The 55,860-nt window shown below is 60.4% G+C and carries 59 protein-coding genes (2 of these 59 running past the window's edge); 41 read left to right on the plus strand and 18 right to left on the minus strand.

Annotated features, from left to right (window positions below; genetic code table 11):
- The 5 genes from BLO49_RS04350 to BLO49_RS04370 all read left to right on the plus strand — a co-directional run.
- A protein-coding gene (locus tag BLO49_RS04350; RefSeq protein WP_090644629.1) for a uracil-DNA glycosylase family protein crosses the window boundary here: on the plus strand, window positions 1–29 show its end. Its footprint begins 550 nt before the window's first position; 29 of the gene's 579 nt are visible here — the last part of the coding sequence; its start codon lies off the left edge, out of view; the stop codon is at window positions 27–29.
- Between the two features lie 57 nt (window positions 30–86).
- Window positions 87–818 (plus strand): helix-turn-helix transcriptional regulator, encoded by a 732-nt coding sequence (locus tag BLO49_RS04355; protein ID WP_090644632.1) that lies wholly within the window; start codon window positions 87–89, stop codon window positions 816–818.
- 72 nt (window positions 819–890) lie between these two features.
- Window positions 891–1,649, plus strand: a complete 759-nt coding sequence (locus tag BLO49_RS04360; RefSeq protein ID WP_170828200.1) for a helix-turn-helix transcriptional regulator — start codon at window positions 891–893, stop codon at window positions 1,647–1,649.
- A 152-nt stretch (window positions 1,650–1,801) separates the two neighbouring features.
- On the plus strand, window positions 1,802–1,987 hold the full coding sequence (locus BLO49_RS04365; protein WP_090644636.1) for a hypothetical protein: 186 nt from the start codon (window positions 1,802–1,804) through the stop codon (window positions 1,985–1,987).
- 92 nt (window positions 1,988–2,079) lie between these two features.
- On the plus strand, window positions 2,080–2,712 hold the full coding sequence (locus tag BLO49_RS04370; RefSeq protein WP_090644638.1) for an SOS response-associated peptidase: 633 nt from the start codon (window positions 2,080–2,082) through the stop codon (window positions 2,710–2,712).
- On the opposite strand, the gene BLO49_RS04375 is transcribed toward BLO49_RS04370, so the two are convergent.
- From BLO49_RS04375 to BLO49_RS04385, 3 genes are all read right to left on the minus strand, one after another.
- Complete coding sequence (locus tag BLO49_RS04375) at window positions 2,713–4,503, minus strand: chloride channel protein (protein WP_170828201.1); 1,791 nt, start codon at window positions 4,501–4,503, stop codon at window positions 2,713–2,715.
- Window positions 4,504–4,687: 184 nt separating this feature from the next.
- Window positions 4,688–5,398, minus strand: a complete 711-nt coding sequence (locus BLO49_RS04380) for a YoaK family protein (protein WP_090644641.1) — start codon at window positions 5,396–5,398, stop codon at window positions 4,688–4,690.
- Between the two features lie 24 nt (window positions 5,399–5,422).
- Window positions 5,423–5,986, minus strand: a complete 564-nt coding sequence (locus BLO49_RS04385) for a TetR/AcrR family transcriptional regulator (RefSeq protein WP_090644643.1) — start codon at window positions 5,984–5,986, stop codon at window positions 5,423–5,425.
- A gap of 138 nt (window positions 5,987–6,124) precedes the next feature.
- On the opposite strand from BLO49_RS04385, the gene BLO49_RS04390 reads away from it, so the two are divergent.
- Window positions 6,125–6,844, plus strand: a complete 720-nt coding sequence (locus tag BLO49_RS04390; protein WP_090644646.1) for an SDR family NAD(P)-dependent oxidoreductase — start codon at window positions 6,125–6,127, stop codon at window positions 6,842–6,844.
- Between the two features lie 39 nt (window positions 6,845–6,883).
- Here BLO49_RS04390 and BLO49_RS04395 read toward each other — a convergent pair whose 3' ends face one another.
- The gene (locus BLO49_RS04395) at window positions 6,884–7,639 is read right to left on the minus strand and encodes a metallophosphoesterase family protein (RefSeq protein WP_090644649.1); all 756 of its coding nucleotides are present in this window, start codon (window positions 7,637–7,639) and stop codon (window positions 6,884–6,886) included.
- A gap of 30 nt (window positions 7,640–7,669) precedes the next feature.
- Window positions 7,670–8,581 carry an NAD-dependent epimerase/dehydratase family protein gene (locus BLO49_RS04400; RefSeq protein ID WP_090644651.1) on the minus strand — a complete coding sequence of 304 codons (912 nt, stop codon included), beginning with the start codon at window positions 8,579–8,581 and terminating at the stop codon, window positions 7,670–7,672.
- 102 nt (window positions 8,582–8,683) lie between these two features.
- Between BLO49_RS04400 and BLO49_RS04405 the strand changes: the two genes are divergently transcribed.
- The 5 genes from BLO49_RS04405 to BLO49_RS04425 all read left to right on the plus strand — a co-directional run bounded on the left by BLO49_RS04405 (window position 8,684) and on the right by BLO49_RS04425 (window position 14,287).
- Window positions 8,684–9,571 carry a LysR family transcriptional regulator gene (locus BLO49_RS04405; protein ID WP_090644654.1) on the plus strand — a complete coding sequence of 296 codons (888 nt, stop codon included), beginning with the start codon at window positions 8,684–8,686 and terminating at the stop codon, window positions 9,569–9,571.
- Window positions 9,572–9,624: 53 nt separating this feature from the next.
- Window positions 9,625–10,107 (plus strand): MarR family winged helix-turn-helix transcriptional regulator, encoded by a 483-nt coding sequence (locus tag BLO49_RS04410; RefSeq protein ID WP_090644657.1) that lies wholly within the window; start codon window positions 9,625–9,627, stop codon window positions 10,105–10,107.
- Window positions 10,100–11,530, plus strand: coding sequence for a chloride channel protein (locus BLO49_RS04415; protein ID WP_090644660.1), 1,431 nt, complete (start codon window positions 10,100–10,102; stop codon window positions 11,528–11,530). The genes BLO49_RS04410 and BLO49_RS04415 overlap by 8 nt, the downstream gene beginning before the upstream one ends.
- Before the next feature lie 119 nt (window positions 11,531–11,649).
- A complete protein-coding gene (locus BLO49_RS04420) occupies window positions 11,650–13,245 on the plus strand; it encodes an MFS transporter (RefSeq protein WP_090644663.1) in 1,596 nt (531 codons plus the stop codon).
- Between the two features lie 10 nt (window positions 13,246–13,255).
- The gene (locus BLO49_RS04425; protein WP_415500085.1) at window positions 13,256–14,287 is read left to right on the plus strand and encodes an adenosine deaminase; all 1,032 of its coding nucleotides are present in this window, start codon (window positions 13,256–13,258) and stop codon (window positions 14,285–14,287) included.
- On the opposite strand, the gene BLO49_RS04430 is transcribed toward BLO49_RS04425, so the two are convergent.
- From BLO49_RS04430 to BLO49_RS04445, 4 genes are all read right to left on the minus strand, one after another.
- A complete protein-coding gene (locus BLO49_RS04430; protein WP_090644668.1) occupies window positions 14,249–14,908 on the minus strand; it encodes a hypothetical protein in 660 nt (219 codons plus the stop codon). The two genes, BLO49_RS04425 and BLO49_RS04430, sit on opposite strands and share 39 nt — an antisense overlap.
- A 45-nt stretch (window positions 14,909–14,953) precedes the next feature.
- The gene (locus BLO49_RS04435; RefSeq protein WP_245678853.1) at window positions 14,954–15,508 is read right to left on the minus strand and encodes a DUF1287 domain-containing protein; all 555 of its coding nucleotides are present in this window, start codon (window positions 15,506–15,508) and stop codon (window positions 14,954–14,956) included.
- 38 nt (window positions 15,509–15,546) lie between these two features.
- The gene (locus tag BLO49_RS04440; RefSeq protein WP_090644673.1) at window positions 15,547–15,672 is read right to left on the minus strand and encodes an entericidin A/B family lipoprotein; all 126 of its coding nucleotides are present in this window, start codon (window positions 15,670–15,672) and stop codon (window positions 15,547–15,549) included.
- 134 nt (window positions 15,673–15,806) lie between these two features.
- On the minus strand, window positions 15,807–15,935 hold the full coding sequence (locus BLO49_RS04445; protein ID WP_090644676.1) for an entericidin: 129 nt from the start codon (window positions 15,933–15,935) through the stop codon (window positions 15,807–15,809).
- Window positions 15,936–16,092: 157 nt separating this feature from the next.
- Between BLO49_RS04445 and BLO49_RS04450 the strand changes: the two genes are divergently transcribed.
- The 4 genes from BLO49_RS04450 (at window position 16,093) to BLO49_RS04465 (ending at window position 22,885) form a co-directional block, all read left to right on the plus strand.
- Window positions 16,093–17,265 (plus strand): BaiN/RdsA family NAD(P)/FAD-dependent oxidoreductase, encoded by a 1,173-nt coding sequence (locus tag BLO49_RS04450; protein WP_220083693.1) that lies wholly within the window; start codon window positions 16,093–16,095, stop codon window positions 17,263–17,265.
- 66 nt (window positions 17,266–17,331) lie between these two features.
- A complete protein-coding gene (locus BLO49_RS04455; RefSeq protein WP_245678854.1) occupies window positions 17,332–18,738 on the plus strand; it encodes a glycoside hydrolase family 125 protein in 1,407 nt (468 codons plus the stop codon).
- 19 nt (window positions 18,739–18,757) lie between these two features.
- Window positions 18,758–21,058, plus strand: coding sequence for a GH92 family glycosyl hydrolase (locus BLO49_RS04460; protein ID WP_090644681.1), 2,301 nt, complete (start codon window positions 18,758–18,760; stop codon window positions 21,056–21,058).
- Window positions 21,059–21,163: 105 nt separating this feature from the next.
- Window positions 21,164–22,885: a tetratricopeptide repeat-containing sulfotransferase family protein gene (locus BLO49_RS04465; RefSeq protein WP_090644684.1), complete on the plus strand. Its 1,722-nt coding sequence runs from the start codon at window positions 21,164–21,166 to the stop codon at window positions 22,883–22,885.
- Here the strand turns inward: BLO49_RS04465 and BLO49_RS04470 are convergent.
- On the minus strand, window positions 22,872–25,175 hold the full coding sequence (locus BLO49_RS04470) for a beta-N-acetylhexosaminidase (RefSeq protein ID WP_090644687.1): 2,304 nt from the start codon (window positions 25,173–25,175) through the stop codon (window positions 22,872–22,874). The genes BLO49_RS04465 and BLO49_RS04470 overlap by 14 nt on opposite strands.
- A gap of 123 nt (window positions 25,176–25,298) precedes the next feature.
- On the minus strand, window positions 25,299–27,929 hold the full coding sequence (locus BLO49_RS04475) for a TonB-dependent receptor (protein WP_090644690.1): 2,631 nt from the start codon (window positions 27,927–27,929) through the stop codon (window positions 25,299–25,301).
- Between the two features lie 385 nt (window positions 27,930–28,314).
- Here BLO49_RS04475 and BLO49_RS04480 point away from each other — a divergent pair, with 385 nt between their 5' ends.
- From BLO49_RS04480 to nagA, 6 genes are all read left to right on the plus strand, one after another.
- Complete coding sequence (locus tag BLO49_RS04480; RefSeq protein WP_090644694.1) at window positions 28,315–29,619, plus strand: sugar MFS transporter; 1,305 nt, start codon at window positions 28,315–28,317, stop codon at window positions 29,617–29,619.
- A 63-nt stretch (window positions 29,620–29,682) separates the two neighbouring features.
- Window positions 29,683–30,591, plus strand: coding sequence for a glucosamine kinase nucleotide-binding domain-containing protein (locus BLO49_RS04485; protein ID WP_245678855.1), 909 nt, complete (start codon window positions 29,683–29,685; stop codon window positions 30,589–30,591).
- Between the two features lie 8 nt (window positions 30,592–30,599).
- Window positions 30,600–31,349, plus strand: a complete 750-nt coding sequence (locus tag BLO49_RS04490) for a copper homeostasis protein CutC (protein ID WP_090646115.1) — start codon at window positions 30,600–30,602, stop codon at window positions 31,347–31,349.
- A 50-nt stretch (window positions 31,350–31,399) separates the two neighbouring features.
- Complete coding sequence (locus BLO49_RS04495; RefSeq protein WP_090646117.1) at window positions 31,400–32,140, plus strand: GntR family transcriptional regulator; 741 nt, start codon at window positions 31,400–31,402, stop codon at window positions 32,138–32,140.
- Between the two features lie 17 nt (window positions 32,141–32,157).
- Window positions 32,158–33,219: an SIS domain-containing protein gene (locus BLO49_RS04500; protein ID WP_090646120.1), complete on the plus strand. Its 1,062-nt coding sequence runs from the start codon at window positions 32,158–32,160 to the stop codon at window positions 33,217–33,219.
- Window positions 33,216–34,361: an N-acetylglucosamine-6-phosphate deacetylase gene (nagA, locus tag BLO49_RS04505; RefSeq protein ID WP_090644700.1), complete on the plus strand. Its 1,146-nt coding sequence runs from the start codon at window positions 33,216–33,218 to the stop codon at window positions 34,359–34,361. The genes BLO49_RS04500 and nagA overlap by 4 nt, the downstream gene beginning before the upstream one ends.
- 52 nt (window positions 34,362–34,413) lie before the next feature.
- Here nagA and BLO49_RS18370 read toward each other — a convergent pair whose 3' ends face one another.
- From BLO49_RS18370 to BLO49_RS04520, 3 genes are all read right to left on the minus strand, one after another.
- On the minus strand, window positions 34,414–34,830 hold the full coding sequence (locus tag BLO49_RS18370; protein ID WP_170828202.1) for a YdcH family protein: 417 nt from the start codon (window positions 34,828–34,830) through the stop codon (window positions 34,414–34,416).
- A 72-nt stretch (window positions 34,831–34,902) separates the two neighbouring features.
- Entirely contained in the window at window positions 34,903–35,409 is a 507-nt protein-coding gene (locus tag BLO49_RS04515) for a TIGR02444 family protein (protein ID WP_090644702.1), read from the minus strand.
- Window positions 35,402–35,998 carry a UbiX family flavin prenyltransferase gene (locus BLO49_RS04520; RefSeq protein WP_090644705.1) on the minus strand — a complete coding sequence of 199 codons (597 nt, stop codon included), beginning with the start codon at window positions 35,996–35,998 and terminating at the stop codon, window positions 35,402–35,404. The genes BLO49_RS04515 and BLO49_RS04520 overlap by 8 nt, the downstream gene beginning before the upstream one ends.
- A 150-nt stretch (window positions 35,999–36,148) precedes the next feature.
- Between BLO49_RS04520 and BLO49_RS04525 the strand changes: the two genes are divergently transcribed.
- From BLO49_RS04525 to BLO49_RS04540, 4 genes are all read left to right on the plus strand, one after another.
- A complete protein-coding gene (locus BLO49_RS04525; RefSeq protein ID WP_090644707.1) occupies window positions 36,149–36,346 on the plus strand; it encodes a DUF465 domain-containing protein in 198 nt (65 codons plus the stop codon).
- Window positions 36,347–36,520: 174 nt separating this feature from the next.
- Window positions 36,521–37,114, plus strand: a complete 594-nt coding sequence (locus BLO49_RS04530) for a sigma-70 family RNA polymerase sigma factor (RefSeq protein ID WP_139159618.1) — start codon at window positions 36,521–36,523, stop codon at window positions 37,112–37,114.
- Window positions 37,111–37,410, plus strand: a complete 300-nt coding sequence (locus BLO49_RS04535) for a hypothetical protein (RefSeq protein WP_090644713.1) — start codon at window positions 37,111–37,113, stop codon at window positions 37,408–37,410. The genes BLO49_RS04530 and BLO49_RS04535 overlap by 4 nt, the downstream gene beginning before the upstream one ends.
- Window position 37,411: 1 nt before the next feature.
- Entirely contained in the window at window positions 37,412–37,852 is a 441-nt protein-coding gene (locus tag BLO49_RS04540) for a periplasmic heavy metal sensor (protein ID WP_090644714.1), read from the plus strand.
- Here the strand turns inward: BLO49_RS04540 and BLO49_RS04545 are convergent.
- On the minus strand, window positions 37,849–38,313 hold the full coding sequence (locus BLO49_RS04545; protein ID WP_090644717.1) for an Lrp/AsnC family transcriptional regulator: 465 nt from the start codon (window positions 38,311–38,313) through the stop codon (window positions 37,849–37,851). The genes BLO49_RS04540 and BLO49_RS04545 overlap by 4 nt on opposite strands.
- A 128-nt stretch (window positions 38,314–38,441) precedes the next feature.
- Between BLO49_RS04545 and ald the strand changes: the two genes are divergently transcribed.
- The 4 genes from ald to BLO49_RS04565 all read left to right on the plus strand — a co-directional run bounded on the left by ald (window position 38,442) and on the right by BLO49_RS04565 (window position 43,009).
- Entirely contained in the window at window positions 38,442–39,539 is a 1,098-nt protein-coding gene (gene ald / locus BLO49_RS04550) for an alanine dehydrogenase (RefSeq protein WP_090644719.1), read from the plus strand.
- Window positions 39,540–39,721: 182 nt separating this feature from the next.
- Window positions 39,722–41,581 (plus strand): alkaline phosphatase family protein, encoded by a 1,860-nt coding sequence (locus BLO49_RS04555; protein WP_170828203.1) that lies wholly within the window; start codon window positions 39,722–39,724, stop codon window positions 41,579–41,581.
- 100 nt (window positions 41,582–41,681) lie between these two features.
- Window positions 41,682–42,170 (plus strand): GNAT family N-acetyltransferase, encoded by a 489-nt coding sequence (locus tag BLO49_RS04560; RefSeq protein ID WP_090644723.1) that lies wholly within the window; start codon window positions 41,682–41,684, stop codon window positions 42,168–42,170.
- Between the two features lie 329 nt (window positions 42,171–42,499).
- The gene (locus tag BLO49_RS04565) at window positions 42,500–43,009 is read left to right on the plus strand and encodes a GNAT family N-acetyltransferase (RefSeq protein ID WP_090644726.1); all 510 of its coding nucleotides are present in this window, start codon (window positions 42,500–42,502) and stop codon (window positions 43,007–43,009) included.
- Here BLO49_RS04565 and BLO49_RS04570 read toward each other — a convergent pair.
- Both BLO49_RS04570 and BLO49_RS04575 read right to left on the minus strand, forming a co-directional pair.
- Window positions 43,006–43,509 carry a CPBP family glutamic-type intramembrane protease gene (locus tag BLO49_RS04570; protein ID WP_090644728.1) on the minus strand — a complete coding sequence of 168 codons (504 nt, stop codon included), beginning with the start codon at window positions 43,507–43,509 and terminating at the stop codon, window positions 43,006–43,008. The genes BLO49_RS04565 and BLO49_RS04570 overlap by 4 nt on opposite strands.
- 9 nt (window positions 43,510–43,518) lie before the next feature.
- Window positions 43,519–44,541, minus strand: a complete 1,023-nt coding sequence (locus BLO49_RS04575; protein WP_090644731.1) for a hypothetical protein — start codon at window positions 44,539–44,541, stop codon at window positions 43,519–43,521.
- Window positions 44,542–44,585: 44 nt separating this feature from the next.
- Between BLO49_RS04575 and BLO49_RS04580 the strand changes: the two genes are divergently transcribed.
- Window positions 44,586–45,038 (plus strand): MarR family winged helix-turn-helix transcriptional regulator, encoded by a 453-nt coding sequence (locus tag BLO49_RS04580; protein ID WP_090644734.1) that lies wholly within the window; start codon window positions 44,586–44,588, stop codon window positions 45,036–45,038.
- Here the strand turns inward: BLO49_RS04580 and BLO49_RS04585 are convergent.
- Window positions 45,035–46,354 (minus strand): tetratricopeptide repeat protein, encoded by a 1,320-nt coding sequence (locus BLO49_RS04585; protein ID WP_170828204.1) that lies wholly within the window; start codon window positions 46,352–46,354, stop codon window positions 45,035–45,037. The two genes, BLO49_RS04580 and BLO49_RS04585, sit on opposite strands and share 4 nt — an antisense overlap.
- Before the next feature lie 199 nt (window positions 46,355–46,553).
- On the opposite strand from BLO49_RS04585, the gene BLO49_RS04590 reads away from it, so the two are divergent.
- From BLO49_RS04590 to hisA, 11 genes are all read left to right on the plus strand, one after another.
- Window positions 46,554–47,183 carry a LemA family protein gene (locus BLO49_RS04590; RefSeq protein ID WP_090644739.1) on the plus strand — a complete coding sequence of 210 codons (630 nt, stop codon included), beginning with the start codon at window positions 46,554–46,556 and terminating at the stop codon, window positions 47,181–47,183.
- A gap of 21 nt (window positions 47,184–47,204) precedes the next feature.
- Entirely contained in the window at window positions 47,205–48,008 is an 804-nt protein-coding gene (locus tag BLO49_RS04595; RefSeq protein ID WP_090644742.1) for a TPM domain-containing protein, read from the plus strand.
- Window position 48,009: 1 nt separating this feature from the next.
- On the plus strand, window positions 48,010–48,702 hold the full coding sequence (locus BLO49_RS04600; RefSeq protein WP_090644744.1) for a TPM domain-containing protein: 693 nt from the start codon (window positions 48,010–48,012) through the stop codon (window positions 48,700–48,702).
- 155 nt (window positions 48,703–48,857) lie between these two features.
- Complete coding sequence (locus BLO49_RS04605) at window positions 48,858–50,093, plus strand: Hsp70 family protein (RefSeq protein WP_090644748.1); 1,236 nt, start codon at window positions 48,858–48,860, stop codon at window positions 50,091–50,093.
- 31 nt (window positions 50,094–50,124) lie between these two features.
- Complete coding sequence (locus tag BLO49_RS04610) at window positions 50,125–50,649, plus strand: YcxB family protein (protein ID WP_170828205.1); 525 nt, start codon at window positions 50,125–50,127, stop codon at window positions 50,647–50,649.
- Between the two features lie 84 nt (window positions 50,650–50,733).
- Complete coding sequence (locus tag BLO49_RS04615) at window positions 50,734–51,036, plus strand: YerC/YecD family TrpR-related protein (RefSeq protein ID WP_090644751.1); 303 nt, start codon at window positions 50,734–50,736, stop codon at window positions 51,034–51,036.
- A gap of 77 nt (window positions 51,037–51,113) precedes the next feature.
- Window positions 51,114–51,995, plus strand: coding sequence for an ATP phosphoribosyltransferase (gene hisG / locus BLO49_RS04620; protein WP_090644753.1), 882 nt, complete (start codon window positions 51,114–51,116; stop codon window positions 51,993–51,995).
- Window positions 51,996–52,171: 176 nt separating this feature from the next.
- A complete protein-coding gene (gene hisD, locus BLO49_RS04625) occupies window positions 52,172–53,470 on the plus strand; it encodes a histidinol dehydrogenase (RefSeq protein ID WP_090646128.1) in 1,299 nt (432 codons plus the stop codon).
- Between the two features lie 194 nt (window positions 53,471–53,664).
- A complete protein-coding gene (gene hisB / locus BLO49_RS04630) occupies window positions 53,665–55,149 on the plus strand; it encodes an imidazoleglycerol-phosphate dehydratase HisB (RefSeq protein WP_090644756.1) in 1,485 nt (494 codons plus the stop codon).
- A gap of 29 nt (window positions 55,150–55,178) precedes the next feature.
- Window positions 55,179–55,799, plus strand: a complete 621-nt coding sequence (gene hisH / locus BLO49_RS04635; RefSeq protein WP_342670329.1) for an imidazole glycerol phosphate synthase subunit HisH — start codon at window positions 55,179–55,181, stop codon at window positions 55,797–55,799.
- Window positions 55,796–55,860, plus strand: the beginning of a protein-coding gene (hisA, locus tag BLO49_RS04640) for a 1-(5-phosphoribosyl)-5-[(5-phosphoribosylamino)methylideneamino]imidazole-4-carboxamide isomerase (protein ID WP_090644759.1). It continues 667 nt past the right edge of the window; only the first 65 of its 732 coding nucleotides appear in the window; it begins with the start codon at window positions 55,796–55,798; its stop codon lies off the right edge, out of view. Before hisH ends, hisA begins: the two co-directional genes overlap by 4 nt.

Below are 55,860 nucleotides of genomic sequence, written 5' to 3' on the forward strand. Positions count from 1 at the left end.
GTTCCACCATAATGACAGCGCTAACATAATTTACGCGACCTCGGGTCCGGCTTTGTGGTAATAAGGGCGAAATAAAGACCGCCTCCATGTTTGACCGTACCCAGCGCTACCTGTTCGAGGATTTTGTCAGGGATACCCAGGCCGCCCAGACGGGCGAGGCCCTGTTCGCGCACCTGCAACGCAGCGTCAGCCAATATGGCTATGACCAGATGATTTTTTCGATCGCTCACGATCCGCTGCTGCCAAAATCTCATCAGCGGCCGAACATCTTCAACACCTATCCGGATGACTGGCAAAAAACCTATCTGGAAAAGGACTATGCCCGTCTCGATCCGGTGCTCCACGCAGCCCTTACGCACTCTTCCGGCTTCACTTGGGAAAACCTGAAAGCCACTTCCACCTATACGCCGGCCCAGACCCGTTTCATGAACGAAGCCGTCGATGCGGGCCTGAACAATGGCATAGCCGTGCCCATGCGGGCGCTGAAGGCTGTAGGCGGAGTCGGGCTAGCGGCCTCCACACCGAATGACGGCGCATACGCCCATCTCGATCTGATCAATGCCCTGTGTACGCAGTTTTATCTGTCCTACCGCCGGCTTTACGCCCGCCCGGCGCCGACGTTCAGCCTCTCGCCCAGGGAGACGGAAGTTCTGACATGGATTGCCGCCGGGAAAACGGACGAAGAGATTGCCGTCATCCTGGGCATCAGCCGCAATACGGTCGATACCCACCTGCGCAGCATCTTCCGCAAGCTTGACGCCACCAACCGGGTCTCGGCCGTGGTGACCGGATTGACACAGGGGCATATCTGTCCGTAACGCTGTTGCGAATTTGCGCGCCCGTTTCGCGGCGCCATGTTAATAAAGAGCCGCTTGATGAGATTTGGCTCCATGTTTGATTCTGAACAGCGCTATCAGTTTGAGGATTTTATCACCGACACCCGGCAGGTGACGGAGGATGCCGATCTGTTTCGCCTGCTGAAAAAGGCCGTGGCGCAGCATGGTTATGATCGCATCAGCCTGTGGGTGATCGATGATCCGGACCTGCCGCAGCGCGTGCATGGCCGCGGCGTCCTGCACAATTTCCCCGAAGAACTGCGTGATTTCTACAAGGAAAACAACTGCGATTCCTATGATCCGGTGATGCAGGCGCTTAAGGTCCGGACCGGCAGCCTGGACTGGGAAACACATGAAAAACGCTCTCAGTACAAACCGGCCCAGACGCGCCTTTACAATGTGGCGCGCGAGGGGGGGCTGCATAATGGGGTATCGACACCGATCTGGGGCCGCAACGGATTGATGGCCAGCCTGGGCCTGGCCTCGGCGGAAAAACAGGATGCCACCCATGCGCGCACCCAGGCCAATCTGGACCTGATCGGCGCCCTCACAGCGCAGTTTTATCTCAGCTATAAGCGGCTGAATGCCCGCCCGCCCTCACCGTACCGTCCCGCCACGGGAGTAACGCCTAAGGAAGCCGAAATCCTCAGTTGGGTGGCCTCCGGCAAGACCGATGCGGAAATCGCCATTATCCTGGGTATCAGCCGCAATACGGTCGATACACATATGCGCCATGTCTTTGCCAAGCTGGGCGCCCACAGCCGCGTAACGGCAGTGGTAAAGGCCATCGCCGAAGGTATTGTTCATCCCTGAGCCTGCCGGATCACGAATTCTCGTGATAGCGCGACACAGATGACTGTGATTGTCTTAGCCTGATGCGTAGCGTTTCAGAGGCGGACATGTCCAGCAGGGTCGAGTCAGGGAAAAAGCCTTTTCCAGAACCACTGACACATGACGAAACATGTATGGAGGTTCTTGAACGCCTGGAGGAACTGAAATGCCTGGCGCTCCAAACCGGGGATCATGAACTGGTCGATGGCCTGGATTATGTTTTCGAACGGTTCATCACGCGCTACTGCGATTCCAAGCACGCCGAACTGAATGCCCGGATGCGCCGGCATTTCCATCCACCCAAAGCGTATATGAATTAAAGACTTCGCTATTCAGGAGGCACCGCTCCGATTGGAGCTTGCACCGGGGGGCGCGGGGGGCCAGAATTGTCCGCACATACGGGAGGCAACCTATGTGCGGACAATTTGAGGCCGCCCTCTATCTCAACTATCTGAAAAATACCCTGCACCTGCCGGATGCGCCTGATCAGGTAGAATTTGGCCAGCCGTCAAGGGTGGTGCCGACCGGCGGCGCGCCGATCGTGATCGAAAACCCGGAAAGCGGCCGGCTGGAAGTCATACTGGCGCGTTTCGGACTGATACCGCACTGGTATTCCGGCGCATTGAAGGACTGGAAAGCCACCACCTTCAATGCAAGGCTGGATACGGTAACGGAAAAGCGTGTCTTCCAGGGGGCCTGGAAATACCGTCACGCCGTTGTGCCGGCCGATTGTTTCTATGAATGGTCCGGCGAGAAAAATACTCGCCGCAAATGGTGCCTCACGCGCGCTGACAACCAGCCCCTGGCTTTTGCCGGCCTCTGGGACTGTGCAAACCTGACGGAGGGTGAAATCTGGAGTTTCACCCTGCTGACCCGCAATGCCGGCCATGATATGGTCCCCATCCATGACCGCGAACCGGTTATACTGGCCCCGGACCAATGGGATAACTGGCTGCGTCGCAAGCCGGTCGATCTGACGGCCTCCGTATCGCTCCGGCTCCAGGCGGAAACACCCGTGGCGCCCATGCAGGGCTCGCTGTTCTGATCACATCTCGCCAAAGAACTCGCGCTGTGAGCGCTCCAGTTCTTCAACATAACGGCGGTTGACATACTTTTCCGTCAGCAGACCCAGGAGTTTGTGGTCCTCATTCACCACCGCCAGGTCATCGACACCGAAATGCTCGAAGACGCGCATGATGGCTGAAATATCCATGTCCGGCCGGACATAGACCTCGGTCTGGCGGGCCAGTTCACGCAAGGGGGTAAGCGTCTCCTGATTTTCGATCCACGCCTCGGCGGTGAGGACGATGCCACGGTAATCGCCCTTGTTATCAATCAGCAGGACACGCGACGTCGAGCCCAACGGCACCTGCTCGCGCATGGCCGCCACGCTGAGGCTATCCGGCAGGGTCGTATGGTTCTTGCGCATCAGGCTTTGCGCTGTCAGGGCCTTCACCCAGCCGATATCGCGAGCATTGCGCACCGTTTCGCCGCGCAGGTGCAGGCGCCAGGTCGAGAAGGAATAACCAAACCGCTCGCGGATGATAGCGCTCGAACACAGCGCCGCGGTCACCACCGCCGCCGTCAGGTTGAAGTCGTGCGTCACCTCCAGCACCATCAGCGACATGGTCATCGGCCCGCCGACCACGGCCACGGCCAGTGCCGCCATGCCGACCAGCGAGGCATTGAGGATATCGAGGTCAGCCGCTGGATAGATCTGGTTGACGATCTGGGCAAAGGCCGCGCCCAATAACGACCCCAGAAATAGCGAGGCAAAGAACAGACCGCCGCGAAAGCCGAAGGCTAACGAAATAACCGAGGCGCACAGTTTCAGGGCGAAAACCGCCAGTAGGGTCAGCACCGCTGCCTGTTGCGCCATATAGAGGTGCATGGCACCGTGTCCAGAACTCAGGGCCTGAGGCGCGGCCCAGGCCACCGGCATGAGAAACAGCCCGCCGATCATCGGCCGCCAGATATCGCCGATCGGCAGCTTGCGCACCACGGCCTCCACGCTGGCCACCAGCCGGATGATGGCTATGCCCACCCCCGCGCACAACGCGCCCAGAACGGCATAGAGCAGGTAACCGCTGATCTCGATGGTTTGCCCGACGGTCGAAGCGATGACGAAGGGCTCGATATTCATCAGTTGCGCTGCGAGCACCGCCATCAGCGAGGCGGCCGCCACCGGGGCCAGCGCCGCCACGGTATAGCCGCCAAGCACCAGTTCAAAGGCGTAAAACGCGCCGGCCAAAGGCGCGCCAAAGGCCGCGCCGATCGCCGATCCGGCCCCCGCCCCCACGAGTGTGCGCAGGGAAACCCGCTTGAGATCAAGCCACTGGCCGATCTTGGAGGCGATGCCGCCGCCCAACTGGGCATAGGCCGCTTCCAGCCCGACCGAGGCGCCGAAGCCGTTGGACAGGAAGGTCTGAAACGACACGATCAGACTGTCGCGCAGCGGAATGCGGCCGCCATAAAGCGCATTGGCCTCGACCACGTCGATCGGCTGACGGGTGCGGCGGGGAAATATGAATCGCACCAGCCCCAAGGCCGCGCCGCCGAGCGGCAGGGCGATCAGGTGCCAGGGCTCGATATTCGGCAGGGCGCTCAGGCGCAGGTCCGGCGAAAAGCCATACAGAATGGATTGCAGCATATGGGCGAAATGCCCCAGCAGGGCCGCCATGACACCGGCGAGCAGGCCGATGCCGCCGGCCAGCACGATGAACCACACTTCCGAGCCTTGCAAATGACGCTTGACCAGGGCCACGCCGCGCAGGACCGGCCGCTTGACGACCTTTCCCAGGATGTAATCACTCAGGTGCGGATTGGATAAGGACATGCTGGCTCACGACGCATACCGGTTCACACTAGGCCGGCAAGGTGGCCTTGTGAAGACAATTCGCGCCTGGAGCGTCGATCTGAATGAATTAGGTCGGCGATCCAAGCTTTTGTTTTAACGCGCATCTTAATCCAAAAAGTGCGTCACACTTTTTGGGATGCGCTTTAAGATCAATATCCTGTCGCTATTTGTCTTCGCCCAACATCTCGCGGATTCCTTTCGTCCACGGCAGGCAAAGCGCAAAGGCCACGCTGAGCAGACCGACCGGCAACCAGACCGCCGCATGGCCCCACGTCAGGGTCGCCACCGCGCCCAACAGCGCACCACCGATGAAGCAGATGCACAGGCACAGGAAGAACAGCGATTCCCGACGCCTCTCCCGTCCTTCACCATAGATCAGCCAGGCAATGGTGGCGCTGGCGAAATGGCGCAGATTGGCGCTGGTGGTCACGGATGTGTAGGCAAATTCGCCCAGGCGGTAGAAGGCTGACGCCTGGAGCGCCGCCACGAAGGCGATACCGGTTACCACCAGCATGTCGGGCACGCTTTTAGGCAGGAAGGCGACAACGACCAGAAAGACAATCTCCAGGCCGAGCGAGAAACGTGCCTGCGATGGCAGAAGCCCGGCCAACGGTTTTTCCTTCAGCACCTGTGCCACCGCGACGCCGCAGATATAGGCGGCGATCGGCGCCGCGAACGGCAGGACCAGGCGCCCTTCCCCCTCGGCCATCCGAACCACCATCAGCACAATATTGCCAGTCATGGCATTGGCGAAGACACCGCCATAGCCGGCATAGGTGAAAGCATCGAGCATACCGGCCGCCGCGATCAGCAGGGCCGCCACCGGCAGGGTGCGTTCGGGTCTTTTGCCGAGAAGCGAAGGAACGGTGTTCATGCCCTCTTTTATGGCGAAGGCCGATCAGGCCGCAAGCAGGATATGAACCGCCTTTTTGGCCGTCTCGAAAACCGATGGTTTCTGCTGCATCTGGGCGGTCATGGCCGCGCCCTGGAACAGCAGCCCGATCTGCCGCCCGGTGTCCAGCGGATTTACAAGGCCGGCCTTCTGGCACAGTTCGACGAACCGGCCTTCGACATATTCCGAAGCCGCCCGGCCGCGCGCGGCAATACCCTCATGCTTGCCGATATATTCCTGCCCGGCCTTCATGGCCAGGCATCCCCGGCAGGATGCTTCCATCATCTCGCGGCGGACATCGAACAGGGCCAGTATCTGCTCCCGGGGATCATCGCTGCGCGCCAAGGCCGGCTTGAAGAGATAGGTATCGGTGTCCTCGCCATACTGGTCCAGCACCGCCTCGATCAGGTCTTCCTTCGAGGGAAAATACTTATAGAGGGTGCGCTTGGAAATGCCGCTATTGGCCATGACCGTGTCGATGCCGGTGGCATGAAAGCCGCCGTCATAGAAGGCATCATAGGCCTGGGCAATGATCTCCTGCTTTTTGGTGGGGGTGGCGGTGCCGGCCATGGCGAAATCTCCTTGAGAAATTTTCTATCATGTCCGCTTGACAATGTAAACCGATCTGTTTACCTATGGCGATGTAAACAGATCAGTTTACATTTCTCGGCCGCCGGATTCGACGGCTCTTTCAAAAGGAAGTTCGTCATGTCCTATGCTAATCAAGTTGTCCTCGTTTCCGGCGCAAACCGCGGCATCGGCGCCGCCACCGTCCGCGAACTGATCAAGACCGATGTAAAGAAGATTTACGCCGGTGCCCGCCGGCTGGAGTCGCTGCCCGATTTTGGCGATTCCCGCGTTGTGCCGCTGCAACTCGATATTACCGACCAGGCGTCGGTCGATGCTGCTGTGAAGGCCGCCGCCGATACCGACATCCTGCTCAATAATGCCGGCACCGCCGTCTTCGCCAACTTCATCGAAAGCCCGATCGAGTTGATCAATGGCGACATGGATACGAACTATTACGGCACCCTGCGTGTCATCCGCGCCTTCACGCCAGTTTTTGAGGCGCGCAAGTCCGGCACCATCGCCAATGTGATCAGCGTGGTCGGCCTGACTTCGGCGCCGGGCCTCGCCGGCTATTCCGCCTCGAAGGCGGCCCTTCAATCCCTGACCCAGACCCTGCGCGTCACGCTCAAAGGCTCCGGTATCAAAGTGCTCGGCATCTATCCCGGCCCGATCGATACCGACCTGGCGAAGGATATCCCGATGGTCAAGGCCACGCCGGAACATGCCGCCGAACAGATCGTCAAGGGGATCGCTGCCAACGAGACCTACATCTTCCCTGACCCGGTGGCGCTGCATATCGGCAACCTCTGGGCCACCGATGGCAAGACGCTCGATACAGCCCTGGCTGGTGAAGGCTAAAATAATAAAGGCCGGGAGCAATCCCGGCCTTTAATTTATCTAAAAGAACACCGGTGGAGCACGATCCAAATCCATCTCCTGTTGCACCTGAATCAGTTCGCGCTCTTCGCCACGCAGCCGCATTGCCGTCAGTACGCCGCTATAATAGACGCCGGTATCGATCCCGATCCGCCAGCGCGTATTGGCCGGCACCTTGTGCGGCGAATGGCCGTGAACAACCACATAGTCACACGCCTGATCCGCCCTCAGGAACCGTCCGCGAATATACATGAAGGTGGCGCTGTCCTGTTCTGCCAGCGGCCTGTCCGGATCGACCCCGGCGTGGACGAACAGATAATCGCCCGCCTGGAAGGAGGACGGCATGGCCCGCAGCATCTCCAGATGCGCCGGGTCAACCTTGGCCGCGAACCGGCGGCTGACCTCGTCCCAGATTTCCATGGACCGCGCCATGTAGGGCATGACCACGCCGTAGGAATCAAGCGTGGCCGCTCCGCCCCAGTCGCGCCACGTATCGCCAAACTCAGGCTCATCAAGGAAGCGCAGCAGCGCCTCTTCGTGATTGCCCATCAGCGCCACCACATCGCACCAATCCGCCGCCAGCAGGCGCCCAACCCGATCCAGCACCTGGCGCGAGGCCGGTCCGCGATCGACATAATCCCCCAGCAGGACAATACGCGGCCGCTCCCCCAGCCCTTCCGCATCAGCCCGGATATGATCGATCATTCGCTCAAAGAGATCGTCATAGCCGTGGATATCGCCGATGGCGTAGGTCAGTTGTGCAATGCGGGAGGTCATGCGCCCTATATAGGCAGGGCGCCGTCGGTTTCAAAGCAAAGTCTTCATGGCTTCACTGAGCGGCGTGTGCGGCAACTCGCCGATCACCTCGGCTAGGCGCGGGTCTTCCAGCGCGTGCGGCACATCCCACAGGTACAGCATTTCCAGCGCCGCCCGCATGAAGGGATCAAACATGGCGATCAGCGAAAACAGGACGCGCGGCATATGGCCCACCGCAACCTTGCGGCTCAGGGCCATGCGCGCCGCGTCCGCCAGCCGTTTCGCCGAAACATTTTGGCTCTCGAAGTGGAACACCTCATAGGCGCCAAGCGTGGCTTCGACCTCCGCCAGTTTTACCACCGTAGCCGCCAAATCGGGCAGGAAGGCCCAGGCGTGGACGGTTGTCTTTTTACCGGGTGTCACGATCTTACCCTTGCCGAGGTCTTTGGCCACCAGCGCCCCCATCCAGCTATTGGGCGCCTCACTACCGAAGAAATCACCGGCACGGATGACGATGGTGCGCAGGCGGCCCGCTTCGGCGCGTTCGCGGAACAACCCCTCGATCGAGACCCGGATACGGCCTTTCAGCGTATCGGCCGCGAAGGGCGTCTGCGGGGTCAGGATCGGCGGCATGGAGGAGCCGAAATTATAGACGCTGCCAGGATAGATCTGGCGGGCATTCAGCGCCTCGCAGATATCGGCCGCCGCGGTATAGGTCGGCAGGGCCTTTTCCGCCCAGACCGGATAGGGCACGTTGAGGCCATTGAACACCAGATCGACCGGGCCTGTGGCCCTTGCTACCGCGCTTGCATCGAACAGATCGGCATGGATCGGGACAATTCCCTCTCCGGTTGCCTTGCCGGCACGCACTAGACCCAATACACGCCAGCCCTTGTCAAGAAACGCCTTCGCCACCACCTTGCCGACGCCGCCATTGGCGCCCAGAACCAGAACCGTCTTCATGTCATCTCTCCTTGCATTAACAGGACGAGATTTATTTCATTTAACTACGCATATAAATTACCTATAATCTGATCATAATTATTCAATTTTGGATGGATTAAAGTGCTCGACTGGACCCTGCTTCGCGCCTTTCTTGCCGTTATCGATACCGGATCGCTGTCGGCCGCCGCCTCGCGGATCGGCGCCACCCAGCCGACGCTGAGCCGCCATGTCAGGGAACTGGAAACCGCCATCGGCACACCCCTGTTCCGGCGCTCGGTCAGGGGGCTTGAGCCCACCGAGGCCGCGCTTGGCCTGATCGATGACGCCCGCGCAATGGGTCGCGCCGCCGAAGCCTTGGCCCTCAAGGCTCAGGGCAAGGCCGAAACTCTTTCGGGCACGGTGCGCCTCACCGCTTCGGTAGTGGTGTCCAACCTGATTCTGCCGCCGCTTATCGCCGACCTCAGGCGCGAAGAACCGCTGATCCAGGTCGAGATTGTGGCGTCAGATGCTTCGCAAAACCTGCTGCGCCGCGATGCCGATATCGCTCTGCGCATGTTTGACCCGACACAGAACGCCCTGATCGCCCGCAGGCTCGGCGAAACGCCCCTGGGGGTTTATGCTACCAGGGACTATCTGGCACGCAAGGGCCGGCCGCAGACCATGCCGGAACTCCTCGGCCACGACGTCATCGGTTTCGACCGTGCTGACGATATTATAAAAGGCTATGCCGCGATGGGCTATCCGGTGACACGCCACCAGTTCCCGGTGCGAACCGACGACCAGATGGTGTGCTGGCACCTGTTGCTGGCCGGAGCAGGGATAGGGTTCGCGCAATGCCTGCTGGCCGATGCGCAGCCAAACCTTGAAAAAATCGACCTCGGCATGCCCCTGCCTGCCCTGCCCGTCTGGCTGGTCATGCACGAAGAGGTGCGCACCAACGCCCGCATCCGCCGCGTTGCTGACTTCCTGACCGCCCGTCTGACCGCCCTCCTCAGCGCAAGGGCCTAGACAAGGGGATTATCAAAGTATATGGGGGCCAATACATTGGAGCCGATATATCTATGTCCCCACCCACCGATCCACAAATCGTCATGGATTCCCTGCGGCGCATCGTCCAGGCCCTGCGCCAATCGGCCACGCACAGCGAACAGGCGACCGGCCTCACCGCCGCGCAACTGCTGGTGCTAAAGCGCATCCAGGCGCATGAGGGCCTGTCGGTCAATGAACTGGCCGCCGCGACCTTTACCCACCAGAGTACGGTGTCCGAAATCGTCACCCGCCTGGAAACCCGCGGTCTGATCCGCCGGGTGCGCGCCGCCGCCGACGGCCGCCGCGTCGAGCTTTACCTGACGGAGGCCGGCCAAGCCGTACTCACTGCCAGCCCGGTCAGTGCCCACGAAAAGCTGATGCAGGCGGTCGCCACCCTGCCGCCGCCGACCCTGGAAAAACTGGCCGGTGGCCTGAATGCGCTTATTGAAGCGGCGCACCTGAACGAACACCCCGCCCGCTTCTTCTTTGAAGACAAGAGTACCCCTGATGAGTGACCACGAAATAAAGAACGCCTCCACCACGCCGGGCCTGCCGATCTCGCTGGGGCTCGGTCCGGTTCTGGAAAAGGCCGATGTCGAGCGCCATCCTCGTGCGCTTGATCGCCGCAGCCTGCTGGTCGGCGCTTTATGCATCGGTCTGGCCCTCATCATGACGCCGATCGCACGCGGCCTGATGGCGCTGATCGGCCTGATCACCAACCTGGCCTTTTATCAGCGTGTGGGTTTTGATCTTGTCTCGCCCGCCGGGCATCATCTCGGCCTGTTCGTGATTGCCGTGCCGGTGATCGGCTCGCTGATCGTTGGCCTGATGGCGCGCTTTGGCGCCAAGGCCATTCGCGGCCACGGCATTCCGGAAGCGATGGAGCAGATCCTGACCAATGACAGCCGCATTCCGGTGCGCATGACCTTCCTCAAGCCGCTGTCCGCTGCCATCGCCATCGGCACCGGCGGCCCCTTCGGCGCGGAAGGTCCGATCATCGCCACCGGCGGCGCGCTCGGCTCCTTGCTCGGTCAGGTCATCCACGTTACGGCGCATGAACGCAAAACCCTGCTGGCCGCCGGCGCCGCGGCGGGTATGACCGCCATCTTCGGCACACCCTTTTCCGCCATCCTGCTGGCTATCGAACTGCTGGTCTTCGAGTTCCGACCTCGCTCCTTTATCCCCATCGCCCTGGCGGCCTTGAGCGCCATCATGCTGCGGCCCTTCCTGTTCGGCACCGACCTGTTGTTCCATATCGCCATCTTCGCCCCAGCCTCCCCCGCCGCCCTGATCGGCTACGCTGCCCTGGGCGTCATCATGGGCCTGTTCGCGGTCATAATTGCCAAATCGACCTACCTGATCGAGGACCTGTTCGAGCGCCTGCCGATCCACTGGATGTGGTGGCCGGCCATCGGCGGTCTGATCGTCGGGCTGGTCGGCCTGTGGGAACCGCGCGTTATGGGGGTCGGTTACGACAATATCGACCGAATCTTAAGCGGCAACTTCCTCGGCATCGCCTTGCTTACCTTCTGCCTGCTGAAATTCATCGCCTGGTCAATCGCGCTCGGCAGCGGCACATCGGGTGGCACGCTCGCCCCCATCTTCACCATCGGCGGCGGGCTGGGCGTTTTGACGGCTCAGGTGTTCGAGGCGGCATTGCCTTCGCTGGGCCTTGACCTGCGCATGGCCGGACTGGTCGGCATGGCCGCCTGCTTTGCCGGCGCCTCGCGCGCCCTCTTCGCCTCGGTGCTGTTTGCCCTGGAAGTGACTCAGCAGTTCAATACCCTGCTGCCGCTTCTCGCCGGTTGCGCGACCGCCTTTATGGTCTCGGCCTTTGTCATGAAAACCACAATCATGACGGAAAAGCTGGTGCGGCGGGGCCACCATGTGCCGTCGGAATATATGGCGCATGGGCCGCAAACCCCGGCAAAGCCTTGAACGTACCAACGTAGCAACAATTTAATGTTGGCGATTTTTGCGAAGCTTATGAATTTAAAGCTTTATTTCGGCAAATTTCTGCGTATGCCTTAAAGAAAACAATTCGGGGCAAGAGGCATATGGACGCCAAGGTATTTCTCGACAGACGCGGTGTGTGGGCGTTCGGACTCGGCTGTGCATGTGTCACTATCGGCGTTTTGCTGCATCTGCCGATGTTCTGGATGGGCAAGGACATGGGCTTCGCCCTGGCCGGAATGCCGATGGACAATGGCATGTTGTTCGGCATGTTCCTGATTGTCGCGGGCATTGGTATCGCCGCCTACGGCCTGCTGCCGAAAGGTGTCGACGCGCAGGTGAAATCCGCCGCGCGTATTGCGGTTGCCGCGCCGGAGGATGCGAAGCTTGGTCCCGCTCACGCCCTGCTGATGCTGGTTCTGGTCGTGGCCCTAATTATCGACGTCATGAAGCCCGCCTCTCTCGGTTTCGTCATGCCAGGCCTGATCAAAGAGTACGGCGTCAGCAAGGCGGAAGCCTCGCTTGTGCCCTTCTTCGCCCTGATCGGCACGGTCACCGGCTCGATCCTGTGGGGCATCATCGCCGACATCTACGGCCGTAAGGCCTCGATCCTCCTGTCTGCTGTGGTCTTCGTCGGCACCTCGATCTGCGGCGCCATGCCGAGCCTGTTGTGGAACGAGATCATGTGCTTCCTGATGGGCGCCGGCGCCGGCGGCATGTTGCCGGTCACCTATGCCCTGCTGGCTGAAACCATGCCGTCGCGCCATCGCGGCTGGGCGCTGGTGCTGGTCGGCGGCCTGGGGGCGGTCGGCGGCTATTTCGCGGCCTCGGGCTTTTCCTACCTGCTGGTGCCGACATTCAGTTGGCGCATCCTGTGGCTGATCAATCTGCCGACCGGCCTCATCCTCATCCTGATGGGCGGGCTGATCCCCGAATCGGCCAAGTTCCTCCTATCGCGCGGGCGTGATGAGGAGGCGCACAAGATCATGGCGCGGTTCGGTACGGTCAGCCACAAACTGGGCGCCAATGAAGAGGACACCGATGACACTTTTGCGCACCATCATTCAAAGCACGACGGCACCGAGCCCAAGCTCTGGACGCCCGGCCTGATCGGTAAAACGGCGGCACTGACCATCGCGGCGCTGGCCTGGGGCCTGATCAATTTCGGCCTTTTGCTATGGCTGCCCAATGACCTGGTGGCCAAAGGCTATTCCATGGCCCTGTCATCGAAACTGCTGGCCGAATCCTCGCTGATCGCCTTCCCGACCGTTTTTGTCTGCACCTGGATCTACAGCCAGTGGAGCACCAAATGGGCCTTCACCACCATGGTGACCATTACGCTCGCCGGGCTGATCTGGGTGCTGCTGTTAGAGACCGGCAAGGGGGGGAGTCCGGTTCTGCCGATCGCCCTGCTGATCATTGGCTCCAATGGCATTCTGGCCATTCTACTGCCCTACGCCTCGGAGAGCTACCCCCTGGCAATCCGCGGACGCGCCACCGGCTGGATTGCCGCCTGCACCAAAGGCGGCGGCGTGCTGGCCCAGACGCTCAGCATTACCGCCCTGGTGCCGCCACTGGGGATCGCCGCGGGCATGATCATCGTGCCGATCGTCGTCACCCTTGGTTTATTTGTTAAATACGGCACCGAAACCAAGGGCCTTGACCTGCGGCAACTGGAAAAACCGCGCAGACCCGGCTAGAATAAAGCCTCTGAAGGAGGATTACGTGCCCGACACCTCACTTGATGCCTTTGTTGCCGGCCTGCCCAAGGCCGAACTGCACCTGCATATCGAAGGCTCGCTGGAGCCGGAGCTGATGTTCGATCTGGCACAGCGCAACGGCATAGACCTGCCCTACGCGTCGATCGAGGCTCTGCGCGCCGCCTATGACTTCTCCAACCTCCAGGATTTTCTGGATATCTATTATCAGGGCGCCAATGTCCTGCGCACCGAAGAAGACTTCTATGATCTGGCCATGGCCTATTTTAAAAGGGCGGCCGCCGATAATGTCCGCCATGCCGAAATCTTCTTCGATCCGCAGACCCACACCGATCGCGGCATTCCCTACGCCTATGTCATCGAGGGCCTGAACCGCGCGGCGAAGGATGCCGAGGCGTTAGGCTTGTCGGTCTCGCTGATCCACAGCTTCCTGCGTCATCTCTCCGAGGAGGCCGCCTTCGAGAGCCTGGCCATGGCCGTGCCATATCTCGATAAGATCATAGGCGTTGGGCTGGATAGTTCCGAGGTCGGTCATCCGCCGTCGAAATTCACTAATGTCTTCGCCAAGGCGCGCGAACTGGGCCTCAAACTCTGCGCCCACGCCGGCGAAGAAGGCCCGCCGGCCTATGTTTATGAGGCGCTGGATATCCTGCACATCGACCGCATCGACCACGGCAACCGCTCGCTGGAAGATCCTGTTTTGGTAGCACATATTGTGCGTGAAGGCATGACCTTGACGGTCTGTCCGCTCTCCAATCACAAGCTCTGCGTGGTAAAAGACCTGAACGACCACCCGATCCCCGACATGCTGGCAAAGGGTCTGCGCGCCACGATCAATTCCGACGATCCGGCCTATTTCGGCGGCTATGTGAACGACAATTTCCTCAGCTTGACCCGCTGCGGCCTGATCGACCGCGAGGATTGCCTGACGCTGGCGCGCAACTCGATAACCGGCTCTTTCCTGAGCGAGGAGCGGAAGACCGCCTTAATCGCTGAAATAGAGGCGTTCGCGGCGGAACACTGACGGCTGGGGCGCGGCCACGGCCGGCAGATCGGCTTGAAGCTTGCCTGGCAGGTCCGGCGGCGCCTCGTCAAGGATCGGCCCGCGCGGCAGGGGCGAATATGACCGGCTCGGTACTGAACGCACCGGAGTGGTGAACAGCAAACCAAAGGCGGCGCTGGAGGCTACGACTAGGCCGCCGCCAACCAGCAGACATAAGGCCAGCCGCAGGCTGCCTGGATCGCGGTAGTGATAATAGAGACCACACAGTACGGCAAAACTGACCACCCAGGCGATCAGACTGCCGCGCACCGGATAATCGGGCGCGACCCGCCGCGCCAGCAGCGAGGTAAATAGATATATCCCCTGCAAGTAGATATGCAGCCCAATGATCCAGCCGGCCGCGCGCCAGGCATTGGCCCAGTAAAGCCCCCAGTCGCCGTTCATGAAATTCTGCGTCATGAAGGCGGCATCGGCGAGACTGTTGCCCAAGGTTTCGCGCATCCCGACAGCAAAGGCGGGAAAATCGGCATAGCTTTCGGAAGATACCGGCAGCAGAAATTTCACCGCCAGCAACAGCGCAATCGCCAACTGCCACTCGATCAGCCTTTCACCCAGCCAGAGTATAAAGCGTCTGATAGTCATGAAACTGCGCCTGAAAATACCGGGCCAGTATAGTGGCTATGGCTTTTAAACACCATAACGGTAATGGCCGGTGATTTCAGCGCCGAAGAGACTGTCTTCCTGCTTTGGTCCCCAGCCGATATTGTGGATTATCAATGGCCGTCGCCTGTCTTCGAGAGCCCGTTCATCGCTGACAATAGCGATGTGAGGGTAGTTGCCCGGCAGACGATAAGTAACCAAATCACCCGCCACATAATCTGCCGGATTATGCGTCATAGGCAGGGACCGGCCATAGCGCCTCAGGAACACGCGCAGGTTAGGCACGCGACGGTGGTCAATGTTGCGGTCAGGGTGCGACAGACCCCAGTCTTTCGGGTACAGGCTGAAATGCGCCGCCATATCCTCATGTACCTGCTGCTGAAGGTCGCCCCCTATGGCGCGATAGGCACGGATTACCACATCGCTGCACACCCCCCTGTTTTGGGGTACATCTCCCATAGGATAGGGAATGCGCGTGTAGGCGCTATCATAGGTTACGGAATGGCGGGTCTGCTCATGCGCAGCCTTGAGAAAAGCGCCGCACTTATCTGGCGTGGCCAGGGCTGGCCCAGAGAGGACCATGCCTGAAAATCCAGACAGAAAAGCGCGGCGGTTCATGATCAGTGGGTCGCGTCTTCCATGCCCTTGCCGACGGCGGTGATATCCTTGCCGACGCCTTGGATGGTGTGACAGGCGGACAGCACCGGCAGAAGGGCAATAACAGCGATCAGGGCGAAACGTTTCATGGTGGATTCCTCAGATTTAACAGCTTGCGAGCCTGACTCGCAATTGCGGCGAATTTACGGGAAATATGTCCCGCCGCAAACAGGAAAAGGCCCATGACGCCAGCGCCATGGGCCTTTGATAACATCGTGGGCAATCAGTTGCTGGCGGCGCTTTCCATGCCCTTGCCAACAGCGGTCACGTCCTTGCCGGCCCCTTGGATGGTATGGCAGGCGGCCAGGATCGGCAGGATGGCGATAACGGTAAACAGTGCGAGGCGCTTCATGTCATTTGTCCTTCTCAGATTAGGTGGCATCAGGCGCCACGTAAGATCAGAATTGAGTTTTGCGCATAAGGATTCAATGAGCGCGTCTTATGGATAAAATCATGGCGACATCGGGTAAGCATGGCGCCTGACGCCGTAAAAGCGTATGAGCGCCCCTATGAAAGACCCGATTATCATTATTGGCGCCGGCCCGGCCGGGCTGATGGCCGCCGAGATTTTAAGCGCCGCCGGAAGGCATGTGGAAATCTATGACCGTATGCCTTCGGTGGCGCGCAAGTTCCTGATGGCCGGACGTGGTGGGTTGAACCTGACCCATTCCGAGCCGTTTGATCGCTTCGTCACTCGCTACGGCAAGCGCGCGCCCCTGCTGAAACCAGCACTGGAAGCCTTTACGCCGAAAGACCTGCGCGCCTGGGCCGACGGGCTGGGTGCGGAGACCTTCATCGGCACATCGGGGCGTATATTTCCGAAAGCCATGAAGGCGTCCCCCCTGCTGCGCGCCTGGCTGAAACGGCTAGAGGCGCAGGGCGTGGTTCTGCATACCCGGCATGAGTGGCGCGGATGGCAGGACGGAGCGCTGTTGTTCAATGACGATGTGCGGGTAACTTCGGCAGCCACCATATTGGCGTTGGGCGGGGCAAGTTGGCCGAAGCTTGGCGGCGATGGCGGCTGGACCGGCCTGCTGGCGGAAAAGGGCGTTGAGATAGCGCCTTTCCAGCCAGCCAATGTCGGTTTCCAGACGACATGGAGCGCGCATTTCGCCGACAAATTCGCCGGTGAACCGCTGAAAAATGTCGCCGTGAAATTCGCCGGCCGTGAGGTGAAGGGCGAGCTGATGCTGACGCGCACTGGCGTCGAAGGCGGCGCCATCTATGCCCTTAGCGCCGCTTTGCGCGATGCCATTGCGAAAGACGGACACGCCGATCTGGTCATAGACCTGCGTCCCGATCTGTCCGCCGACCAGGCGATCAACAAGCTGAAACGTGCCTCACCTAAGGACTCTTTAAGCAACCGGTTGCGCAAGGCGCTCAACCTGTCGCCGGCAGCCATTGCCCTGGTGCATGAAAAGCCAGGCGCCGACTTCAAGACGGTGACCGTGCGGCTGACTGGCGCGCAAGGCCTGGATCGCGCCATTTCCTCAGCCGGCGGCATCAGGTTTGAAGCCCTGGCGCCAGATTTCGAACTGAAGGCCCTGCCAGATGTCTATGCGATCGGCGAAATGCTCGACTGGGAAGCCCCGACCGGCGGCTATCTGCTGCAAGCCTGTTTTTCGACGGCCGTTGCAGCAGCACAGTCGATATTGGAGGCTAAGAAGCCCCATCTGCGCTAAACGCCTTTACCCGCCTGTCATCCTTTGCCACTATGACAGGAATGAAATCGATATCAGGGGTACGACGTGAAACTCAGCAAGCGTGAAATGCTCGTAACCCTGGCCGCTATTATGGCCTCTGGTGGCGCGAAGGCCGATACTGCAAGGTCCGGCCGGCCGCCGATCGGTGAGCGCAAGTTCGTCAGCCCGGCCATCGAGCAGGTCATCACCCAGACGAAAAAGAAACTGAAGGACAAGTCACTCGCCGCTCTGTTTGAAACCTGCTTCCCAAATACGCTCGACACCACCGTCACCACATCGGTCATTAACGGGAAACCGGATACCTTCATCATCACCGGCGATATCGACGCCATATGGCTGCGTGATTCCTCCGCCCAGGTTTGGCCCTACCTGCCCTATGCCTCCAGGGACAAGGCCCTGACCCAGTTGTTCCAGGGGCTGATCGGCAGGCAGGCACGCTGCATCCTGATCGACCCTTACGCCAACGCCTTCATGCGCGATCCGGCGGCGAAATCGAACCTGGAGTGGTCTCAAGAAGACGATACCGAGATGAAACCGGGCGTCGCCGAGCGCAAGTGGGAGATAGACTCTCTCTGTTATCCCATCCGCCTGGCGCACGGCTACTGGAAGGCCACTGGCGATACCGCGCCCTTCGATGCCGAATGGCGCCAGGCGATGCAGACGGTTGTGACCACTTTCAAAACTCAACAGCGCAAAACCGATCCCGGTCCCTATCGCTTTATGCGCAAGGCGACCTCCTCGAACGAAATGATGCCGCTGAATGGCTATGGCGCGCCGACGAAGAAGGTCGGGCTGATCCATTCCGGCTTCAGGCCTTCGGATGACGCCTGCGTCCTGCCCTTCCTGATCCCGTCTAACCTGTTCGCCGCCGTTTCCCTGCGCCAACTGGCCGAAATGTCCGGCCTCGGTTTCGATGCCACCTTCCGCGCCGAATGCAGCGACCTGGCCAACGAAATCGGCACGGCCGCCGCGCAATATGGCAAGCACCGTCTCCCGGACGGCACAATCGTCTGGGCCTATGAGGCCGACGGTTTCGGCAATACGCTGTTCATGGATGACGCCAATGTGCCGAGCCTGCTGGGGCTGCCCTATCTCGATATCTGCGAGAAGACCGATCCGCTCTATCAGACCACCCGCGCCGCCGTCTGGAGCGACGCCAATCCCTACTTTTTCAAGGGCAGGGCGGCGGAAGGCATTGGCGGGCCGCATATAGGCATGGACATGATCTGGCCAATGTCGCTGATCATGCGCGCCCTGACCAGCGACGATGAAGTGGAGATCACTGCCTCGATCAACACCCTGAAAGCCACCACCGCCGATACCGGCTTCATGCACGAAAGCTTCCATAAGGACGACCCGACGAAGTTTACCCGGCCGTGGTTCGCCTGGGCCAATACCCTGTTTGGCGAACTGGTGCTTGACATTACCCGCCGCAAGTCGAAACTGATGTAAGTGCGCTTTCGGGGGATTAATGCTGTCGCGTCGTTCATTACTGGCTTCCGCCGCCGCTTCCGGTCTCGCCGTGGCCATGCCTCGCCTGGCCGCCGCGCAAACAGTGGGCTACAGCCAGTTCGTCAATCCGATGATCGGTACCGGCGGCCATGGCCATGTCTATCCAGGCGCCAGTGTGCCCTTCGGCATGATCCAGCTCTCACCAGATACCGATAATGCCCGCTGGGATGCCTGCTCGGGCTATTATTACGACGACAAGACTCTGCTGGGTTTCTCGCACACCCACCTCTCCGGCACCGGCGCTTCCGATATGCTCGACCTGCTGGTGGTGCCGGCCATTGGCGAGGTACGTATCAAGCCGGGGACGCTCGCTGATCCTGAAGGCAGTTACCGCACGGCGATGAGCCACGATCAGGAACACTCCCGCCCCGGCTATTACAGCCTTGTCCTGCCGGAAAGCGGCATCCGCGCCGAACTGACCGCCTCGGCGCGTGCCGGCCTGCATCGCTACACCTTTCCCGAAGGCAAGGACGCCCACCTTTTGATCGATTGGGCGCACGGCTTCCGCAATTACGACGGCAGCGCCACAAAGATCATCGCTTCCTCTATCGAGCTCCGCGAAAATCAGGTGCTGGTCGGTTCACGCCAGGTCCGGCAGTGGGCGCAGGGACGTTATATCCACTTCGCCATGAAGCTGTCGCAGCCGGCGGCGTCGATGACCTTCTACAAGGACGACACCGAGATCACCGGCGCCACCACCTATCAGGGCCAATCGCTGAAGGTGGCTCTGCATTTCGGACACGGGTTAAAAGGACCGCTTCTGGTCAAGGTCGGGCTATCGGCGGTCGACATCGCCGGCGCTCTGAAAAACCTGGATGAGGATGGGCTGGGCTTCGATTTCGAGGCCATGTCCGGCCAGGCTGCCGCGCAATGGGACACGCATCTGTCGCCCATCGAGATCACCACCGAGGATATCGGCCAGCGCACCGCCTTCTACACCGCGCTCTATCATGCCCAACTGGCGCCCACCCTGTTCTGCGATGCCGACGGCCGATACCGCGGCATGGACAAGCAGGTACACCAGCTTGAACCGGGCAAGGCCAATTTCAGCACCTACAGCCTGTGGGACACCTACCGCGCTCTGCACCCCCTGCTGACGATCATCGATCCGCCACACGCCGCCGCCTTCGCGCAGAACCTGATCGAACAGGGCGAACAAAGCCCGTCCGGCCCGGTGATCTGGCCCCTGCAAGGTGTGGAGACCTTCTGCATGATCGGCTGGCATTCGGCCGTGGTCATCGCCGAGGCTATTCACAAGGGTCTGCCCGTCGATGCCAAACGCGCCTGGGCGCTTTATCGCCAGTTGGCTTTTGGCCGCAATACACCCGGCCTGAACGCCTACCGCGGCTTTGGCTACATCCCGTGCGACCTTGAGGGTGAATCCGTCTCCAAGACGCTGGAATATGCCTATGACGACTGGGCCATGTCGCACATGGCCCAGGCCGCCGGCGACTATATGAGCGCGGCTATTTTAAGGGAACGCTCGCGCAATTACCGCAATGTCTTCGACTCGAAAACGCAGTTCTGCCGCCCGCGCCTGATGAGTGGCCAGTGGGCCCTGCCCTTCGATCCGCGCAGCATGGGCCACGACTCCAAGCGCTGGTGGGACTATACCGAAAGCAATGCCTGGCAGGCGACCTTCCTGAACCAGCACGATCTCTACGGCCATATCGGCCTGTTCGGTGGAGACGCGGCCTTCGAGGCCAAGCTCGATGCCCTGTTCAACGCGCCCTCCGACCTGCCGCCCGACGCCCCGCCCGATATGACCGGCATGATAGGGCAATATGTCCATGGCAATGAACCCAGTCACCACATCGCCTATCTTTATGCCTATTGCGGCGCGCATTACAAAACCCAGGCACGCATCCGCGAGATTCTGAAAACCCAGTATCGCGCCGCGCCGGACGGCATGGCTGGCAATGAGGACTGCGGCCAGATGAGCGCCTGGTATATCCTGTCTGCGCTGGGCTTTTATCCGGTCGATCCGGTCGGCGGAGTCTATGTGTTTGGCTCGCCGCTGTTTCCACAGGCGCGCGTTCACCTGCCGGCGGGGCGCACGCTGACCATTCGCGCCGAGGGCACGGAAACGAAACCCTATATCGAAAGCGTCACCTGGCAGGGCCGTCCCTGGTCGCGGTCATGGATCAGCCATGCCGAGTTGATGCAGGGCGGCGAACTGGTATTCGTGATGTCGGATAAGCCCAATCCAGCCTTCGGGTTCGATATCACCGACCGGCCACCGTCATTTCAGTTTAGTTGAGCCGGAATACCTTTACATCTCAAACTAAAAGGGAATGGCGAGCCGCCCTTGAGAAAAAAGGAGAATCTGCCTACAGGTTGCAGGCTAGTGCCGCATGGAGTTCTCTTGACCGCATCGCCCCATCCGCTTGTGCTAAAGGGCCGACAGGCATTTCAGGCCGGTGATTTTTCCGGTGCGCTCAGTCTGTGCGGGATGCGTCTGAATGAAGCGCCAGACGATGGCGACGCACTGGAGCTAAAGGCGGTTATCCAGTCCGCCCGCAAGGATTTTCGAGCCGCCGAAACCACCATGCGGCAGGCTATCGCTTACGATCCGGCCAGCGAGTGGGCACTGAATGACCTGACGCACCTGTTGCATTCTCAGGGACGAAAAGCCGAGACCGAGACCGCCGCCCGCGCCGCCCTGATCGCCCGGCCTGAAGACCCGCAGGCACACTTGCAACTGGCTGTTATTCTCGGTGAAAAGGACGACCTGCCCGCCGCCGAATATCACAATCGCCGCGCTCTCGAACTGGCCGGCCCACATCCGCAGATCCTCGTTAATCTCGGCCTGTCCTTTTACAACCAGGGCCGGATTGATGAAGCCTTGCTGGCGCTCATGGAGGCCCATCGCCTTCAGCCGGATTCAGCGCAGATCATGGCGCATATTTCCCGCGCCCATGAGGCCAGACGCGACATGGCCGATGCCTATATCTGGCTGGAGCGCGCCGAAGCACTGGGAAAAAAGACCGGTGAAGATTTCACTCTTTTGCGCGCGCTCTACCTGCGCAATGCCGACCAGCCGCAGCAGGCGCTGGAACTGATTGACCTGTCGAACGATAAGCCAGGCGCCCCGGCCCTGCTGGAACGCGCGGTATTACTCGACAAGCTGGGCCGCCATGATGAAGCCATGCAGGGTTTTGTCATAGCTAAGGCACGTCTGGCCCAGGACATGGGCGTGCGTTATGACGCGGCGAAAGTAACGGCTGAATTTGCCGCGCTGAAAACCACCTTCACGGCAGATACGATGCTGCGGCTTCCGAAAGCGACCGTGCGGCCGGACCGGCCGCAACCAATCTTCATTCTCGGCTTCCCCCGCTCAGGCACCACCCTGATCGAGCAGATGCTCAGCAGCCATCCCGATGTGAGCGCAGGCGGGGAACTGCCATTTGTCCATGAATGGCAGAAACTGGTTGCCGGCCTGCTGCCCGGCGACCAGTCGTTTCCGCAAGCCCTGGCGCAGACCGTTGCCGCCGACTTCCGCCATATTCCCGGCCTGCTGCGTGACTATTATCTCGGCCGTGCGGAAACCTACGGCCTCCTGGACGAAAACAAGCGTTTCTTCACCGACAAGATGCCGCTTAATGACGTCCACCTGCCACTGATCCGGCTGGCCTTCCCGCAGGCGACCGTCATCCGCGTGATACGCCATCCGCTTGATGTTGCCATCTCCATGCTCTCGCATAACCTCACGCATGGCTACAATTCAGGTTACCGGCTGGAGACGATCATCACCCATATGGTGGCGATGCACGATCTCAATACGCACTATGACACCGCTCTGGGGCAACCGACGCTCGACCTGAAATACGAGGATTTCATCGCCGACCAGAAAGGCCATACCCTGCGTGTGCTGGGCCATATCGGCCTTGGCTTCCATGAAGCGACCCTGCGCTTCCATGCCAACCCGCGTCACGCCCCCACGCCTTCCTATGCGCAGGTGTCAAAACCGCTCAATGACCGTTCGATAGGTCGCTGGAAGCCTTATGCCCGCTATTTCGCCCCCTACATGGATCGGATCGGACCTGTGATTGAAGCGCTGGGATATGAGGCGCCTATTTCGGGCTGAAGCGGATATCCTTCAATGCCCACTGAACCGGCGGCGCCTTTTGCGCGAAGGTCAGGCAGAGATCGTGTAAACCTGCCACGGCTGGCACTTGCCCACGCAATTCCACAAGCCCGCCGTGTCTGATAGCCTTACCAATCGGCAGGGCTGCCACAAGCGGACCTTCGCAGGTGTCGAGATGGATATTGAACTCGCCCTCCAGCGTGGTCGGTGTATCCACCTTCACCGGATCGGGATGATTGCCAAGCTGGAAGTTGAACGGGAAATCGGCGATATGGACTATGATTTCAAAGCCCTTTGAAGTATCGGCCTTGCGCCATATCCAGCAGGGATTGAGGATATCCATCAGGATCATTGCCCGGTCGCCCTTGAAATCCGTGCTGTCGTCTTCGAGATTTAGCACCAGCTTGCCGGCACAGGTTTCCAGTTGCTGACTGACGCGTGTTTCCAGCAACGGCCGGGTCAGCAGATAGCTCTTGGGCTGTCCCAGCGGCTGGCCGTTCAGAAAGGTCTGGGTCGTCAGTTTCGTGCCGAGCGGCAGGTTAAGCGGTTCAGTATAAACCGGGGATTTGGCCGTGGGCGCATCACCGCCGGTGGCGTAATGCACCTCGCCCAGCTCCAGAACCTTGTTCAAGGTAGCCGTCACTTTCGCCGCCCCCGCCGAAGTCAGCGACAATTGCGCATCGAATGGCGCCTGATCGTAGCGAATGCCCAATGCGGCCAACCGGTTGAGGTCAGCCGGCAAACGCTCCGTGAAGCCCTGCCACGACCGCACATCAGGCGCACTCCAGCCGATTTCAGCGAAGGCCACCATGCGCGGAAACACCTGGCGCTCGACGCGCTCATCGGTGCGGGCGTGTTCGGTCCAGATATTGCCCTGGAGGCCGAGAATATGCCTTCGTGCTTCAGGTGCGATCTCGTCCGGCGCCGGATTGAACTCATAGGCATCTTTCAGGGTAATGATCTGGCCACGCCCTGGCGGCTCGTCAGATGATCCGCTCTGACGGTGATTGAGATAGAGCACCGGCGCCGGCGACAGTACCGTATCATGGCCGAGCTTCGCCGCCGCCACGGCGCCATCGATACCGCGCCAGCTCATGACCGTGGCATCTGGCGCGATGCCGCCTTCAAGGATCTCATCCCAGCCGATCAGGCGGCGGCCCTTTTCCGTCAGGTGCTGGCCCACCCGGCCAATGAACCAGCTTTGCAATTCCATCTCATTCTTCAGGCCAAGCGCTTTCATCTTCGCCTGAATTTCTGGACTGGCCTCCCATTGCGGCTTGATCGCTTCATCACCGCCGACATGGATATATTCACTGGGGAAGATATCCATCACCTCGTCAAGCACCGTATCGATAAAGGTAAAGGTGCTGTCCTTGACGTTATACAGATTGGGATAGACGCCCCAGTCCGACAGGCCCTGCTTTGGTGGCGTGCCTTCCGTTCCCAGTTCCGGATAAGCGGTGATGGCGGCTGTGGCATGGCCCGGCACGTCGATTTCCGGCACCACGGTGATATTGCGTGCTAGCGCATAGGCCACGATATCGCGCGCCTGATCCTGCGTATAGAAGCCGCCATACATCAAAGGCTTGCCCTGCCTGTCCATACCCGCCGCACCGGCTTCCTGACGGAAGGCGGTTTTGCCCGTCAGATCGGGATAGGCCCTGATCTCCAGCCGCCAGCCCTGATCATCAGTCAGGTGCCATTGCAGGACGTTCAACTTCTGCGAAGCCATGCCGTCGATAATCCGTTTGATCTCTTCCACCGATTGGAAATGGCGAACGGAATCGATCATCAGACCGCGCCACCTGAAACGCGGCGTGTCGAAAATACTGACGGCGGGTAAGGTCACTGCCCCTTTGGCGGCATCAGGCGTCGCCAGTTGCCACAGGGTCACCGCGCCGTAGAAAGCACCGGCGCGATTGACGGCACCGATCGTCACGCCCTCATTTGAGACGCTCAGATGATAGGCTTCATTGTCTTCCGCCACCAGGGTCTGGATACGGTTGAGCCGGATGGCTTGTTCGCCTTGGGCCGGCGCGGCTTCACTGATTTCCAGTGTCAGGCCTCGTGTTTCTTTCAAGGTATCGCGCAGCCAGGTGGCGACACTCATCAGTTCGGCATCGCCCGCCGGGACATGGATTTTCGTCGCATCGCTGAGCGAAAAAGCTCCTTCCCCCAAGGTCATCTGCGCTGGCATTGGTGTCAGGGCCGGCGTCGCCCAGGTGGGCGCGGCGGCCAATGCCGCGAAACAGGCCGAAATGATCAGTCCCTTGCGAAAAGCGAATGGCATGGTTTTCTCCTGATGTATCGCGCAGGTTGCCTGCTTCATAAAAAAGAGCAAGCCCCGCTAAGGAAGCTTGCTCTCAGGAGGAAACAGGTGCGGGAGCAGCGTGAACCGCTCCCGCTTGGCTTCTTAGTACTTGATGCGCGCGCCAACGTACCAGGACTGGCCGTTGTCATAGTAGGCGCGCGGGATGCTCGGATCGCCGACGAAGTAGTAGAGCTTTTCGTGGGCGATATTCTGGGCATCCAGGGTCAGGGCGACATTCTCGGTCAGGTTATAGCTGAAAGAACCATCGAGCGTGCCGTAATCGTCCTGCCACATGGCCGAACCGCGATCGATACCGGACTTGAACTTCGAGCGGAAGTTATAGGCCAGGCGGCCGCTGAACTTCTCGTTTTCGTAGTAGACGGTGGCGTTATAGGTATGCTTGGAGCTGCCATCAATCGCCTGGCCGCTCTTGTCCTTGGAATCGGCATAGGTGTAGTTGAAGATGAAGCCGGCGCCGGTATCGGCCAGCGGCTGTTGCCAGCTAAACTCATACCCCTTGCTGGTTGCCTTGCCGCCGTTGGCGGGGCCGGTCATCAGGAAGTCATGTCCCTGAGGCGTCTGCTGCGTGGTATAGAACTGCGTGAACTGCTCCTGGGTGATGTAGTTGCCGATATCCAGATCGAAGACACCGAATGACACCAGAGAATCCGCGCCGTAATAATATTCCGCCGCCAGATTGTATTGCCAGGCGCGGTACGGATCGAGGTTCGGATTGCCGCCGGCGCCGCCGGTATAGGTGGCATCGACCAGGTAGAAGTAGCCGGCCAGTTGCGAATAGGCCGGACGCGTCATGACCTTTGCGGCACCGGCACGCAACAACAGATTATCGCTGACGTGGTAGGTGAAGTTGGCGCTGGGCAGGATGTCGGTATAGTCGTTTTCGGTGACCACCGCGCCCCAGTTTCCGAAGATGTTGGAGACAGTAATCGTCGGGGCATTGGCCGAATACTGGGTCGATTCTTCCTTGGTCTCGACCGCACGGACGCCGACATCAGCCCGCCACTTTTCACCGCCGAGCTTGGCCATCACATAGGCCGCGCTCGTCTTTTCGCTGACCGCGAAGCTTTGCGGCGCATAGAAGGCGAAGGTACGGCCGCCATTGTGCGTGTCGAGGTAGTTATAAACGGCATCGGCGCTGGCGTAGGAGTAACCGGGAATTGGGCCGAGGTCATGCGCGTAGTTCGAAGGCGTAACACCGCCGTCGAAGACCGAGGCGAGATTGGCCGTGCCGGCGCTGTTACCGGGCCAGGCATAGGCCAGGTAGTTCAGTTCGCGGGTATGGTCGGTGGCGCGAACACCGAACTTCAGGGTCTTCAGCACGCCATCGGCAAAGTCATACTCGGCATCGAGCTTGGCGTATGATTCTTCATCCGGCGCCGAGATGGTGCCGCCCCAGGACCAGCTATACTTATTGTTCAGATAGGCGGCCGAGGTCGGATCGGACGGCAGGCCGTAGTGAACGGTCGTGACCGGGTTGCCGAGCTGGTAGCTGACGGCGGTATTGTCCCAATAGGTTTCCCAGGCGGCGGTATCGTCGGTCACGCCTTCGCCGTGGGTGTAGCCGGCCTGACCGGTGATGGTCAGGGCGTCGGTCGCCTTGTAGGTGAAGTCGACATTCAGGTCATAGGTGCTGGAGTGCGCCTTGCGGAAGATATCATCCTGCACAATGGCGTTCAGGCCCGGCGCGGCCGCCCAGCTTGCCGAGGTAACGTAATCGCCGCTGACGGTATAGGCGTCAGGGGTCACGGCCGAAAGCTTGGAGCCCCACATCATGAAGTTGTGGTTTTCGTTATCGGCCTGCAATTTGGTGTAGAGGCCCGAAAAGTCGATTTCGAGTTTGTCGGACGGCTTCCACTGAGCCATGAAGTTCCCGCCCTGGCGGATACGTTCCTGGGTGAAATAGGCCGAACCGATCAGGGACGGAATATATTTGGTCTGACCCGTGCCGGCGAAGTTCGGCGTGGCTGTAAAGCCGAGGATTTCCTGGCCGTCACGACGGAAAGCGCGCTTTTCATAGAAGGCGCCAAACAGAATGCCGAAGGTACGGGAATCGTTCTTCCAGCTATACATGCCCGAAACATTCGGGTTCCACTTGTCGGCCAGTGTCGAATACATACCCTGCGCCGAGGCGGCAATGGTATTGGCCGGCAGGTCCAGCGGCTTGCGCACATGGACATCGACCGTGCCGCCGATGCCGCCTTCGATCACGTCCGCCGACGAGGCCTTGATCACTTCAATGGTGCCGACCACTTCCGAGGGCAGCATGGTGTAGTTGAACGAACGGCTGCCGGACGTCTGGTCGAGCACGAACCAGTCACCGGTCGCCATGTTATGGCCGTCGAGCAGGGTCAGGTTCAGGTTCGGATCGGTACCGCGGATCGAGATGTGCTCGTTTTCGCCGAAACCGCCGGCGGCCGCCGTACCGGTGACGACATTGACGCCCGTGGCGCGCGACAGTGAGTCGGCGACGTTCTTGTCCGGGAACTTGCCGATGTCTTCAGCCGTGATGATTTCCGACACGCGATCGGCATTGCGCTTCTGCTTGAGCGCCGATTGCAGCGACTTGCGGATACCGGTGACGACGACGGTTGTATCATCAGCCGGCGTGGCGCCATCCGCCGAATCCTGGGCATAGGCATGGACGCCCATGGAAAGACCAATCGCCAGCGTAGCCGCCGCGCTGGTCATGAGAATATGACGTTTGAATTTCATCTGTGTAGCTTCCCTATTATGCAGTGTGCCGCCCGCGGCAGGGCGAACCCCTAAATTCTGATACTGCCGCATTTCTCATTGGACAGGCCCGAATTGGAAGCCATTACAATACCAAATGACACCAATAAAATACCTGACGCTGCACAAGTGCTATCTCCGGTCCCTCAAAACTGTCAACTTAGAATCGCACAGATATTAAATTGGGCTGCGCTTGCGTCGGAAATGTTACAAATTTATCGCATATTTTGTATTATAATTTTTGAAAAATCGCACATTTTCCGTATAATTTACGAGTTATGGCAAATTTTTGTGAAGACCGATTGCATTTTGGATTCAATTCAGCCATACCACTTAAAGGAATTGGTATTATAGGGGAGACAACATCATGCCGACATCGGGAAGCCCATCCGCCGCAAACGTACCTGAGAAAACCCCCTGGGGCGCGGTGCTGATGTTCTGCGGTCTGTTTGCCATCTTCGGCTTCGTCACCTGGCTGAACGGCCCGTTGATCACCTTCTCCAAGCTGGCCTTCTCCTTGAGCGATGTCGAAGCCTTCCTGGTGCCGTCGGTCTTCTATCTCTCCTATTTCTTTCTCGCCCTGCCCTCGGCCTTTATCCTGCGCAAGACCGGCATGAAGGCCGGTATGGCGCTCGGCCTTCTGCTGATGGCGGTGGGCGCCGCCGGCTTCGGCCAGTTCGCCTCCATGCGGATGTTCCCGCCGACGCTCGTTTCTCTGTTCATCATCGGTGCCGGCCTCTCCCTGCTGCAAACGGCGTCGAACCCCTATATCTCGGTGCTTGGCCCCATTGAATCGGGCGCGCAGCGCATCGCACTCCTGGGCATCTTCAACAAGCTGGCTGGCGCCGCCGCGCCCTTCGTCATCGGCACCCTGATCCTCAACGGCATCGGCCAGATGCAGGCCCAGGTGGATGCCGCCCCCACCACGGCCGCCCGCGAACTGCTGCTCAATGCCTTCGCTGCCCGCATCCATCTGCCCTATCTGGTCATGGGCGCTTTCCTGGCGGTGATCGCCTTACTTGTCTACAAATCGCCCCTGCCCAATATCAGCGACGACGCCAATCCCGGCACCGGCAAGGGCTTCTGGGCCGCGCTGCCGCAGATGTTCTTCGGTTTCCTGGCCATATTCTTCTATGTCGGCGTCGAGGTCATGGCCGGTGATGCCGTCGGCACCTATGGCAACGGCTTCCATCTGCCGATCGACAAGACCATCTTCTTCACCAGCTACACCATGGTCGGCATGTTGATCGGCTATATCTGCGGACTGATCGCCATTCCGCGCTTTGTCAGCCAGGAACGCTACCTAACCTTCTCGGCCGTGCTCGGCATCCTGTTCAGCATCGGCGCGTACCTTACGAAGGACTATGTCTCCGTCGCCTTCGTCTTTGCACTCGGCTTCGCCAACGCCATGATGTGGCCGGCCATCTTCCCGTTAGGCATCCGCGGCCTGGGCAAACTCACCGAGTTCGGAGCCGCCTTCCTGGTCATGGGCATTATCGGCGGTGCGGTCATTCCGCAGCTCTTCGCCCATCTCAAGGACCAGTACGGCTTCCAGCTCGTCTTCCTGTGTCTGATGGTCCCTTGTTATGTCTATATCCTGATATTTGGCGTCATTGCCGGGCGCAAGGGCAAGGCCACGGCAATACCTGTGGACGCACCGACGGACGTCTGAAAAGCCGCCCCCTCACCAAAACCTGACGAGTCTCTCAACGCCAGTCATGCTATGTTGCCTCTTATGACAAATTCTGATCCCCGCTTGCAGCTTTTCGCCGGTGTTGACGGCGGCGGCACCAAATGCCGCGTCCGTGTGCGCAACGCCGCCGGCGATCTGCTGGGCGAGGCCGAGGGCGGTCCCGCCAATATTCGCCTGGGACTGAACATGGTATGGGCCAACATACTGGGTACGCTCGACCATGTGCTGGTCCAGGCCGGACGCACCTCCGGTGACTGGGACAAGATCAGCATCGGTCTCGGCCTCGCCGGCATTGCCTCCGCCGAAGATGCCGAGCGCACGATCAAGGCCGGCCCGCGCTTCGGCCGCTGTGACGCCTCCTCTGACGCCCATACCGCTTGCCTTGGCGCCTTTTCCGGTCGTGATGGCGGCATTCTGATTTCCGGCACCGGCAGCAATGCCTATGCCTGGGTCGGGCAAAAGGGCACCCAGATCGGCGGCTGGGGCTTTGAGGTCTGCGATAACGGTTCCGCTGCCGATCTCGGCCGCTCAGCCATCCGCGCCGCGCTCGAAGGCCAAGATGGCCTGGCGCCCGATACCGATTTCACCCGCGCCGTGATCCGGCATTTCGGTGGTCACGCTTCTGAAATTGTCCATTGGGTCACAACCGCCAAGCCGCGCGACTACGGCACGCTGGCACCTATGGTCATGTCGTTCGCCAATGCCGGCGATCCCGTGGCCACCGCTCTGGTGCAACATTCGGCGGATGACCTGGCGCGTTATATCAACCGCCTGCACGCCATTGGCGCGACAAAGGTCTGCCTGGTCGGCGGCATGGCGCCTATTCTCCAGCCATGGATTAATCCGCAGGCCCGCGCCCTGCTGGCCGAAGCGGAGCACGATGCCCTGGAAGGCGGGCTCCTGATGGCCCACGGCGTCAGCAACGGGCTGCCCCAAACGGTGACTGCATAATGCACGACATGTCTCACTCCGTTACCAACCGTCTCCTGGAAGTCGTGGTCGATACGGCAGCGGGCCTGCGCACGGCCGTCGATAGCGGCGCCGATCGTGTCGAACTGGTGGCCGCCCTTTCCGAAGGCGGCCTGACACCTTCGGTTGGCCTCATGAAACTGGGGGGCGAATGCGGCTGCCCGACGCGGGCCATGATCCGGCCGCGCGCCGGTGATTTTACCTATACGGCGGAAGAACTGCACATCATGCACAGTGATATCGTGGCCGCTGCCTCATGCGGGCTTGAAGGGGTTGTACTCGGCGCCAACCTGACCTCCGGCGCGCTCGATGAAGCAGCCCTCAAGGGCCTGGTGGTTCATGCCAAGGCGCACGGCCTGGCCGTCGCCATGCATCGCGGTTTCGATCTGGTGCCGGACCTGTCCGCCGCGCTGGAAATCGCCATATCTCTGGGCATCGACACCCTCCTGACCTCCGGCGGCGGCCAGACGGCCGCAGAGGGCGTGGAAGGTCTGGCGGCACTTGTTGCGCAGGCGGCGGGCCGGATAGAGATTCTCGCTGGCAAGGGTATTACGGCGGAGAACGTCGGCCCCATCCTCGATGCCGGTGTCTCCGCTATCCATGCCTCGTGCAATGCCCCGATCCCGCCGCACGACAGCCGCGCCTTCGCGCTCGGCTATGTCAGTGCCAATATGCGCGATACCGATGCCCGGTCAGTGGCGCACCTGAAATCTATCCTGACCACCAGGGGGAATGCCTGATGAACGCGCCTTCCCGCTCCAAAACCTACGCAGCCGCGAAAGTGCCTGACATGTCGTTTGCCGAAACCATAGGCCGCCTGGCCAAGGATGACCCCGCACCCTTGTACCTGCAATTGCAGCGCGCCCTGCGAGACGCCATCCAGAGCCGGCAACTGCATCAGGATGACGCCATTCCGCCGGAACGCGACCTGGCCGAGGAATTCGATGTGTCACGCATCACCGTGCGCAAGGCGATCGACGGCCTGGTATCCGAAGGGCTGCTGACCCGCCGTCGCGGCGCCGGTACCTTTGTGGCCTCACGCGTCGAAAAGAGCTTCTCCAAGCTCAGCTCCTTTTCGGAAGACATGATCTCGCGCGGCCGCAAGCCGCATTCGGAATGGGTGTCGAAATCCGCCGGCGCGGTGACTCCGGAAGAATCCCTTTCGCTGGGCCTGTCGCCCGGCGCCCTTGTCTACCGCTTCCACCGTGTCCGCTATGCCGACAACACCACCATGGCGCTCGAATACTCGACCATCCCCGGCTATTGCCTGGCCTCGCCGGAAGCCGTCACCAGTTCGCTCTATGACGCGCTGGAAAAGACCGGCCACCGCCCGGTGCGCGCCCTGCAACGCCTGCGCGCCGTCGCCTTCCTGCCGGAACAGGCCGAGCGCCTCGGCGTCAAGCCCGGCGATCCGGGCCTCTTCATCGAACGCCGCGGCTTCCTGCAGGATGGCCGCGCCGCCGAATTCACCCAGTCCTATTATCGCGGAGACGCCTACGACGTGGTCGCGGAACTCAACGATATAAGCTGATACCCCAAGGAATAATGATGCCCTCCCCACCCCTTGCCCATGCACCGCTCGACGCCAAAAAGACGTTGATGTTCTCCGAAGCCGCCGAAGGCGGCGCGGCCGTCCAGCGTTTCCTGTCCCACAACAAGGCCGCGCTCGCCCGCCTCGGCGCGCACCTGAAGGCCAATGCGCCGCGCTCGGTCACCACCGTGGCGCGCGGCTCCTCCGATCACGCCGCGACCTACGGCAAGTACCTGATCGAGACTTATCTGGGCGTCCCGACCTCCACCGCCGCCATGTCGGTTTCCTCTATTTATGCCGCACCGGTCGTGGCCGAAGACTCGCTGTGCATCGCCATTTCTCAGTCAGGCCGTTCGCCGGACCTGCTGGCGACTGTGGAAGCCCACCGCAAGGCCGGCGCCTATGTCGTGGCCCTGGTCAATGACGAGACCTCGCCGCTGGCCGCCTTGGCCGACGAATTGCTGCCGCTGTGCGCCGGACCGGAAAAATCGGTGGCCGCCACCAAGTCCTATATCGCCTCGCTCGGTGGCCTGGCCGCCATCGTCGCCGCCTGGTCGGGTGATGAAGCCCTGACCGACGGTCTGCGTGATCTGCCGGCGCAACTGAATGCCGCCTGGTCGCTCGACTGGTCCCCCGCCCTGCCGGTTCTGCAATCGGCGCGCAATCTGTTCGTCATCGGCCGTGGTTACGGCTTCGCCGTTGCCCAGGAAGCGGCGCTCAAGCTAAAGGAAACCTGCGCCCTGCACGCCGAGGCCTTCTCATCGGCCGAGGTCAAGCACGGCCCGATGGCCATTATTAATGACGGCTTCCCGATCATCGGCTTCGCCACCTCGGACGTGGCCGGCGACGGCGTGCGTGAAGCCGCGCAGGAATTCGCATCGCGCGGCGCCTCGGTCCTGCTGGCCAATGTCGAAGCCGTTAGCGGCACCACGCCCCTGCCCGCCCTGGCCAGCCATCCGGCGCTCGAACCGATCCTGCAAATCCAGAGCTTCTACTGCCTGGCCAATAGCCTGTCCGTGGCCCGCGGCCTCGATCCCGACACCCCACCTCACCTCAACAAGGTCACGAAAACCGTATGAGCCAGACCAGCTTTATCAATGCCCGGATCGCCACGCCAGATGCTCGGCTGATCACCGGCACCCTGACCTGTGAAGGCGAAACCATCACGGCGATCGGCGATCATGCGCCCGCCGGAGAGATCATCGATGCCGGCGGCGGCTATCTGCTGCCGGGCTTTATCGACACCCAGGTCAATGGCGGCGGTGGCGTCCTGTTCAATGACGAGACCAATGCCGCCGGTATCGCCGCTATCGGCAGGGCGCATCGCACTTACGGCACCACCGCCTTCATGCCCACCCTGATCAGCGACGAACTGAGCGTGATCGATGCCGCCATGCGCGCCACCGAAGACGCCATCGCCCAGGGTGTGCCCGGCGTACTCGGCATCCATATCGAGGGGCCGTTTATCTCGACACAGCGCAAGGGCATCCATAATCCGGAGATGTTCCGTACACTCGACGCCGAGTCGAAGGCTCTGCTCAAGAGCCTGAAGCGCGGCAAGACGATGGTGACGCTTGCGCCGGAAAACTGCACGCCGGAAGATATCGCCGAACTGGCGCAGGCGGGTGTTATCCTGGCCGCCGGCCATACCAACGCCACCTATGAAACCACGGTCGAGGCGCTGAAAGCCGGGATCACCGGCTTTACCCACCTGTTCAATGCCATGTCGCCCTTTACGCATCGCGCGCCGGGCGTGGTCGGTGCCGCGCTGGAAGACCAGACCAGCTATACCGGCATCATTGCTGATGGCCACCACGTCGACTGGGCCGCCCTGCGCATCGCCATGCGCACCCGACCGCTCGACCGCTTCATGCTGGTGACCGATGCCATGCCGACGGTCGGTTCGGATACCAAGACCTTCGTGCTCAACGGCCAGACCATCATCGTGCGCGATGGCGTCTGCGTCGGCCCTGACGGGACGCTCGCCGGGTCGGATCTCGATATGGCCACGGCCGTGCGCAACACGGTCAACCATCTGGGCCGCACGCCAGGTGAGGCCGCTATTATGGCCGCCACGGCGCCAGCGCATTTCCTGGGTCTGGGCACTTCGCGCGGTTCACTGGTGATCGGCCAGCGCGCCGATATCGTCTGGATGGACAGCGATCTGCAAATGAAGGGCACCTTTATCGGCGCCAAATCGGAAGAAGCCTTGGCGGCTTAAAGGTCACCTGCAAATACACACAGAGAAGCTCCTCTGCGGGGCTTTTCCTTTATCAGGCGATAATATCCGGACGAATCTTGTCTTCGATCTTGGCGATCTGGTCGCGCAGGGCCAGTTTCTTGCGCTTGAGGCGCGCAATCAATATCTGATCCGGCAGGGGCACGATTTCCAGTGCGCTGATCGAGTCATCCAGATCCTTGTGTTCCTGCTTCAGCAGGGCGCATTCGTTACGCAGGGCTACAACCTCGCCATCGATCGGCAGTTCGCGCACGCGCGGTTCCAGATCATCGGCTTGAGCCCGTGCCTCTTCCGGCACGAGGCCGATATAGCTGTGCTCGCCTTCCAGGCGTTGCGCAATCCGGCGCTCGATGTCTTTGTCCGAATCGCCTTTGCCAGTCTGCTCATCCGATTTGACCAGATGCAGATTGTCTTTTCCGCGCAAGGTCCGGATATTGCTGTCGTCGTGCATGAGCCGCCGACTCCTCTCAGGCTTAAGGGGTTGAAGCTAAAGGACAAAAGAGGGCATAAAAAGCCGCCGCTTTCAGTCTTTATAGCGCAATTTTTGCCAGTCTGAAAGGGTCTGCGTCAATCGCGCCAGCTTTTCCGCCGGATAGTCGTCCGACCAGGCTGAGGCGACATTAAGCAAGGCATCCAGCATGACAGCCGGCATAAGATCATCCGACCGGCGATCGCCCGCACCACTCAAGGCCGCCAACTGCTCCAGCAGAACCTTCTCCGCCTGTAATTCCATCGCCTTCGCCTGCTCCCGCAGGGCAAGACGAGACCCCGTATCCCCATCCGAAAGAGGCTGCTTCAACCGTCGCCGCACACGGCGCAGAGGCACAATGACCTCTTCGGACCACGCCCGCGCCATCCCGGCAGCTTGAGACGCCATGACATCACTGACGGGGCCATGCGTGGCGGCCCAGGCGGCCCATAGCAGCAACGGGACATTCTGGTCATGCGCATCCTGCAATTCCAGGCACTGTTCGGCCACGCCCGGCGCGCCATATGCGGCCACAACCCATGACCACACATCTTCAGTCATTGAGGCTGATATCCTCGCCCCAGCGCGTCATCGGCACATCGATATCGAACAGGGCCAGGCTGCGCGCCACGCTTTGACGCACCATGTCATCGAGGCTTTTCGGTTTGGTATAGAAGGCCGGCATGGGCGGCGCGACAATGGCGCCCATCTCGGTTACCGCCGCCATTGACCGCAGATGGCCGAGATGCAGCGGGCTTTCCCGCACCATCAGCACCAGCCGGCGGCGCTCTTTCAGGCAGACATCGGCCGCCCGGCTGACCAGGGAAGAGGTGACCCCCGTGGTAATCTCGCCTAGCGTTTTCACCGAACACGGCGCAATCAACATGCCGAGCGTACGGAAAGACCCCGAAGCGATGGCTGCCCCGATATCCGCCGGCTTGTAGACCACATCCGCCAACGCCTGCACATCGCCCAGCGAAAGATCGGTTTCGGCCTCCAGCGACAGGGCCGCCGCCTTGGACACCACCAGGTGCGACTCTATGCCCGCGGCTTTCAGCATTTCCAGCGCGCGGATACCGTAAACCGCTCCGGAAGCGCCGCTTATGGCGACAATAAGACGTTGATTGGGTTTCATTTTATCATTTGTCATGCGTAAAACTGCTTAACACATCCTATACTATAATTCTCTCATTACCGTGATCGGATGTAACGGATTGTGATTCCACATTGCCGGCATACGGGTGTTCCCTGAGTAGCCCGGACATGGGGTCCGGACAGAGAGACTGAAGGATACTGCCGTATGAGCATTGAAGCGAGAGTTCGTGAACTCGACCACCGTCATCAATCCCTCAAATCCATCATTGCCCGCGAAGAACGAAGCCCCTCCGTGGACTCTCTATACCTAAAGGAACTCAAGCGAAAGAAGCTCAAGCTGAAAGAGGAAATTGAACGCATCAAGACCCTCCAGCGACAGGACGTGATGGAAACCGTCCAGTAGACTTTAAACAGAAGAATTCTGAAGGCGCCAGGTTCGAGCGGCACCGCAGAAAAAACCTCCGGGATCAGGCATCCCGGAGGTTTTTCTTTGCCGAATGACCAACGCAGGATTCTGCTCCCGCTTCTCGTATCAGTGTACGGAAGCTTGAACAGATGGAGAGACAGGCGTAGAGCGGTGAGAGTTTTTCTCGACATGGCGGATGGCGGGCCGTTTACGATACAGATGACGACCCTCCTGACAGACGAACAACTGATGACCCAGGTGGCGCGTGCCGACAGCGCGGCCTTTCGTCAGTTGGCTGGCCGTCACCTGACGCGTGCCTATGCCATCGCCTTCCGCCTGCTGCACAGCCGCGAGGACGCCGAAGAGGTGGCCCAGGAAGCGATTTCCAAGGTCTGGCAGAAAGCCGCCGCCTTCGATCCCGCCCGCAGCGCTTTCGGCACCTGGTTCTATCGCATCGTCACCAATGCCGCGCTCGATCGCCTGCGCCGCCGCAAAACCCCGGCGGAAAACCTCGATGACCATGCCGAAGCCCTGCGTGACACGGCCCCGACCGGCGAGGACCTGCGCATCAAGGCCGACGAAACCCGCCGCATCAGACAGGCCATGTCCGCCCTGCCGGCCACGCAGCAGATGGCGCTCACCCTCGTCTATTACGAAGAGTTCTCGCAGGCCGAAGCCGCCCGCATCATGAACATCACCACCAGCGCCCTCGAAGCCCTTCTCTTCCGCGGAAAGAAGGGCCTGAAGCAGAGACTGACCCCATGACAGACCCGCTTGACCCCGAACTGAAATCCCTGCTGCAAAAGTGGGAAATCGATCCGCCCGCACCGGATATGCCCGCCCGCCTGATCCAGACCGCTCTGAGCCATCCGCAGGAAAAGCCCTGGCATATCGTGGCCATGGAAAACCTGCGGCGCGCCTTTACCGACTGGCAATACGCCATTGGCTACAAGCTGGCCGCCCTGGCCGGATGCGCGGCGCTGGGTCTGGGCATCGGCATTGCCGCCGGCGAGTCGCTCGATGTCGCGGGCGTCGCCCTGATGGCCGGACTGGGAGGCTAGGATGAAAAACTGGAAAACCGGCGCCCTGATCGCTGTTTTGCTCGCCTTAAATGTCCTTCAGGGCGCGGTTCTGGCCGGCCTGTTCATCAAGTCGCGCATGGCCCGGCATGAGGCCGCACCCGTCATCCTGACTGAGGAAAAGATCGCGCAAATGCCGCCCCAGACCCAGGCCGCCGTCAAGGCCAGCCTAGCGGAGGCCCGGCCGGTGCTGCGTGCCCGCCTGACCGAGGTGCGCAAGGCGCGGCGCGAGTTGAAACACTATATTGCCAGCCCGCATTATAACCGCGCCGAGGCCCAGAAGCGCTTCGAGGCCCTGCGTGAAAAGAGCAACCAGGCCCAGATGGTGGCGCAGGACATGCTGCTGAATGCCGCCGACAAAATCCCGCCGGCAGACCGCGCCGACGTGGTTCAGGCGATCAGCGAGGATGACGCGTCAAATTAGCCCATCTTCACGGTGCGGATGGAGAAGCTGGAGGCCAGCTTGGACACGCCCGGCATGATCGAAAGCACATCGCGGTGGACATCCTCATAGCTCAAGGATTCCCGCAGCACGATTTTCAGCAGATAATCGGCCTCGCCCGACATCAGGTGGCATTCCTCGATGGCGGCGCAGGCCAGGGCCGCGCGCTCGAACTTTTCGAAGGTCTCGCGGCGCTGGTCAGTGAGCGTGACATGCACGAACACGGTCCCCTGCTTGCCCTGGACGTTTTCGGCGATCACGGCGCGATAGCCGGTGATGACGCCTTTCTGTTCCAGGATCTTCACCCGGCGGTGGGCGGCTGAGGGGGAAAGCCCTACCGCTTCGCCCAGATCGGCGGAGGTGGCGCGGGCATCGTTGCGCAGGACCTTGATCAGTTCGCGGTCGAAGGAATCAAGATCGGAAAATTTATCGCTGTTGGCCATGAAATTGAGAATATATCCTCTAACTTGCCAGATCAACGTACAAAATTTCAAAAAAATGCCGTTTCAACAGGATCATAATAGACGACAAGTGAAACTAAAATAAGACCACAGGAACCGGGAGCGAAAGCATGAAGATCAGTGTCCCCAGAGAAATCAAGAACCACGAATACCGCGTCGGGCTCGTCCCCGGTTCGGTGGCCGAACTGACCCACCAGAGCCATGAGGTGTTTGTCGAAACGCAAGCCGGGGCCGGCATCGGCTTTTCCGACGAAGACTATCGCGCAGCGGGGGCAAAGATCGTCATGACCGCCGAAGAGGCGTTTGACGTCGCCGAACTCATCGTCAAGGTCAAGGAACCGCAACTGAACGAATGCAAGCGTCTGAGAGCCGATCAGACGCTTTTTACATATCTGCACCTGGCTGCCGACAAGCCCCAGGCCGAGGCCCTGATGGCTTCCGGCGCCACCTGCATCGCCTATGAGACCGTGACCGAACCACAAGGCGGCCTGCCCCTGTTGCGCCCCATGTCAGAGGTCGCCGGACGGATTTCGGTCCATGTCGGCGCCACCTATCTGCACAAGGCTTTTGGCGGCCGTGGCGTCCTGCTGGGTGGTGTGCCCGGCGTGGCGCCGGCGAAGGTCGTGATCATCGGCGGCGGCGTTTCCGGCGTCAATGCGGCGCAGATGGCGGTGGGGCTGTCGGCGGATGTGACGATTTTCGATATCAACGCCCACAAGCTGATTGAGATCGATCAGATGTTCCACGGCCGGGTCAAGACGGCCTATTCCTCGAAAGCCGCGCTGGCCGAGGCGCTGAAAGAAGCCGACCTGGTGATCGGGGCGGTGCTGATCCCCGGTGCGGCCGCGCCCAAGCTGGTGTCAAAGGCTCAGCTCAAGACCATGAAGCCCGGCGCGGTGCTGGTCGATATCGCCATCGATCAGGGCGGCTGTTTCGAGACCTCGCACCCGACCACGCACCAGGACCCGATCTTCATGGTCGACGGTATTGTCCATTATTGCGTCGCCAACATGCCGGGCGCCGTGGCGCGTACCTCGACGCTGGCGCTCAACAACGCCACCCTGCCCTTTGTGGTGAAGATGGCGCGCATGGGTATTTCGGCCGCCCTGGCCGCCGATCCGCACCTCAAGGCGGGTCTGAATATCGCCGGCGGTCGCATCACCTACCAGGCGGTGGCCGAGGCGCTCAACCTGCCGTTTGCCGCCTGATCCGGCCGCACCCCTGGCGCGTATAAGATCATTCGGTGCCGCTTCGCCCTATGGCGGCGCCCTTAAGCGTCCGGGAAATGCCCTCCCTCCCGGACGCTTTTTTTGGCTACCAGAGGACTTTCCACATCAAAGTGTCACGGTTACGGTTCTATGACGCGGTAGCGTTTTATGAGGAGCCCGCCATGATTAAGTCCCGCCGTTTTGCCCGCAATGTCTGCCTGGCTGTTCTTGGCTTCATCGCAATCAGCAGCATGGCTCACGCCGCCGACAAGCCGCGCAATGTGATCATCTTTGTGGCCGATGGCCTGCGCTACGGCATCGTCAATCACGATACGGCCCCGACCCTGGCCAATATCCAGAAAAACGGCGTCGATTTCCGCAATTCGCATTCGCTCTACCCCACCGTCACCACCACCAATGCCTCGGCCATCGCCACCGGCCACGGCATAGGCGATACCGGCGAATGGTCGAATTCCCTGCGCCTGCCGGCATTGAAATACGAGCCCGGCGCCGTTCACTTCATGGAAAACGACGCGATCCTCAAGGAAGCCAATGGCCTTTATGACGGTAACAACTATCTCAATGAGATGAGCCTGCTGGCCCTGGCCCGTCAGAACCATTGCCAGACGGCGGCCATCGGCAAGGAAGGCCCGGTCCTGATCCAGGATATCAGCGCCGCCGATGGCGCCAGCACCATCTTTATCGACGACTCGACCGGTACGCGCTGGGAGAAGGGGCACCCCATTCCGGTCGCACCTGAGATCATGCAGGCGATCAAGGATGCCGGGCTGGAAACCGAGGCGCGCGACCGCGGCCTCAACCAGTCCCCCGGTGCCTATAACCTGCCCGGCGTACAGGTGGCCAATATCTATCAGCAGCAATGGTTCGTCGACGTGACCACCAAGGTCGTCCTGCCGCGCTTTGTGGCCAGTGGTCAGCCCTTCGCCCTGGTTTACTGGTCGCGCGACCCGGACGGCACCCAGCACAATACCGGCGATAGCCTGAACAAACTCTCGCCCGGCATCAACGGCCCGACCTCACTGGCCGCCGTGCGCAATGCGTCCGATAACCTGCAAGCTTTGATCGACAAGCTGAAAGAACTCGGTGTCTACGACAATACCGACATCTTCGTCACCGCCGATCATGGTTTCTCGACCATAGCCCGCCAGTCGAAGACCTCCTGGGCGGTGAAGCAATCCTATCCGGACGATACAGTGAAGGGCTTCCTGCCGGAGGGCTTCCTGGCCATCGACCTGAGCCGGGCGCTGAACCTGCCACTGATCGATGCCTACAAGTCGCCAATCCGACTGGAAAACGGTGAGCATCCGCACAATTACTCGGCACTGGGCGGCGATCTCGATCATCCTGACGTGCTGGCGGTCGGCTCCGGCGGTTCGGAACTGCTCTATCTCGATCCGGCCAAGGCGAAGGCCCTGGCGCCGAAGATCATAGCCGCCCTGACGCAGCAGGACTATGTGGCGGCCTTGTTCGTCGATGACGAATTGGGCCCGATCCCCGGCGCTCTACCCATGAGCGCGGTGGGCCTGCGCGGATCGGCCCTGACGCCGCGCCCAGCCATCTATGTCGGTTTCGCTGATTACGTCCTGCCCTCATGCCTGAAAACTTGGAAGCAGCCCGAACTGTGCTCGGTCATGATCAATGACACCAATCTCCAGCAGGGCCAGGGCAATCACGGCGGCTTCACCCGCGCCAATACGCGCAACTTCATGGCCGCCATCGGTCCGGACTTCAAGGCCGGTTATGCCGATGCGGCCCCGATCTCCAATGCCGATATCACCCCGACACTGGCCCACATCCTGGGTTTTAACCTGCCCTCCAAAGGCCCGCTCAAGGGCCGCGTCATCGATGAAGCGCTGGTCAACGGTCCTCAGACCATCGGCAGCACGCCGCAGGTGACCCGCTCTGCGCCGGCCGCCAATGGTTTTGTTACCATTCTGGAAGGCCAGAATGTGGGCGATGAACATTATTTCGACGCTGCCGGAATGCCGGGCCGCGTGGTGGGCTTAAAGTCCACGAAATAGACTGTTTGATTACAGTATTATTTTTCTTGGTGTTTCTGGAATTGTGCCACATAGTCTCTGCCTAAGGGCTGGAAATGCCTTGGATTTTGTGGGGAAAACTATGGCCCGGACCGTCCGGATACGTCGCATTGACGTGGATGAACTGGAAATCGTACGCGAACTGGCCCTGATCATCTGGCCGAAATGTTACCGTAACATCATCGGTCCCGATCGGGTCGATGCCATGCTGGCCGTACTTTACGCAACCGACAATCTCGAACGGGAAATGGTTGAGCACGGGCACGTCTTCTGGATCGTGCGCGTCAATGAGATGGATGTGGGCTATGCCTCTGCCTATGTTGATGGCGACCGCCTGTGGCTGAAAAAGCTGTATGTCCGTGATGAGTTTCGCGGGCTGGGTCTCGGCAAGGCCCTGATCGAGGCGGCGCTTGATCATTTCACGGCGAACGAACTGGCGCTCTATGTCAACAAGGACAATACACCGGCGATAAACTATTACCTGCGTTCGGGCTTTCAGGTTGAAGCGGAAGTGCCTGTGCAGATGGGACCGTACGAATTTACCGATTATGTGATGCAGCGCACGCTTTAATATTCGCAGAAGAATGACAGCGCTGGTCACACGCTAATCTTTACCCTTTATTATCTATACCCGCAAAAAAAGAGAATTTTTTCGTTGTAACAAGCCTGTTACCACTCATTTAACAACTTACGCGGGCGAATCATCTGTGTTAACCTCTCCTAACGCTTTATTAAGGCGAGCGCCCGGTCAGTGTTAAAACAGAAAAAGACACATAAAACCGAGACGTAATAATACCTGCCCTATTTCTGCAAGAATTACCGAGTAAACCGACAATCGATCTGAGGACGAGCCATCCGCTCATAATATTGCTCTCACCCTGATAGCCATGGAGCCACACCATGACCCTCACGCCGCAAACCCGCCCTATCTCCGTTTCCGAACTCGATATCGTGCGCGATATCGCCATGCAGGTCTGGCCGAAATCCTACCGCGCCAGCATTCCACCTGATCAGATCGATTCCATGGTCAGTCAGGCTTTCGACCCGGACAAGCTGGAAGACGACATCATGCAGCGCGGCCACGTCTTCTTCGTGATCCGCGCCGGCCGCGTCGATGTCGGCTTCTGCTCCGCCCACCTCGAAGGCACCCGCATCTGGATCACCAAGCTGTGCGTCCTGCCCGATTTTCGCGGCTTCGGCCTCGGCAAAGCCCTGATCCGCGCAGCCCAGGCGCACTTTGCCCCGGCGCATGACATCGTCATGTGCATTCACAAGGACCACGATCCGGCGGTCAATTTCTGCCTGCGCAGCGGCTTCAAGATTGCCCGCGAGATCCCCTCCGAACTGGATGGGCTGACCGACTATGTCATGCTGATGCCCATGTCGCAGATGGAGATGTGCGCGGCTTAAGCCAGTAACTGTCGGATATCCGGCCCGCCGAATCCCACCTGCCAGGCCCAGACCAACAGGCAATGCAGGATGACGGCGGGCCATATCGATCCGGTACGGTAACGCATCAACGCGCATCCCAGGCCGAGCACGCCCGCGCAGGTCAGAAATGCCGGCTTCAGGAACAGATGCGCGCCCGGCAAGATGAAAAGCGCTTCAATCACATGCCACGCTACAAAGATGAGCACGGCCGCCCCGATCCACAGGGCCGGCCGCCTTGTTTCCCCCTGATCGGGCACCAGCAGACCCCGGAAAACCACTTCCTCGCTGAAAGCTGGCACCAGCAAAACGCTCAGCAAACGCAGGGGCCAGCCGGTCGTGCGCGGCTGCCAGTGAAGCAAGCCGGTGAGACCGGCCACCACAGAGATGAAGGCCAGGGTCAGGCCGCCTATCAGCAGGCATAACCCCCAGCCTTTGAAGTCGGGCCATGTCAGAAGCGAACGGATCAGGCGGCGGATCATTCCACCAGCCTATACCTTTTTGCGCAAGGCGTGAATGGCCAGCCAGATCATCAGCAAGACACCAATCATATCGAGAGCGATCTTGCCATAGAGATCGACGCCGCCGCCGAAACCTATGAACAGGAAAGCGAAATTCCCCCAGGTGATCGAAAAGGTCATGGCGATCAGGTGCGCCATCGTCCATTTCGGCGAAGCCATCCAGCGCGGCACCAGGGCCATGATCAGCAATCCCAGACCGATGCCCACCGCGACCGGCACAAAGGTCGGCACTTGCGGCGCGGCGCCAAAGGCCAGCACCTCGATGGCGAAGATGCCCCCCGCCGTGGCCGCACCGAGCGCGGCCAGCAACAGCGGATGCGGCGGGTTCGCCGGTTTTGCCGGCGCTGCCAGTACGCGCCGCAACGGTCCGATCGCCAGGCCGATCAGGACAAGGATCGCCGCCGCCGAAATAATCGCCAGGTTTTGCGGCAGGTAATAGGGCGGCAAGTGGAAGCTGTTGGCCCGCGCGATGATATTCCAGCCGTACCAGGCGGCAAATGACGCCGGCACAAACAGGATCACCAGCGGAATTATGCCCCACATGTTGAGCCATGGCTCATCCTTGCGGGTCGGATACAGCATCTCGCACAGCGCCACCGGTACGCAGACCACAAAAATCGCCTCATACAACATGGCCCAGGTGAAATAGACATAGTTGAAGCCAAACGCCCGGCCATATTCCACGCCCTTGATCTGCACCACCAGGGAGGCGAAGGAGGTCTGCTGGATCAGGCACTCTTCCGCCACCGCCAGGGCCAGGGCGAGCAGGATCAGGTTGACCCAGCCCAGCCGGAACCGGCGCACGCAGTAACGCGCCAGCACCGCGCCCGTGCCCCAGATGAGCACTTCCATGAGGAAGATAGCCGGAAAACCCATCAGCGCGCTCACCCGCGTGGCGCCCGGCAGCACCTCCGCGATCAAGGGCGCCATCAGCATAAGCGTTATCGCCGGCAAGGCTTTATGGAACCACGATTTTTTCGCTGCATCAGGCATGTTTTTGCCTTTCCCTTATCATTTATCTCATATATAAATATCTTATGTCTAAGATAAATGCAAACCGCAATCTGGGGCGCGAGCTGGCCACGGCCGTCATCACCTTCCATGAAACCGTGGCCCGCCGCCTCAATATGAGCGCGGCCGAAAGCCGCTGCCTGGGGGTGCTGAATGATCTGGAAGTGGCGACACCTGGCCAACTGGCGCAGGCCACGGGTCTCACCACGGGCGCCATTACCGGCATAGTCGATCGGCTGGAAAAAGCCGGTTACGCCCGCCGCGAGGCCAATCCGGACGACCGCCGCAGCCTGCTGGTCCGTATTCGCCAGCCGGAAAAGATCGGCGAAATTCTGGGGCCGATCTATGGCTCGCTCAGCGCTGCCATGAAGCAAATGTCCGGCGAGTATACGCCTGAGCAACTGGAAATCATCGATCGTTATCTGACCCAGACCATCGAGGTGCTAAAGGGCGAGACGGAAAAACTGAAAAACCGCTAGTCGGTCTTTACGGACTTGAAATCCGCCGCCATGGCTTGCGCGGCGCGCACATCGGATCCCGACATCTGCGTTTTCAGGCTATCCGCCGCCTTTTTGGCGTCTTCATTCTCCTGCCCCGCTGACAGTAGATACCACATCAGGGCCGTCTTGCGGTCCATGGGTACGCCAAAGGCATTTTCATACATGACGCCAAGCTGGTACTCTCCTTCGTCATCGCCCTGCGCCGCCGAGAGTCTGAGCCACTTCAGCGCCTGGGTGTAGTCCGCGGTGACACCATAACCCTTGGCGTACATGTAACCGATCTTGTACTGCCCCGGCGCATAAGCCTGGTCCGCTGCCATCTGATACCACTTAAACGCCTGACCATAGTCACGCGGCAGGAAATCGCCATAGAAGTAGCTGCTGCCCAGTTTCAACTGGCCGATACTGTTGCCCTGCATGGCGGCAAGCGCATAATATTTAAAAGCCTCCCCCGCATCACTTTCCATACCGATGCCTTCGTCATAGAAGCGGCCGATCGCCAATTGGCCATATTCGCAGGTCTTGTCGGCCGCCTTCTGATACCACTGACGCGCCTGAGCCAGATCCTGCGCCTGACCGTTCAGGCCTTTTTCAAAAACACGCCCCATGGCGTAAAGCCCGCTGCAATTGCCAAGCTCGGCGGCCTTTTTATAGTTGTCCAGCGCCTTGGCGGGGTCCTTCGCCACGCCCTGCCCGTCATCGTACATATCGCCGAGCGCATCATAGCCATAACCGCTGCCGAGATCGGCGGATTTCTGATAAAGCGCCATGGCTTCGGCATAGTCCTGCTTCACGCCACGCCCGCCATAGTAGAGGTCTCCCAGATTATTGATGGCGAAGATGAAGTTCTGGTCCGCCGCCAGTTTGTACCAGCGCGCCGCTTCGGTCTCGTCCTTTGCGACGCTCTTGCCGTTTTCGTACATCCAGCCGACGCTGTATTGCCCATCGGCGTTGTTCAGCGCGGCCGCCTGCCGGTAGAGCTTCATCGCCATGTCAGCGTCTTCGGGTACGCCGCTGCCCGTGACATAGAGATCGCCCAGATCGACCTGCGCCTGAGCGTCACCGGTCGCCGCGGCCTTGTCCAGCCACTTGAAGGCCAGGTCATAATCCGCCTGCACGCCCGTGCCGCGATAATAGGCTTCCCCCAGTTCATCCATGGCCCGTATATCGCCGGCCTCGGCTTTTTTGGTCAGGTCGTCGATTTTCGCTGACTGGGCATCGCCGGCAAGCGCGTGCAGCGGCACGCCTCCCAGCACAAACAGAGCACAGGCTGCGGATAAGATTACAGATTTCATGATAGTCCCCCTCGGTAACCGGATAAGGATAGATGAGATTTTGCCGGTTGTCTCGCCCGCTCTGCGATCGGAAGTGTGCGGCATTTTCCACGCCCTCTTCCAGCCCCCTTTAAATTGGGTTAAGAAGAACCACATAAGGACGGCGTTGGGGGCGCGTTTGGCTGCTCCCCGCGCATAGGGCAACAAAGGAGCGCCTTCTATGAAATTTTCGCGTATTTTCGGTCTTGTCGCGGCTGCCGGTCTTGCGCTGAGCCTGGTGGGCTGTGGGGTCAATAATATCCCCACCAAGGAAGAGCAGGCCAAGCAATCCTGGGCCGATGTCCAGAACGCCTATCAGAACCGCGCCGACCTGATCCCCAACCTCGTCGCCACCGTCAAGGGTGCCGCCGCCCACGAAGAAGGCACGCTCACCGCCGTGGTCGAGGCCCGCGCCAAGGCAACCTCGGTGACAGTCGATGCCTCGACAATCAATGATCCGGCCAAGTTCAAACAGTTCCAGCAGTCGCAGGACGGTCTGTCCTCGGCGCTCGGCCGCCTGATGGTCATTCAGGAGCAGTATCCGAACCTGAAGGCCAATGAGAACTTCCTGACCCTGCAAAGCCAGATCGAGGGCGTCAACAACCGCATCACCGTGGCCCGCCGCGACTATAATGCCGCCGCAACGGCTTATAACCTGAGCCTCCGCACCTTCCCGAGCGTGATCTGGGCGAAGACCCTATATGGCTCCAGCAAGCCGATGGAACTCTTCACCGCTCAGGCCGGCGCCGAAACCGCCCCGGTCGTCAGCTTCGACAAGCCGGCCGCGCCCGCTGCCTCAGCCTCGAACTAACCGCCAGCAAGGCCATCCGGAATGAACCGTTTACTGAAACCCTTCTGGGTGGCCTTTATTGCGCTCACTCTGGCGGTGTTTGGCACCTCGGCCTTTGCCGAACCCAAATATCCCGACCTGAACAATCAGCGCGTCGTCGATGACGCCCATCTGCTCTCCGACGCCACCAAGGCCGACCTGACCGCCAAGCTCAAGGGGCTGGAAGACGCCACCACCGACCAGGTTGTTATCGTCACCGTGCCGGATCTGCAGGGCTATGACATCGCCGATTATGGCTATCAGCTTGGCCGGCACTGGGGTATCGGCCAGAAGGCGGGTGGCCCCGCGGCCAGCAACGGCCAGACCTACAAGGACAACGGTATCCTGCTGATCGTGGCGCCCAATGAGCGCAAGGTCCGCATCGAGGTCGGCTACGGCCTCGAACCGGTGATGACCGACGCCCTGTCGTCGCTGATCATCCAGCGCGCCATCCTGCCGCAGTTCAAGGCGGGTAACTACGAGGCCGGCATTGTGGCCGGCACCGACCAGATCATTGCCCAACTGGCGCAGGATCGCCAGGTCGCCATCCAGAAGGCACAAGAGGCCCAGACGGCGGCCGATACCGGCAATGACCGCAGGGGTGGCATTCCCTTCCCCCTGATTATCTTCATTATCATCATCGTCATCATGTTCTCGCGCGGCTGGCTACCGTGGTTCCTGCTCGGCAATATCCTGGGCGGCGGCTTCGGCGGCGGTCGTGGCGGCGGCGACTGGGGCGGTGGCGGCGGTGGTTTCAGCGGTGGCGGCGGCTCCTTCGGCGGCGGCGGCAGTTCGGGAAGCTGGTAACATGACCTTGAAAATCGACCATGCCCGCATCAATGCGGCTATCTCAAAGGCCGAGGAAAAAACCTCCGGCGAAATCACCTGCGTCATCAAGTCCAAGGCGCTCGATTACGGCGAAACCCCGCTCGGCTGGGCGGCCGTCGCGGCCTTTATCGCCCCCCTGCTGCTGGCCACTTTCGGCACCTTGCCGCATGAATGGCTGGAGCCTTTGCTGACCCGCATCTTCGGCTGGAACGGCCTTGGCGTCAGCGGCGATTTCGCCGACTGGGAAGTCCTGATCAGCTACGGCTTCCTTCAGGTCATCGTCTTCGCCGTCATCTATTCGCTGATCCGATTTACCGGCCTGAAGCTGATTCTGACACCTAAAGCCACGCGCAACCGCAAGGCCCACCAGAAGGCGATGGAACAGTTCTATGCCCGCGGCCTGCACCTCACCCAGGCGCAAACCGGCGTTATGATCTTCTGCGCACTGGAAGAACATTTCGTCGATGTCATCGCCGATGCCGGCATCTATGCCAAGGTCGACAAGACCCTGTGGAATGAGACCGTTGCCACCCTGCTTAAGCATGTGAAAGACGGCGACCTGACCGGCGGCTTCGAGGCCGCGGTGGAGAAATGCGGCACGGCCCTGGCGGCACACTTTCCCCCGGGTGAGGATAATCCGAATGAACTGCCTGACGTGCTGATCGAGATTTAACCGCCTCTCTTATACCTCCCCAGTTTGACTGGGGAGGGGGACCGCGCCGCTCTTGCGGCGTGGTGGTGGGATTTCTTGATTTCTTAAACTTCCCTATGGCCTTTATCACCAAGGGCGTTTAAACAGCCCGGCCCTTCTCCCCAAAGGTCGCGCCCATGTCCATCTATTGCGGTATCGATTTCGGTACGTCCAATTCTGCTGTCTGCGTTGGCAAAGGCGACCGGCTGCAACTGGTCCCGATCGAGGGCGAGGCGGTCACCCTGCCCTCGGCCATCTTCTTCAATTTCGAGACCGACCAGACGACTATTGGCCGCGAGGCGATCGCGCAATATCTCGATGGTTACGAAGGCCGGCTGATGCGGGCGCTGAAATCGATCCTCGGCTCGCGCCTGATTGGCGAGACCACGCAGATCGGCACCGGCCGCAAGGATTTCCGCGCCATCATCGGCCTCTACATCGCCGAACTGAAACAGCGCGCCGAAGCCTTTGCCGGCGAGACCATTGAGGATGTGGTACTCGGCCGTCCGGTCCATTTTGTCGATGGCGATCCGGAGGCCGATGCCCGTGCCGAGGCCGAATTGCGCGGCATTGCCGAAGCGCGAGGGTTCAAAAACATCAGCTTTGAATACGAACCCCTGGCGGCGGCACGCGACTATGCGCAAGAGTTGATGGGCGAAGAGATCGTGCTGGTGGTCGATATCGGCGGCGGCACGTCCGATTTCTCGGTGCTGCGGCTGGGCGCGGGCAAGCGGGATATTTTGGCCAATGCCGGCGTTCACATCGGCGGCACCGATTTCGATACCCGCCTCAGCCTCGATACCGCCATGCGCGACCTCGGCTATCGCGGGCGCTTAAAGAACGGCAATGAGATGTCGAGCCAGCCCTATGTGCAACTGGCCACCTGGCACCTGATCAACTTCCTCTATACACAGAAGGCCATGACGAGCCTGCGCCAGACTCACTATCTCTCAGGCGAACGCGAAAAAACGGCGCGCCTGCTGGAGGTCATCGAGCGGCAGGCCGGACACGATATCGCCAACCGGATTGAGAAGGCCAAGATCGCATTATCCGATGCCGAGATGACGACCGTTTTTTTCACTGCTATCGATCCCGAGTGGCAACTGGAGATCAGCCGCGACACCCTAGCGGCCAGCGTTGAAAAGGAAGTCAGTAAGGTGGTAGCCATGGCGCTGGAAACCGTCATCGAACGAGGCGGTCTGGCGCCAGAGGCGATCCAGACCCTGTTCATGACCGGCGGCTCGACCGCCCTGCCCGGCTTTGAAGCGGCTATGCAGGCCGCGTTCCCGGCGGCGCAGATGAACTATGGCGACCGCTTCTCCTCCGTCGCCAGCGGTTTGGGATTGGCAGCGAAGGAACGGTTTAGCGATTGACGCAGACACGACATCATCGCAGAACTGCGACATGAGCAATGATAATCTGACGATCACTGGTTACCGTATTTCAGCAGCCACATATAACAGCTTCTTTGCGGTATATTTACGCCGCAACCTTCTCAGGCTGCCTCGCTTTCTATGGACCTGCGCTTATACTCTGCTGCTCATGCTGATAACAGCTTCAATGCACCACTTCAAAGTGGATGTGTGGGACATAATCACAATGTCCATTTTTTCATTTGTTACTATTTACGTGCTGATTCCGTTCGGAGCCTATTTTGTCGGCATCATACAGTTCACAACAGGCAAAATGCCAAAAGTCAGCCATGCCTTAAGCATAACCGAAGAAGCCGTAACCAAATCTTCTCCACTGGCGATTGTAACCGTACCTTGGTCTGCCCTCCACGCTGTTGACCAGAGCAAACGCACGATTTTCTTTTTCACAAATCGTAGTTGCGCAATTATGATCCCAAAATCAGCATTCGCCTCACAGCAAGCCGCTCAGGACTTTTTATCAGCGGCTAAAGCTTACTGGCAGCAAGCTCGCGTTTAAATAACAACAAATTCTCGCATTTCCGCTTGCGTCCCTATCTGCCTTGTTGTATTAGCACGCTAACACACTACCACAGTGATACAGATGGCTATCGATACCAAAATCAGCAAGCAGGACTCCGATGCGCTCGCCGAAGCGCTGCTTGGCCTGGAAACGATCGAGGAGGTGAAAGCCTTTCTCGATGACCTGTGCACGCCTTCCGAAATGCGGGCCTTCGCCGAGCGCTTCAAGGTGGCGCGCCTGCTCGATGAAGGCCAGTTGTCGTACCGCGAGATTTCCGAGCGCACCGGCGCCAGCACCACCACCGTCACCCGTGTGGCGCGGTTCCTCCGAGAAATGCCGCATCAGGGTTACCGGCGCGTGCTGGACCGGATGAAGACGAAGTAAGAACCCCACCACCCCGCCGCAAGCGCGGGGCAGTCCCCCTCCCCATCAAGATGGGGAGGTATAAGAAGAAGACCATTATGACTGATCGTCGTTTACGCATTGCTGTTCAAAAATCCGGCCGTTTGGCGGATCGCTCCGGCGAGCTGATTTCCGGCGCGGGCCTGCGCATCCTCAAGGGCGCCAACGAACTGCTGTATCGCATTGAGAACCAGCCAATCGACCTGCTGCGCGTGCGTGATGATGACATCCCCACCTTCGTGGCCGATGGCGTCGCCGAACTGGGCATCGTCGGCTACAATGTCCTGGCCGAGCACTTTCCGGACCGCGATCTGGAAGAGATGATCGTCCAGCGCCTGGGCTTTGGTTCCTGCACGCTGAAAGTCGCTGTGCCGAACGATGTCGATTACACCGGTCCGCAATGGCTGGAAGGCAAGCGTATCGCTACCTCCTACCCCAATATTCTGGGCAAATGGTTGAAGGATAATGGCGTCACGGCCGAGATAGTTGAAATGCGCGGCGCCGTCGAAGTGGCCCCGCGCATGAAGATCGCTCACGCCATCTGCGATCTGGTCTCGACCGGCGCGACCCTCGAAGCCAACGGCATGAAGGCGACCGATCTGGTGCTGAAATCCGAGGCCGTGCTGATCAAGGCGCCACATGCCCCGCCCTCGGAACTGGCCCATACCTATGACATGCTGCTGCGCCGCTTCGATGGCGTGACCGCCTCCACCGGCGCCAAGTACGTCATGATGAACGCCCCGAAGACGCATCTTGACGAGATCATCCGCATGATCCCCGGCGCCGATGCCCCGACGATCATGCAACTGGCCGGACGCGAGGACACGGTCGCCGTCCATGCGGTCTGCCAGGAAAACGTGTTCTGGGACACCCTGGACAAGCTGAAAGCGGCCGGCGCCTCGGCGATCCTGGTCCTGCCTATTGAAAAGATGATGAAATAGAAAAGTAAGAAACCCCACCACCACGCCGCAAGAGCGGCGCGGTCCCCCTCCCCATCGAAGATGGGGAGGTATAAAAAGAGGCAATTCTCTTGTACCTCCCCGACTTGTTCGGGGAGGGGGACCATCGAACGCAGTGAAGATGGTGGTGGGGTTTCTTGCTTTCTTTGGTGAAAAACATGAAGACCTTTGTCTGGAAAAATCTGAACGCCGCCGAACGCAAGGCAGCCCTGGCCCGGCCGGAAAACCGCCGCGATGCGCGCGTGGTCGAGACCGTGCGCACTATCTTTGACGACGTAGATGCGCGCGGCTTCGCCGCCGTCTCCGACTGGTCGGTCAAGCTCGATGGCCACGCCCCGCGTTATGTGAAGCTCGACAGCGCCACGGTCGATGCCGCACGCTCAAGCCTGGCCGCCGAAGACCTGGCCGCCATGGAGCTGGCGGTCGAAAACGTCCGCGCCTTCCAGCAAGCCGAACTGCCGACCAATGGCCCCCTGATTGCGCCAAAGCCGGGCTTAAGCCTGCAACGCGTCTATCGCCCGATCACCACCGCCGGTCTCTATATTCCGGGCGGCACCGCGCCACTGTTCTCGACCCTGATCATGACCGCCGTGCCCGCGCTCGTGGCCGGTGTGCCCAACCGCGTCTGCGTCATGCCGCCGGCGCGCGATGGCTCAATCCACCCCATGATGATCGCCACGGCGGCCGCTTCCGGATTAGCAGACATGTGGCTGGTTGGTGGCGCGCACGCCATTGCCGGTCTGGCGCTCGGCGCTTTTGATAATAGCCCCCCTGCCGACAAGCTGTTCGGCCCTGGCAACAAATATGTCGCCGAGGCCAAGCGCCTGGCCACCGAACGCGTCTCCGGCCTCGCCATCGACATGCCGGCCGGCCCTTCGGAACTGCTGGTCATCGCCGACGACACCGCCCATGTGAAACTGGTGGCTGCCGACCTGTTATCACAGGCCGAGCACGACGCTGATGCCCAGGTCATCCTCGTCGCCCTGTCCGCCGATATCACCGCGAAGATCGATGCCGAAGTCGAGGTGCAGGTGTCGCGCCTGCCGCGCGAAACCATTGCCCGCGCCTCGCTGGAACAGGCCCGCCTGTTCGTCGTGTCATCGCTCGAAGAAGCCGCCGAGGTTTCCAATCTCTACGGCCCGGAACACCTGGCGATCCAGGTCGCCGATGTCGACGCCCTGATCCCGCAACTGACCGCCGCCGGCACCATCTTCGCCGGCACCTATGCGGCGGAAACCTTCGGCGACTATGCCGCCGGCCCCAGCCACGTCCTGCCGACCGATGGCGCCGCCCGCGCCTGGGATGGCATCACCGTCCGGTCTTTCCTGACCAGCTTTGTCGTCCAGAAGGCGACCCGCGAAGGCGCCGCCGCCATCGCGCCCGCCGCCGCCCGCCTCGCCCGCCTCGAAGGTCTCGAAGCCCACGCACTTGCGGCGGATTTCAGGCTGGAGATTTGAGATGTTTAAAGTAAGAACCCCCACCACCATTTCGCTACGCTCATGGTCCCCCTCCCCGACAAGTCGGGGAGGTATAAGAAAATATATCCTATCATACCTCCCCATCTCCGATGGGGAGGGGGACCGCGCGCCTCTTAGCGCGGGGTGGTGGGGCATCTTACTTTCCGGCCAAGCCCCAAAAAAGGCATTGTCCCATGTTTAATTCGCCCTTCTCTTCCCTGAACGCTTCCGGTTCCGGACTGGAATCCCTGCCGCCGTCGCTGGAACCGTTGCGCGAACGCATGGCCGATTATTACGGCGTCGAGGCGCACCAATTGATGGTGACGCGTGGCGCCTCGCACGGCATGGAAATTCTGATGCGTCGCCTACGCGTCCACGGCCACGAGTTCCTGTGGGCCGGTGCCGACCATTATCTCGAAGACCTGTGCGGGGTCTACAATCTGACCATCCGCAAGCCGCCGGAAAACGGTCCCTATGCCAAGGGGGGCGGCTTCTGCCTGGTCCACAATCCGCGTCAGACCGATGGCAAGGCGTGGGATATTACCGCCGCGCGCGCCCTGGCGGTCGATCTTTTCCCCACTCTGCTGGTGATCGACGAAAGCTATTTCGACGCCTGCACGGCCACCTCCATGGTCGAACTGGCCACCGTCGAGCCCAATGTGGTGGTGCTGAAAAGCCTGTCCTATCTCTTCGGCATGGCCGGTGCCCGCGTCGGCGCTCTGATCGCCAATACCAAGACCCTTCAGGGCCTGCTGAAATTCTGCGAACCGCACCCCCTGCCGACGCCAAGCGTGCGCGCCGCCGAGGCAGCTCTTTCGCCATCGCGGGCGCTGACCCTGCAATCGCGCGTCGATCTGATCCGAACCGAACAGGCCCGCGTGCGCGAAGCGCTGTCACGATCGAAGCAACTTGAGAGTTTCGACCTCAATGATGGCCCCTTCATGCTGTTGCGTCCCAAGGCCCTGCTGCAAACCCAGACGGCGCTCAAACGACTGGGCCTGAGCCCGCAAGTGACGCCAACCGGCCTGCTGTTGGCCCTTGGGGATGTTGCCACCAATAACCGCATCCTGCGCGCGCTCGATGTGGCCCCGGCGGACAAGGCCCCGCGCGTCGGCGAAATCCTGCGCGACACCAAAGAAACCAAGATCTCGGTGCAGGTCAATCTCGACCAGCCCAAGCCGGTCAAGGTCCATACCGGCGTCGGTTTCTTCGATCACATGCTCGACCAGGTGGCGACGCACGGCGGCTTCTCGCTGCAACTGGCCTGCGAGGGCGACCTTGAAATCGACGCTCACCACACGGTGGAAGACTGTATGCTGGCCTTCGGTCAGGCGCTGAAAATCGCCCTCGGTGATCGCGTCGGCATGGCGCGCTTCGGCTTTGTGCTGCCGATGGATGAAACGGAGGCCAAGGTCTCGATTGATCTGGGCGGCCGGCCATTCTGCGTCTTCAAGGGCGAGTTCCAGTCCACCCATATCGGTGATTATCAGACTGAGATGACGGCGCACGCCTTCCGCTCGCTGTCGGAAACCCTGGGGGCATCAATCCATGTCGAAGTCAGTGGCGGCAATGATCACCACAAGACGGAAGCTTGTTTCAAGGCGCTCGGTCGTGCCCTGCGCCAGGCGACGCGCATCGAAGGCGATGCCCTGCCCTCCACCAAGGGGATGCTCGCTTGACCAGGGTCACGGACCCTGGACCCATTAGTTTGTTGGATTTTGAAATGACCGGCAACGGCACTGAAATCATTGTTATAGAAATAGGCTGCGCGAACACCGCCTCCGTTCTCTTCGCGCTGGAACGTCTGGGCGCAGAAGCCCGCCTCAGTTCCGATCCGGCGGAGATCGCGGCCGCCAGCAAGGTCGTCCTGCCCGGCGTCGGCGCGGCGGGCTTTGCCATGGCGCGCATCCATGAGCTGGGTCTGTTCGATACCATTCGCGGCCTGAAAGTGCCCCTGCTCGGCGTCTGCCTCGGCCAGCAACTGCTGTTTGAAGGTTCCGAAGAAGGCGATGTCTCGTGCCTCGGCCTGATCCCCGGTCGCGTGACCAAAATGACCGCCACGCCGGATATGGTCGTACCGCATATGGGCTGGAACCAATTGGAAGTTCTTAAAGCCGATCCGCTGACCGCTGGCGTGACAAATGGGGACTTCGCTTATTTCGTCCACAGCTATGTCTGTCCGGTCAATAAGTACACACTGGCGACCAGCACCTATGGCCAACCGTTTGCCGCCATGGTGCGCAAGGGCAATGTGTTCGGCTGCCAGTTTCACCCCGAACGCTCCTCCGCCGTCGGCGCCCAGATTTTGAAGAATTTTGTAAGCCTATGATCCTTTACCCCGCCATCGACCTGATCAACGGTGAATGCGTCCGTCTGGCGCAGGGCCGCTT

Source organism: Asticcacaulis taihuensis (assembly GCF_900100255.1).
GTDB lineage: Bacteria > Pseudomonadota > Alphaproteobacteria > Caulobacterales > Caulobacteraceae > Asticcacaulis > Asticcacaulis taihuensis.

What these genes read in the sequence shown, in the direction of transcription:
- BLO49_RS04565 (WP_090644726.1), top strand. Translation starts at nt 42,500, where the DNA reads ATGACCCTCACGCCGCAAACCCGCCCTATCTCCGTTTCCGAACTCGAT.
- BLO49_RS04400 (WP_090644651.1), bottom strand. Translation starts at nt 8,581, where the DNA reads ATGAAGACGGTTCTGGTTCTGGGCGCCAATGGCGGCGTCGGCAAGGTG.
- BLO49_RS04365 (WP_090644636.1), top strand. Translation starts at nt 1,802, where the DNA reads ATGGAGGTTCTTGAACGCCTGGAGGAACTGAAATGCCTGGCGCTCCAA.
- BLO49_RS04415 (WP_090644660.1), top strand. Translation starts at nt 10,100, where the DNA reads ATGAGTGACCACGAAATAAAGAACGCCTCCACCACGCCGGGCCTGCCG.
- BLO49_RS04380 (WP_090644641.1), bottom strand. Translation starts at nt 5,398, where the DNA reads ATGAACACCGTTCCTTCGCTTCTCGGCAAAAGACCCGAACGCACCCTG.
- BLO49_RS04540 (WP_090644714.1), top strand. Translation starts at nt 37,412, where the DNA reads ATGAAAAACTGGAAAACCGGCGCCCTGATCGCTGTTTTGCTCGCCTTA.
- BLO49_RS04595 (WP_090644742.1), top strand. Translation starts at nt 47,205, where the DNA reads ATGAACCGTTTACTGAAACCCTTCTGGGTGGCCTTTATTGCGCTCACT.
- hisG (WP_090644753.1), top strand. Translation starts at nt 51,114, where the DNA reads ATGACTGATCGTCGTTTACGCATTGCTGTTCAAAAATCCGGCCGTTTG.
- BLO49_RS04590 (WP_090644739.1), top strand. Translation starts at nt 46,554, where the DNA reads ATGAAATTTTCGCGTATTTTCGGTCTTGTCGCGGCTGCCGGTCTTGCG.
- nagA (WP_090644700.1), top strand. Translation starts at nt 33,216, where the DNA reads ATGAGCCAGACCAGCTTTATCAATGCCCGGATCGCCACGCCAGATGCT.
- BLO49_RS04460 (WP_090644681.1), top strand. Translation starts at nt 18,758, where the DNA reads ATGCTGTCGCGTCGTTCATTACTGGCTTCCGCCGCCGCTTCCGGTCTC.
- BLO49_RS04600 (WP_090644744.1), top strand. Translation starts at nt 48,010, where the DNA reads ATGACCTTGAAAATCGACCATGCCCGCATCAATGCGGCTATCTCAAAG.
- BLO49_RS04370 (WP_090644638.1), top strand. Translation starts at nt 2,080, where the DNA reads ATGTGCGGACAATTTGAGGCCGCCCTCTATCTCAACTATCTGAAAAAT.
- BLO49_RS04435 (WP_245678853.1), bottom strand. Translation starts at nt 15,508, where the DNA reads ATGGTCCTCTCTGGGCCAGCCCTGGCCACGCCAGATAAGTGCGGCGCT.
- BLO49_RS04605 (WP_090644748.1), top strand. Translation starts at nt 48,858, where the DNA reads ATGTCCATCTATTGCGGTATCGATTTCGGTACGTCCAATTCTGCTGTC.
- hisD (WP_090646128.1), top strand. Translation starts at nt 52,172, where the DNA reads ATGAAGACCTTTGTCTGGAAAAATCTGAACGCCGCCGAACGCAAGGCA.
- BLO49_RS04545 (WP_090644717.1), bottom strand. Translation starts at nt 38,313, where the DNA reads ATGGCCAACAGCGATAAATTTTCCGATCTTGATTCCTTCGACCGCGAA.
- hisB (WP_090644756.1), top strand. Translation starts at nt 53,665, where the DNA reads ATGTTTAATTCGCCCTTCTCTTCCCTGAACGCTTCCGGTTCCGGACTG.
- BLO49_RS04560 (WP_090644723.1), top strand. Translation starts at nt 41,682, where the DNA reads ATGGCCCGGACCGTCCGGATACGTCGCATTGACGTGGATGAACTGGAA.
- BLO49_RS04570 (WP_090644728.1), bottom strand. Translation starts at nt 43,509, where the DNA reads ATGATCCGCCGCCTGATCCGTTCGCTTCTGACATGGCCCGACTTCAAA.
- BLO49_RS04535 (WP_090644713.1), top strand. Translation starts at nt 37,111, where the DNA reads ATGACAGACCCGCTTGACCCCGAACTGAAATCCCTGCTGCAAAAGTGG.
- BLO49_RS04450 (WP_220083693.1), top strand. Translation starts at nt 16,093, where the DNA reads ATGAAAGACCCGATTATCATTATTGGCGCCGGCCCGGCCGGGCTGATG.
- BLO49_RS04440 (WP_090644673.1), bottom strand. Translation starts at nt 15,672, where the DNA reads ATGAAACGTTTCGCCCTGATCGCTGTTATTGCCCTTCTGCCGGTGCTG.
- BLO49_RS04610 (WP_170828205.1), top strand. Translation starts at nt 50,125, where the DNA reads ATGAGCAATGATAATCTGACGATCACTGGTTACCGTATTTCAGCAGCC.
- BLO49_RS04445 (WP_090644676.1), bottom strand. Translation starts at nt 15,935, where the DNA reads ATGAAGCGCCTCGCACTGTTTACCGTTATCGCCATCCTGCCGATCCTG.
- BLO49_RS04515 (WP_090644702.1), bottom strand. Translation starts at nt 35,409, where the DNA reads ATGACTGAAGATGTGTGGTCATGGGTTGTGGCCGCATATGGCGCGCCG.
- BLO49_RS04480 (WP_090644694.1), top strand. Translation starts at nt 28,315, where the DNA reads ATGCCGACATCGGGAAGCCCATCCGCCGCAAACGTACCTGAGAAAACC.
- BLO49_RS04410 (WP_090644657.1), top strand. Translation starts at nt 9,625, where the DNA reads ATGTCCCCACCCACCGATCCACAAATCGTCATGGATTCCCTGCGGCGC.
- ald (WP_090644719.1), top strand. Translation starts at nt 38,442, where the DNA reads ATGAAGATCAGTGTCCCCAGAGAAATCAAGAACCACGAATACCGCGTC.
- BLO49_RS04395 (WP_090644649.1), bottom strand. Translation starts at nt 7,639, where the DNA reads ATGACCTCCCGCATTGCACAACTGACCTACGCCATCGGCGATATCCAC.
- BLO49_RS04485 (WP_245678855.1), top strand. Translation starts at nt 29,683, where the DNA reads ATGACAAATTCTGATCCCCGCTTGCAGCTTTTCGCCGGTGTTGACGGC.
- BLO49_RS04580 (WP_090644734.1), top strand. Translation starts at nt 44,586, where the DNA reads ATGTCTAAGATAAATGCAAACCGCAATCTGGGGCGCGAGCTGGCCACG.
- BLO49_RS18370 (WP_170828202.1), bottom strand. Translation starts at nt 34,830, where the DNA reads ATGCACGACGACAGCAATATCCGGACCTTGCGCGGAAAAGACAATCTG.
- BLO49_RS04495 (WP_090646117.1), top strand. Translation starts at nt 31,400, where the DNA reads ATGTCGTTTGCCGAAACCATAGGCCGCCTGGCCAAGGATGACCCCGCA.
- BLO49_RS04500 (WP_090646120.1), top strand. Translation starts at nt 32,158, where the DNA reads ATGCCCTCCCCACCCCTTGCCCATGCACCGCTCGACGCCAAAAAGACG.
- BLO49_RS04420 (WP_090644663.1), top strand. Translation starts at nt 11,650, where the DNA reads ATGGACGCCAAGGTATTTCTCGACAGACGCGGTGTGTGGGCGTTCGGA.
- BLO49_RS04385 (WP_090644643.1), bottom strand. Translation starts at nt 5,986, where the DNA reads ATGGCCGGCACCGCCACCCCCACCAAAAAGCAGGAGATCATTGCCCAG.
- BLO49_RS04355 (WP_090644632.1), top strand. Translation starts at nt 87, where the DNA reads ATGTTTGACCGTACCCAGCGCTACCTGTTCGAGGATTTTGTCAGGGAT.
- BLO49_RS04475 (WP_090644690.1), bottom strand. Translation starts at nt 27,929, where the DNA reads ATGAAATTCAAACGTCATATTCTCATGACCAGCGCGGCGGCTACGCTG.
- BLO49_RS04520 (WP_090644705.1), bottom strand. Translation starts at nt 35,998, where the DNA reads ATGACAAATGATAAAATGAAACCCAATCAACGTCTTATTGTCGCCATA.
- BLO49_RS04615 (WP_090644751.1), top strand. Translation starts at nt 50,734, where the DNA reads ATGGCTATCGATACCAAAATCAGCAAGCAGGACTCCGATGCGCTCGCC.
- BLO49_RS04390 (WP_090644646.1), top strand. Translation starts at nt 6,125, where the DNA reads ATGTCCTATGCTAATCAAGTTGTCCTCGTTTCCGGCGCAAACCGCGGC.
- BLO49_RS04555 (WP_170828203.1), top strand. Translation starts at nt 39,722, where the DNA reads ATGATTAAGTCCCGCCGTTTTGCCCGCAATGTCTGCCTGGCTGTTCTT.
- BLO49_RS04585 (WP_170828204.1), bottom strand. Translation starts at nt 46,354, where the DNA reads ATGAAATCTGTAATCTTATCCGCAGCCTGTGCTCTGTTTGTGCTGGGA.
- BLO49_RS04360 (WP_170828200.1), top strand. Translation starts at nt 891, where the DNA reads ATGTTTGATTCTGAACAGCGCTATCAGTTTGAGGATTTTATCACCGAC.
- BLO49_RS04470 (WP_090644687.1), bottom strand. Translation starts at nt 25,175, where the DNA reads ATGCCATTCGCTTTTCGCAAGGGACTGATCATTTCGGCCTGTTTCGCG.
- BLO49_RS04490 (WP_090646115.1), top strand. Translation starts at nt 30,600, where the DNA reads ATGTCTCACTCCGTTACCAACCGTCTCCTGGAAGTCGTGGTCGATACG.
- BLO49_RS04375 (WP_170828201.1), bottom strand. Translation starts at nt 4,503, where the DNA reads ATGTCCTTATCCAATCCGCACCTGAGTGATTACATCCTGGGAAAGGTC.
- BLO49_RS04525 (WP_090644707.1), top strand. Translation starts at nt 36,149, where the DNA reads ATGAGCATTGAAGCGAGAGTTCGTGAACTCGACCACCGTCATCAATCC.
- BLO49_RS04575 (WP_090644731.1), bottom strand. Translation starts at nt 44,541, where the DNA reads ATGCCTGATGCAGCGAAAAAATCGTGGTTCCATAAAGCCTTGCCGGCG.
- BLO49_RS04430 (WP_090644668.1), bottom strand. Translation starts at nt 14,908, where the DNA reads ATGACTATCAGACGCTTTATACTCTGGCTGGGTGAAAGGCTGATCGAG.